The sequence below is a fragment of the Bradyrhizobium sp. genome (assembly GCF_019242285.1).
In the GTDB taxonomy this organism is placed as follows: domain Bacteria; phylum Pseudomonadota; class Alphaproteobacteria; order Rhizobiales; family Xanthobacteraceae; genus Bradyrhizobium.
In genome coordinates this window covers 1-55272 of the sequence record NZ_JAFAVV010000291.1, presented here as the reverse complement: position 1 = coordinate 55272, position 55272 = coordinate 1, and the positions used below count along the sequence as shown (strand labels likewise).

Annotated in this window: 49 protein-coding genes; 40 read left to right on the top strand and 9 right to left on the bottom strand. The window is 65.4% G+C overall.

All coding sequences use genetic code 11. The features are described 5' to 3' along the window. The 22 genes from JOY90_RS11415 to JOY90_RS11310 form a co-directional block, all read left to right on the top strand. Nucleotides 1-841, top strand: an 841-nt coding sequence (locus JOY90_RS11415) for an ABC transporter substrate-binding protein (RefSeq protein WP_291691244.1), incomplete at its 5' end; no start/stop codon positions are given. 78 nt (nucleotides 842-919) lie between these two features. After that, nucleotides 920-2440, top strand: coding sequence for a CYTH and CHAD domain-containing protein (locus JOY90_RS11410; protein ID WP_291691243.1), 1521 nt, complete (start codon nucleotides 920-922; stop codon nucleotides 2438-2440). Between the two features lie 99 nt (nucleotides 2441-2539). Next, nucleotides 2540-2932 carry a rhodanese-like domain-containing protein gene (locus tag JOY90_RS11405; protein ID WP_291691242.1) on the top strand — a complete coding sequence of 131 codons (393 nt, stop codon included), beginning with the start codon at nucleotides 2540-2542 and terminating at the stop codon, nucleotides 2930-2932. A gap of 76 nt (nucleotides 2933-3008) precedes the next feature. Further along, nucleotides 3009-3317 carry a hypothetical protein gene (locus tag JOY90_RS11400; protein ID WP_291691241.1) on the top strand — a complete coding sequence of 103 codons (309 nt, stop codon included), beginning with the start codon at nucleotides 3009-3011 and terminating at the stop codon, nucleotides 3315-3317. A gap of 190 nt (nucleotides 3318-3507) precedes the next feature. After that, nucleotides 3508-4236 (top strand): SDR family oxidoreductase, encoded by a 729-nt coding sequence (locus JOY90_RS11395; RefSeq protein ID WP_291691240.1) that lies wholly within the window; start codon nucleotides 3508-3510, stop codon nucleotides 4234-4236. 1182 nt (nucleotides 4237-5418) lie between these two features. Continuing rightward, on the top strand, nucleotides 5419-6492 hold the full coding sequence (gene chvE / locus JOY90_RS11390; protein ID WP_291691239.1) for a multiple monosaccharide ABC transporter substrate-binding protein: 1074 nt from the start codon (nucleotides 5419-5421) through the stop codon (nucleotides 6490-6492). A gap of 363 nt (nucleotides 6493-6855) precedes the next feature. Beyond that, nucleotides 6856-8436: a multiple monosaccharide ABC transporter ATP-binding protein gene (gene mmsA, locus JOY90_RS11385; protein WP_291691238.1), complete on the top strand. Its 1581-nt coding sequence runs from the start codon at nucleotides 6856-6858 to the stop codon at nucleotides 8434-8436. Then, entirely contained in the window at nucleotides 8433-9623 is a 1191-nt protein-coding gene (gene mmsB, locus JOY90_RS11380) for a multiple monosaccharide ABC transporter permease (protein WP_291691237.1), read from the top strand. The genes mmsA and mmsB overlap by 4 nt, the downstream gene beginning before the upstream one ends. A 366-nt stretch (nucleotides 9624-9989) precedes the next feature. Continuing rightward, the gene (locus tag JOY90_RS11375) at nucleotides 9990-10310 is read left to right on the top strand and encodes a lipid asymmetry maintenance protein MlaB (protein ID WP_291691236.1); all 321 of its coding nucleotides are present in this window, start codon (nucleotides 9990-9992) and stop codon (nucleotides 10308-10310) included. A gap of 2 nt (nucleotides 10311-10312) precedes the next feature. After that, nucleotides 10313-10678 (top strand): response regulator, encoded by a 366-nt coding sequence (locus tag JOY90_RS11370; RefSeq protein WP_291691235.1) that lies wholly within the window; start codon nucleotides 10313-10315, stop codon nucleotides 10676-10678. Beyond that, nucleotides 10669-12753: a chemotaxis protein CheA gene (locus tag JOY90_RS11365; RefSeq protein WP_291691234.1), complete on the top strand. Its 2085-nt coding sequence runs from the start codon at nucleotides 10669-10671 to the stop codon at nucleotides 12751-12753. The genes JOY90_RS11370 and JOY90_RS11365 overlap by 10 nt, the downstream gene beginning before the upstream one ends. Further along, on the top strand, nucleotides 12743-13273 hold the full coding sequence (locus JOY90_RS11360; RefSeq protein WP_291691233.1) for a chemotaxis protein CheW: 531 nt from the start codon (nucleotides 12743-12745) through the stop codon (nucleotides 13271-13273). The genes JOY90_RS11365 and JOY90_RS11360 overlap by 11 nt, the downstream gene beginning before the upstream one ends. 30 nt (nucleotides 13274-13303) lie before the next feature. Continuing rightward, nucleotides 13304-15673 carry a methyl-accepting chemotaxis protein gene (locus JOY90_RS11355; RefSeq protein WP_291691232.1) on the top strand — a complete coding sequence of 790 codons (2370 nt, stop codon included), beginning with the start codon at nucleotides 13304-13306 and terminating at the stop codon, nucleotides 15671-15673. A 64-nt stretch (nucleotides 15674-15737) separates the two neighbouring features. Beyond that, entirely contained in the window at nucleotides 15738-16562 is an 825-nt protein-coding gene (locus tag JOY90_RS11350; protein ID WP_291691231.1) for a protein-glutamate O-methyltransferase CheR, read from the top strand. Then, nucleotides 16559-17209 (top strand): chemoreceptor glutamine deamidase CheD, encoded by a 651-nt coding sequence (gene cheD / locus JOY90_RS11345; RefSeq protein WP_291691230.1) that lies wholly within the window; start codon nucleotides 16559-16561, stop codon nucleotides 17207-17209. The genes JOY90_RS11350 and cheD overlap by 4 nt, the downstream gene beginning before the upstream one ends. 8 nt (nucleotides 17210-17217) lie before the next feature. Beyond that, on the top strand, nucleotides 17218-18279 hold the full coding sequence (locus JOY90_RS11340) for a chemotaxis response regulator protein-glutamate methylesterase (RefSeq protein ID WP_291691229.1): 1062 nt from the start codon (nucleotides 17218-17220) through the stop codon (nucleotides 18277-18279). A gap of 2 nt (nucleotides 18280-18281) precedes the next feature. Further along, on the top strand, nucleotides 18282-19412 hold the full coding sequence (locus tag JOY90_RS11335; protein WP_291691228.1) for a methyl-accepting chemotaxis protein: 1131 nt from the start codon (nucleotides 18282-18284) through the stop codon (nucleotides 19410-19412). Nucleotides 19413-19423: 11 nt separating this feature from the next. Beyond that, a complete protein-coding gene (locus JOY90_RS11330) occupies nucleotides 19424-19723 on the top strand; it encodes an STAS domain-containing protein (RefSeq protein ID WP_291691227.1) in 300 nt (99 codons plus the stop codon). Between the two features lie 6 nt (nucleotides 19724-19729). After that, the gene (locus JOY90_RS11325; protein WP_291691226.1) at nucleotides 19730-20383 is read left to right on the top strand and encodes an ATP-binding protein; all 654 of its coding nucleotides are present in this window, start codon (nucleotides 19730-19732) and stop codon (nucleotides 20381-20383) included. Next, nucleotides 20380-21684: a PP2C family protein-serine/threonine phosphatase gene (locus JOY90_RS11320; protein ID WP_291691225.1), complete on the top strand. Its 1305-nt coding sequence runs from the start codon at nucleotides 20380-20382 to the stop codon at nucleotides 21682-21684. Before JOY90_RS11325 ends, JOY90_RS11320 begins: the two co-directional genes overlap by 4 nt. Nucleotides 21685-21686: 2 nt before the next feature. Further along, a complete protein-coding gene (locus tag JOY90_RS11315) occupies nucleotides 21687-22052 on the top strand; it encodes an Hpt domain-containing protein (RefSeq protein WP_291691224.1) in 366 nt (121 codons plus the stop codon). A 10-nt stretch (nucleotides 22053-22062) separates the two neighbouring features. Beyond that, nucleotides 22063-25137, top strand: coding sequence for an ATP-binding protein (locus tag JOY90_RS11310; RefSeq protein WP_291691223.1), 3075 nt, complete (start codon nucleotides 22063-22065; stop codon nucleotides 25135-25137). A 42-nt stretch (nucleotides 25138-25179) separates the two neighbouring features. On the opposite strand, the gene JOY90_RS11305 is transcribed toward JOY90_RS11310, so the two are convergent. Together JOY90_RS11305 and JOY90_RS11300 are read right to left on the bottom strand one after the other, a co-directional pair. Next, nucleotides 25180-25824, bottom strand: a complete 645-nt coding sequence (locus JOY90_RS11305; RefSeq protein ID WP_291691222.1) for a 2-hydroxychromene-2-carboxylate isomerase — start codon at nucleotides 25822-25824, stop codon at nucleotides 25180-25182. Nucleotides 25825-25885: 61 nt separating this feature from the next. Then, nucleotides 25886-27799: an NAD(P)/FAD-dependent oxidoreductase gene (locus JOY90_RS11300; RefSeq protein ID WP_291691221.1), complete on the bottom strand. Its 1914-nt coding sequence runs from the start codon at nucleotides 27797-27799 to the stop codon at nucleotides 25886-25888. A 254-nt stretch (nucleotides 27800-28053) separates the two neighbouring features. Here JOY90_RS11300 and JOY90_RS11295 point away from each other — a divergent pair, with 254 nt between their 5' ends. From JOY90_RS11295 to JOY90_RS11270, 6 genes are all read left to right on the top strand, one after another. Beyond that, nucleotides 28054-28944, top strand: coding sequence for an N-acyl homoserine lactonase family protein (locus JOY90_RS11295; RefSeq protein WP_291691220.1), 891 nt, complete (start codon nucleotides 28054-28056; stop codon nucleotides 28942-28944). A 106-nt stretch (nucleotides 28945-29050) separates the two neighbouring features. After that, nucleotides 29051-29998 (top strand): ABC transporter ATP-binding protein, encoded by a 948-nt coding sequence (locus JOY90_RS11290; protein WP_291691219.1) that lies wholly within the window; start codon nucleotides 29051-29053, stop codon nucleotides 29996-29998. Further along, nucleotides 29995-30696, top strand: a complete 702-nt coding sequence (locus JOY90_RS11285) for an ABC transporter permease subunit (protein ID WP_291691218.1) — start codon at nucleotides 29995-29997, stop codon at nucleotides 30694-30696. Before JOY90_RS11290 ends, JOY90_RS11285 begins: the two co-directional genes overlap by 4 nt. 9 nt (nucleotides 30697-30705) lie before the next feature. After that, nucleotides 30706-32319, top strand: a complete 1614-nt coding sequence (locus JOY90_RS11280) for a Gldg family protein (protein ID WP_291691217.1) — start codon at nucleotides 30706-30708, stop codon at nucleotides 32317-32319. Then, entirely contained in the window at nucleotides 32316-33374 is a 1059-nt protein-coding gene (locus tag JOY90_RS11275) for a DUF4340 domain-containing protein (RefSeq protein ID WP_291691216.1), read from the top strand. The genes JOY90_RS11280 and JOY90_RS11275 overlap by 4 nt, the downstream gene beginning before the upstream one ends. Continuing rightward, nucleotides 33371-34459 (top strand): HupE/UreJ family protein, encoded by a 1089-nt coding sequence (locus JOY90_RS11270; protein WP_291691215.1) that lies wholly within the window; start codon nucleotides 33371-33373, stop codon nucleotides 34457-34459. The genes JOY90_RS11275 and JOY90_RS11270 overlap by 4 nt, the downstream gene beginning before the upstream one ends. 1 nt (nucleotide 34460) lies before the next feature. Here the strand turns inward: JOY90_RS11270 and leuD are convergent, their stop codons facing one another. The 4 genes from leuD to JOY90_RS11250 are packed head-to-tail and all read right to left on the bottom strand — an operon-like array spanning nucleotide 34461 to nucleotide 39476. Beyond that, nucleotides 34461-35069: a 3-isopropylmalate dehydratase small subunit gene (leuD, locus tag JOY90_RS11265; RefSeq protein ID WP_291691214.1), complete on the bottom strand. Its 609-nt coding sequence runs from the start codon at nucleotides 35067-35069 to the stop codon at nucleotides 34461-34463. Next, on the bottom strand, nucleotides 35066-36478 hold the full coding sequence (gene leuC / locus JOY90_RS11260) for a 3-isopropylmalate dehydratase large subunit (protein ID WP_291691213.1): 1413 nt from the start codon (nucleotides 36476-36478) through the stop codon (nucleotides 35066-35068). Before leuC ends, leuD begins: the two co-directional genes overlap by 4 nt. Further along, on the bottom strand, nucleotides 36475-37494 hold the full coding sequence (locus JOY90_RS11255; RefSeq protein ID WP_291691212.1) for an NAD(P)-dependent oxidoreductase: 1020 nt from the start codon (nucleotides 37492-37494) through the stop codon (nucleotides 36475-36477). The genes leuC and JOY90_RS11255 overlap by 4 nt, the downstream gene beginning before the upstream one ends. Beyond that, the gene (locus tag JOY90_RS11250) at nucleotides 37491-39476 is read right to left on the bottom strand and encodes an FAD-dependent oxidoreductase (protein WP_291691211.1); all 1986 of its coding nucleotides are present in this window, start codon (nucleotides 39474-39476) and stop codon (nucleotides 37491-37493) included. Before JOY90_RS11250 ends, JOY90_RS11255 begins: the two co-directional genes overlap by 4 nt. Before the next feature lie 141 nt (nucleotides 39477-39617). Between JOY90_RS11250 and JOY90_RS11245 the strand changes: the two genes are divergently transcribed. Genes JOY90_RS11245 through JOY90_RS11195 form a run of 11 tightly spaced genes read left to right on the top strand, consistent with a single transcriptional unit; the run spans nucleotide 39618 to nucleotide 51743 of the window. Beyond that, a complete protein-coding gene (locus tag JOY90_RS11245) occupies nucleotides 39618-40445 on the top strand; it encodes a GntR family transcriptional regulator (RefSeq protein WP_291691210.1) in 828 nt (275 codons plus the stop codon). Further along, a complete protein-coding gene (locus JOY90_RS11240; protein ID WP_291691209.1) occupies nucleotides 40442-41680 on the top strand; it encodes an ABC transporter substrate-binding protein in 1239 nt (412 codons plus the stop codon). Before JOY90_RS11245 ends, JOY90_RS11240 begins: the two co-directional genes overlap by 4 nt. 56 nt (nucleotides 41681-41736) lie before the next feature. Continuing rightward, a complete protein-coding gene (locus JOY90_RS11235) occupies nucleotides 41737-42609 on the top strand; it encodes a branched-chain amino acid ABC transporter permease (RefSeq protein WP_291691208.1) in 873 nt (290 codons plus the stop codon). Then, nucleotides 42606-43589 carry a branched-chain amino acid ABC transporter permease gene (locus JOY90_RS11230; protein ID WP_291691207.1) on the top strand — a complete coding sequence of 328 codons (984 nt, stop codon included), beginning with the start codon at nucleotides 42606-42608 and terminating at the stop codon, nucleotides 43587-43589. The genes JOY90_RS11235 and JOY90_RS11230 overlap by 4 nt, the downstream gene beginning before the upstream one ends. A 2-nt stretch (nucleotides 43590-43591) precedes the next feature. After that, nucleotides 43592-44338, top strand: a complete 747-nt coding sequence (locus JOY90_RS11225; RefSeq protein ID WP_291691206.1) for an ABC transporter ATP-binding protein — start codon at nucleotides 43592-43594, stop codon at nucleotides 44336-44338. Continuing rightward, nucleotides 44331-45032, top strand: coding sequence for an ABC transporter ATP-binding protein (locus tag JOY90_RS11220; protein ID WP_291691205.1), 702 nt, complete (start codon nucleotides 44331-44333; stop codon nucleotides 45030-45032). Before JOY90_RS11225 ends, JOY90_RS11220 begins: the two co-directional genes overlap by 8 nt. 46 nt (nucleotides 45033-45078) lie before the next feature. Beyond that, a complete protein-coding gene (locus JOY90_RS11215) occupies nucleotides 45079-45963 on the top strand; it encodes an isocitrate lyase/PEP mutase family protein (RefSeq protein ID WP_291691204.1) in 885 nt (294 codons plus the stop codon). Then, nucleotides 45960-47693 (top strand): hydantoinase B/oxoprolinase family protein, encoded by a 1734-nt coding sequence (locus JOY90_RS11210; protein ID WP_291691203.1) that lies wholly within the window; start codon nucleotides 45960-45962, stop codon nucleotides 47691-47693. Before JOY90_RS11215 ends, JOY90_RS11210 begins: the two co-directional genes overlap by 4 nt. After that, nucleotides 47690-49750 carry a hydantoinase/oxoprolinase family protein gene (locus JOY90_RS11205; RefSeq protein ID WP_291691202.1) on the top strand — a complete coding sequence of 687 codons (2061 nt, stop codon included), beginning with the start codon at nucleotides 47690-47692 and terminating at the stop codon, nucleotides 49748-49750. The genes JOY90_RS11210 and JOY90_RS11205 overlap by 4 nt, the downstream gene beginning before the upstream one ends. After that, a complete protein-coding gene (locus tag JOY90_RS11200; RefSeq protein WP_291691201.1) occupies nucleotides 49747-50361 on the top strand; it encodes a cysteine hydrolase in 615 nt (204 codons plus the stop codon). Before JOY90_RS11205 ends, JOY90_RS11200 begins: the two co-directional genes overlap by 4 nt. Continuing rightward, nucleotides 50358-51743 carry an FAD-dependent oxidoreductase gene (locus tag JOY90_RS11195; protein WP_291691200.1) on the top strand — a complete coding sequence of 462 codons (1386 nt, stop codon included), beginning with the start codon at nucleotides 50358-50360 and terminating at the stop codon, nucleotides 51741-51743. Before JOY90_RS11200 ends, JOY90_RS11195 begins: the two co-directional genes overlap by 4 nt. On the opposite strand, the gene JOY90_RS11190 is transcribed toward JOY90_RS11195, so the two are convergent. From JOY90_RS11190 to JOY90_RS11180, 3 genes are all read right to left on the bottom strand, one after another. Beyond that, the gene (locus JOY90_RS11190) at nucleotides 51736-51915 is read right to left on the bottom strand and encodes a CsbD family protein (protein WP_291691199.1); all 180 of its coding nucleotides are present in this window, start codon (nucleotides 51913-51915) and stop codon (nucleotides 51736-51738) included. The two genes, JOY90_RS11195 and JOY90_RS11190, sit on opposite strands and share 8 nt — an antisense overlap. Before the next feature lie 14 nt (nucleotides 51916-51929). Further along, nucleotides 51930-52157, bottom strand: coding sequence for a DUF3072 domain-containing protein (locus tag JOY90_RS11185; protein ID WP_291691198.1), 228 nt, complete (start codon nucleotides 52155-52157; stop codon nucleotides 51930-51932). Between the two features lie 65 nt (nucleotides 52158-52222). Then, on the bottom strand, nucleotides 52223-53842 hold the full coding sequence (locus JOY90_RS11180) for an alpha-amylase family glycosyl hydrolase (protein WP_291691197.1): 1620 nt from the start codon (nucleotides 53840-53842) through the stop codon (nucleotides 52223-52225). Nucleotides 53843-54318: 476 nt separating this feature from the next. On the opposite strand from JOY90_RS11180, the gene JOY90_RS11175 reads away from it, so the two are divergent. Then, on the top strand, nucleotides 54319-55272 hold a 954-nt coding region (locus tag JOY90_RS11175), incomplete at its 3' end, for a PQQ-binding-like beta-propeller repeat protein (protein WP_291691196.1).

Sequence of the window (55272 nt, the reverse complement as noted above, 5' to 3'; positions counted from 1 at the left end):
CGCTTGGGCGCGCAACGTCCTCGATACGAAGTTCAAGCTCTATGGCACCGGCATTGAATTGTTCAAGGCGATGGCGGCCAATGAGATCGACATGCTGGTGACCGGCGCGGTCTGCTCGAATTTCCCGGCGCGCGGGCAGGGCAAGCTGTTCCTGATCAACTCGATCGAATACGCCACCGCCCAGCTCTGGGTGCGCCCCGACATGGGTGTGAAGGAGGTCGCCGATCTGCGCGGCAAGCGGGTCGCCACCACCGCCGGCACCACGGCGCATGTGTTCCTCGACAACGCGCTGAGGGAGAACAAGATGACGGCCGGCGACATCGATCTGGCCAGCTCGCCGATGCCGGAAGCCGTGAACACCTTCATCAGCGGGTCGGTCCCCGCCATCGCATTGTGGGTGCCCTTCAACATTCCGGTGCGCGAAAAGGTGCCGCAGGCGAAGATGATCCTCGACGCCAGCGCCTTTTATCCCAGTGCGGCGATCGTCGGCGGCTGGGTCGCCTCCAACAGCTATTTCGTCGGCAACCGGCCGGTGCTGACCCGCATCGTGCGGGCCTGGACGGAGGGCAACGACATGCTGCTGGCGCGGGCGAACGAATCGATGGGGGTGCTGCACGAGAACTACTACAAGGAGGTGCCGGAGCGCGACATCAAGGAGCAGTTCGGCGCGATGCGGGTGTTTCCGACCGCGGTGTGGCGCCGGCTCTACGCCAACGGCACCGTCACCGAATGGCTGCAGCAGGTGACCGACTTCTTCGTCCGCTTCGCCAAGATCGAGAACCCCGTGCCGGCGTCGCAATATTTCGATACCAGCGTGTTCCTGTCGGTGGTCAAGGCGTAGTCGCGCCTTGGAGGAACATCGCGCCTGCGCAATCCTTGATATCCCACGCCCTATCGCTCGAGCGCCAGGGAGGGAACCGTGGGAACCGAGATCGAGCTCAAGCTTGTCACGTCGAAAGCCGGCTTGCGGAAGGTGCTCACCCTGCCATGGCTGAAGCGAATGGCAGGCGACGGCATCAGGACGCAGGGTCTCGTCTCGGTCTATTTCGATACCCGCGATCTTGCGCTGCGTGACCACGGCGTCAGCCTTCGCGTGCGCCGCATCGGCGAGCATCGGCTGCAGACCATCAAGGCGCTTTCAACCGTGCCGATGGCGCGAGGGGAATGGGAGGCGCAGATCGAGGGCGACCGGCCCAAGCTCAAGCTCGCGCGCCGCACGGCGCTGGCGCCGATCCTCACCGACGACATCGCGCGAAGGCTGAAGCCGGTGTTCGAGACGCGGGTCGAGCGCACCCTGATGCCGTTGCAGGTCGGCCGCAGCGAGATCGAGCTCGCCGTCGACGAAGGCCGCGTCGCGGCGGCGGATTCCAGCGTCGACATCGCCGAGATCGAGATCGAGCTGAAGCGGGGCGCGCCGGCCGATATCGCCCGGCTGGCGCGAAGGCTGGCACATGAGATCCCTGTCGCCTTGGGTGTTCGCGCCAAGGCCGGTTGGGGAGCCGCCCTTCTCGAAGGGACGGTCGATGCTCCCATGCGCGCCGATGCGATCGTGCTCGCGCCGTCCGCGACGGTGGCCGACGCCTTCGTCGTCATCGGCTTCTCCTGCCTGCGCCAGATCGCCGCCAACGAGCGCGCGGTACGACGGCACGATCCGGAGGGCGTTCACCAGATGCGCGTCGGTCTGCGCCGTCTGCGCGCGGCGCTGTCGCTGTTCAGGGACATGCTGCGGGGCGACGAAACCGATCGCCTGAAGGGCGAGCTGAAATGGCTGACCGGAGAGCTCGGGCCGGCGCGCGACACCGACGTGCTCATCAGCAAGACCGTCGCCCCCTGTCTCGAACGCCAGCCCGAGAGTGGCGAGTTCGAGATGCTTGCGCGCGATCTCGAGGCGGAACGGACCGCCGGCTTCGCAAGGGCGGGAAGGGCGCTCGAAAACGGCCGCTTCGGCCGCCTCGTTCTCGATTGCGCGCTGTGGCTGATCGACGGCGCGTGGCGCAACGATGATGACGATCTCAGGCGCGCGCAGCGCGAGCGGCCGGCTGATTCGTTCGCGCAGGAGGAACTCGCGCGAAGGAGGCGCAAGATCATCAAGCGCGTGCGCAAGGTGGAGCGGCTTGATGCCATGCGCCGCCACAAGCTCAGGATCGCGGTCAAGAAGCTGCGCTACGCGCGCGAGTTCTTCGCCAGCCTCGATCGCGGGCGCCCCGGGCGCAAGCGTCGCCGCAGAGCCGATCGTGCGCTGAAGGGTTTGCAGAGCGCGCTCGGCACCCTCAATGACATGCGGGCGCATCGTTACGTGGCGCGGGATTTTGCCCGCGCCAACGCCGCCTCCCGCAAGGCCTTTGCAATCGGCTATTTGACGGGCCGCGAGGAGGCCCGGGAGGCCGGCCTTCTGGGCGAGGCATGTTCGGCCGGCAAGCTCCTCAAGAAGGCAGCCTGAGCGATCATTCCGGCGGCGCGCGTGGAAAGGGAAACGGCACTGGATTTAAACGCCGTATCCGGATATCGCTTGCCGAAGCCGGCATGACACGGGATCGACATGACGAGCGGCAAGACGTTCCGCGACCGCGTGCATGAAGCCGCCGAGCGCGTGCGGTTTCTGACGGCCGTTGAGGCCCGCGAGATCGTCGATCGGCAGGGCGCGACGATCATCGATGTCGGCGAAGCCTGGCAGCTTGCCGAACGCGGCACGATTCCTGGGGCGAGGAACATCCCGCGCGGCGAACTCGACATTCGCGTCGATACCGAGCTGCGGCGCCGCGATCCGGCGCTTCAGGATCGCACACAGAAGATCATCCTGACATGCGGTGGTGGCGGCAAGGCGACGCTCTGCGCCGAGATTCTCGGCGAGATGGGTTTTCAGGACGTGTGGGTGATCAAGGGTGGGTGCTCCGCATGGTCGGCCGCCGGCTATCCGTTGGTGGTGCCTTAGAATCTTTGCCGGACGGGCGGAGGCAAACTGGTCTCACGCGCGACGTGATCTTGTACCTGACCAACGCGGCCGTGACATGGAAGCACTCATCGACGATTCGACCGCTGATGCGCGAATGTCCGGGCTGGAGCGGTTTCTTCAGCGCCATCTCGGTCCGCGCCAACCGGAATTCGGCGCATCGAAAGACCGCTCCCGCACCTTCCTGGTCGGCTTCGTCCTGCTGTTGTTCGGCTCGGAGCTCCTGGCGGCGGCCGGGGGTGCGCTGAAGAGGTTCGAGATGCGGGGCTGTCGAACCGGTGTGGATCAGGGCGAATATGCCTGGGAGATCGATCGGCCGTCGTATTTTCGGGGTGGCGGACGTTTCCTGGTTCGTCGCGCCGGATGAGGCGATGAAGGCTGGTGTGGCTGCAATGCCGGGGATGGGCACCACGTGCTGAGGTCGTTAGGCTTGCAGGCGCAGAATCCGTGAGTCGGCGACGTGCCGTCGCTCTTGCCAACGATATGCGGGGTGGACCGTCCCGGACGTCGCTTCGCTCGTCCGGGCTACGTGCGTGTGACCAGCAGGGTGGAGTGCCATGGCGAAAGAACTGGAAGGCAAAGTCGCGGCCGTGACCGGGGCGGCGTCGGGCATCGGCTTGGCCAGCACCGTGGCGATGCTGGCGGCAGGCGCCCGCGTCGTGATGGTCGACCGCGACGAGGCCGCGCTCGAGGCGATCTGCGACAGGCTTGGCGACGCCGCCGTCCCGCTGGTCATCGACCTCCTGGATCCGAAGGACTGTGCGACGTTGCTGCCCCGAGTCCTGGAGAAGGCAGGCCAGCTCGACATCCTGCACGCCAATGCGGGGACCTATGTCGGCGGTGACCTGGTCGATGCCGACACTTTGGCCATCGACCGGATGCTGAACCTGAACGTCAACGTGGTGATGAAGAATGTGCACGACGTGCTGCCTCACATGATCGAGCGCCGGACCGGCGACATCGTCGTCACGAGCTCGCTGGCGGCGCATTTTCCGACGCCCTGGGAGCCGGTCTATGCATCGTCCAAATGGGCGATCAACTGCTTCGTCCAGACCGTGCGGCGCCAGGTTTTCAGGCACGGCATCCGCGTCGGCTCGATCTCGCCCGGCCCCGTCGTCACCGCGCTGCTTTCGGACTGGCCGCCCGAGAAGCTGGAGGAAGCGAGGCGGTCGGGAAGCCTGCTGGAAGCGAGCGAAGTGGCTGAGGTGGTCATGTTCATGTTGACGCGCCCGCGCGGCATGACCATCCGCGACGTCGTCATGCTGCCCACGAATTTCGATCTCTAGCGGTCGTGGCGTAGCCCGCATGAGCGACCTGTCCGCCGAAGCTCGAAGAGCGTAGGGGAAGCGACATGCGGGACTGCCATTCCCGGGTATCGCTTCGCTCACCGGGGCTACGGCTGATTCGCCCCGCCGGACCGTGAGTTTGTAGAATTCTCGGCGCTACCCCGCGCACGCAACTCGCCGCACTCGCCGAATCCGCCTGCATCAAAACTGAAAGTTCGGCAGTCGATTCAACGCGATCCGCTTCATCGCCGTCGCTGCCCAAATTTTTATCTTTCTTTTTTTCCGAAGATATGTTTATTATCTCCCATCCCGCCTCCATGCAGAGGGACGTATCGCGATCGTCACGGACGTTGGAGGTGGGATGCGGTGGACGCGATGATGTCGCCAGACGAGCGGCATCTTGCGGACGGTGAAATCGTGTGGTCCTGGCGCCGCGACGCTGGCGTCAAGTTCGCAGGCCGATGATCTTGCGGATGACGGGGACAAGAAAGCCCGCTCCCCGGGGAGATCACGTATAAGCCGTAACCCATCGCGCGGGGAATGCCGGACGATATGGCTGAACCTGTGGTGACTGCCGCCTGCGTTTCTTGTTGCAGGCGGGCCATGGGCGAGGCCAGCGCCCGGCATTCCCTGCGCCCTCTCGACAAGGAGGGTCTCGCTTGGCATAGCTCGGACGCAAGAGGCGCCGCGAGGCCGCGGCCGCACATGCGTACGTGCGCGGCTTGGACCAAAGTCGGTCAGCCCGTGGCCCTAAAATCCTTGATCGGGCCGATCAAAATAGTCAAATAATATGACTAGTCGTGGCGCGGCATCCGTGGAATAACGCATGAAATTCCGCTGCCCATCAGGGGCGGGGCGGTTGGCGCGGTATCCCTGGGCGGGGTGCGTTCGCCGAATAGGTTTGGGGAGAGCGCAGTAGATGATGGCCTACGTCCGTTCCCTGTCCCCGCAGCGCGGTCGATGACACGCCGGTCAGGCGCGCAGGTGTGGGCATGTTTTGCCATCGATCCGAGCGCCGGACGGTTCTTCTGATCACGACGCTGTCACGGACCGTGCGCCAAGCTCGCTGGTCCATCACCCCTATCTTCGCGAAGCCGCCCACGGCGGCGCTGCACCACAATCCAACAAGCCAGCAGTCCAAACAAGAGTCCAATACAAGAGTCCTATAGGAGGGAGAGAAGCATGCTCAAGCTGAAGACCACATTTCTCGCGTTTGCGCTCGTGGGCGCCGCCGCCATGGCGTCCGCCGGCGGCGCGCTCGCGCAGGGCAAGGGAACCATCGGGATCGCGATGCCGACCAAGTCCTCGGCGCGGTGGATCGACGACGGCAACAACATGGTCAAGACGCTCAAGGAGCGCGGCTACGGCACCGACCTGCAATATGCCGAGGACGACATCCCGAACCAGCTCTCGCAGATCGAGAACATGGTGACCAAGGGCGTCAAGGCGCTGGTGATCGCGGCGATCGACGGCACCACGCTGTCGGACGTGCTCAAGCAGGCCAAGGCCAGTGGCATCACCGTGATCGCCTATGACCGCCTGATCCGCGACACGCCGAACGTCGACTATTACGCCACCTTCGACAATTTCCAGGTCGGCGTGCTGCAGGCGCAGTCGATCGAGCAGAAGCTCGGATTGAAGGAGGGCAAGGGCCCGTTCAACATCGAATTGTTCGGCGGCTCGCCCGACGACAACAACGCCTACTTCTTCTACAACGGCTCGATGTCGGTCTTGCAGCCCTACATCGACAGCAAGAAGCTCGTGGTGGTCAGCGGGCAGACGGGCATGGACAAGGTCGCGACCCTGCGCTGGGACGGCGCCACCGCCCAGGCCCGCATGGACAACCTGCTCAGCGCCTTCTATGGCAAGAAGCGGGTCGACGCCGTGCTCTCGCCTTATGACGGGCTGTCGATCGGCATCATCTCCTCGCTGAAGGGCGTGGGCTATGGCAGCGCCGACCAGCCGATGCCGGTCATCAGCGGGCAGGATGCGGAAGTGCCCTCGATGAAGGCGATCTTGCGCGGCGACCAGTACTCGACCATCTTCAAGGATACCCGCGACCTCGCCAAGGTCGCCGCCGACATGGTCGACGCCGCGCTGGCCGGCAAGCAGGTCACGGTCAACGACACCAAGACCTACAACAACGGCGTCAAGGTGGTGCCGTCCTATCTCCTGAAGCCGGTGGTGGTCGACAAGAGCAACTGGGAGAAGGTCCTGATCGATTCCGGCTACTACAAGAAGTCGCAGGTGGAGTAGGGACCTCGTAGCGAGTCAAGATGTGATGAGAGTGGACCTGCGGCGACGGGCGCGGTGAGCTCTCCTCCCCCTTGCGGGGGAGGGCTGGGGAGGGGGGTAACCCCACGGGAAATGTGCCGTGGGCCTCCCTTTCCCAATCCCCCGCAGGGGGGAGGGGAGCGCACCGGCGCTGTTGCCCCAGAGCAGCTCAACTCATCGCGTGTTAGTTTTCGTAGCCCGCATGAGCGCAGCGATATGCGGGTCCAGCGTTCCCGGATGTCGCTTCGCTCATCCGGGCTACCTGGTGCGTGATCGACTTCTCCCCGCGCGCGGGAAGAGGTGTAGGCAACTATCTTGCGGGGCGATGCGCTAGGACATGATGCGATGACGGCACTGCTGGAGATGCGCGGGGTCAGCAAGAGCTTCTCGGGCGTGCAGGCGCTGCGCGACGTCAGCCTCGCCGTGGAAGCCGGCCAGATCCATGCCCTGGTCGGCGAGAACGGCGCCGGCAAGTCGACGCTGATGAAGGTGCTGAGCGGCGTCTATCCCTACGGCAGTTTCGACGGCAGCATCGTCTTCGACGGCGAGGAGCGGCGCTTCCGCGACATCAACGATTCCGAGGCGCTCGGCATCATCATCATCCACCAGGAGCTGGCGCTGATCCCGCTGTTGTCGATCGCCGACAACATCTTCCTGTCGCATCCGCCGTCGAAATTCGGCGTCATCGACCGCGACACGGTCTATCGCCGCACCCAGGAGCTTCTGGCCCAGGTGGGCTTGCGCGAATCGCCGGACGCGCTGATCACCGATCTCGGCGTCGGCAAGCAGCAACTGGTCGAGATCGCCAAGGCGCTGTCCAAGCGGGTCCGCCTGCTGATCCTGGATGAGCCGACGGCGAGCCTGAACGAGACCGACAGCGCGGCCTTGCTCGACCGACTGGTGACGTTCCGCGAGCAGGGCATCGCCTCGATCCTGATCTCGCACAAATTGAACGAGGTCGCCCGCGTCGCCGACCGCATCACGGTGCTGCGCGACGGCCGCACCGTCGACAGCATCGACTGCCGCACCGAGAAGGTCGAGGAGGACCGCATCATCCGCAGCATGGTCGACCGCGACCTCGCGCACCGCTTCCCGGAGCGGCACGCCGCCATCGGCGAGCCGGTGCTCGCGGTGGAGGACTGGTCGGTGCACCATCCGCTGCACCCCGAGCGGCAGGTGATCAAGCATGTCGATTTCCAGGTGCGGCGCGGCGAGGTCGTGGGTATTGCCGGCCTGATGGGCGCCGGCCGGACCGAGTTCGCCATGAGCCTGTTCGGCAAGGCCTGGGGCCACGGCATCAGCGGACGGGTGCAGCTCGACGGGCGCCAGATCAGCCTCTCCTCGGTTCCGGCGGCGATCGATGCCGGGCTCGCCTATGTGACCGAGGACCGCAAGCAGCTCGGCCTGATCCTGGCCGATGACGTCCGCAAGAACATCACGCTGGCCAGCCTCGAGAAGGTGGCGCCGCATTGGGCGATCGACGACATCGCCGAATTGAAGGCCGCGACCGACTACCGCAGCCGGATGCGGATCCGCTGCTCCGACGTCTACCAGGAGACCGCAACGCTGTCCGGCGGCAACCAGCAGAAGGTGGTGCTGTCGAAATGGCTGATGACCGCGCCCAAGGTGCTGTTCCTGGACGAGCCGACCCGCGGCATCGACGTTGGCGCCAAATACGAGATTTATTGTATCATCAACGAGCTGGCCGAAGCCGGCAAGGGCGTGGTGGTGATTTCCTCGGAGATGCCGGAGCTGCTCGGCATCTGCGACCGGATCTACGTGATGAACGAGGGCGCCTTCGTCGGAGAGTTTTCCGGCGCGGAGGCGACCCAGGAAAAGATCATGCGGGCGATCATGCGCAACAGCAGCCTGTCCGGCAACGGCGTGCATGGGAACGAGGCGCGCGCGGGAGGAATGGTGTCATGACCGACAAGACGGTTTCGCTTCCCGAGGAGCGCCGGCACGCCGGTTTCATCAAGAACAATTTGCGCACCTACGGCATGCTGCTGTCGCTTGGCGTGATCATGTTGTTCTTCCAGGTCATGACCGACGGCACGCTGCTGCAGCCGCTCAATCTCACCAACCTCGTGCTGCAGAACAGCTACATCGTCATCATGGCGTTCGGCATGCTGCTCGTGATCGTCACCGGCCATATCGACCTCTCGGTCGGCTCCGTGGCGGGCTTCGTCGGCGCGGTCGCCGCCGTGCTGATGGTCCATCTGCACCTGCATCCGGCGATCGCCTTCCTCGCCTGCCTGATGGTGGGGGCGGCGATCGGCGCCGCGCAGGGCTACTGGGTCGCCTATTTCGGCATTCCCTCCTTCATCGTCACGCTCGCGGGCATGCTGGTGTTCAAGGGATTGGCGCTTGCCGTGCTGCAGGGCCAGTCGGTCGGGCCGTTCCCGCCGACCTTCCAGAAACTGTCCTCCGGCTTCATCCCGGAAATCGTCGAAGGACCTGGCACGCTGCATCCGACCTCGCTGTTGATCGGCGCAGTGCTCGCGCTCGCGCTGGTCTATGCCAGCGTCAAGGGCCGCGCGCGCGAGCAGTCGCATGGCATCGAGGTCGAGCCTTTCGCCTTCTTCGCCGGCAAGAATGTCGTGCTCGCCGGCGTCGTGCTCTATTTCACCTACCTGATCGCCTCCTATCGCGGCCTGCCGAACGTGCTGATCATCATGACGGTGCTGATCATGCTGTATGGTTTTGTCACCCGGCGCACCGTGGTCGGCCGCCACATCTATGCGGTCGGCGGCAACGCCAAGGCGGCGAAGCTGTCGGGCGTCAAGACCGAACGGTTGACGTTCCTCACCTTCGTCAACATGGGCGTGCTCGCGGCCTTGGCCGGCCTGGTGTTCGCCGCGCGGCTCAACACTGCGACGCCGAAGGCCGGCACCGGCTTCGAGCTCGACGTGATCGCCGCCTGCTTCATCGGCGGTGCCTCGGCCTATGGCGGCGTCGGGCGGGTCGGCGGCGCGGTGGTCGGCGCCATGATCATGGGCGTCATGAACAACGGCATGTCGATCCTCGGCATCGGCATCGACTATCAGCAGGTGATCAAGGGGCTGGTGCTGCTCGGCGCCGTCTGCATCGACGTCTACAATCAGCGCCGGTGACGGCGCTGCGGGCCGTCGAATGCTTTGATGAAATCCGTACTTGTACGGACGAGATGTCTCGCATTTGAAGCGCCTCTTCCCTTCCGCCTCACTATTGCATCCGACGTCGCGCCGCGCGCGACGCGATGAGCTGCGGCCCCCGAGCCGCCGTTGACGCGGGATAGTCACCGCACGCAGAGGTAGCAACCGTAATTATACGGCTGCGGGATTTAACAGTCCGACAATGGCTTGCAGGGCAGTTTGGAAACTGCCGGCGAAGCGTGGTTCGGCTCGAATCGTCACGAGAGAACCGCGCCAGTTCGCCGTCGCGAGATGGGGCCCACCTGACACAGTCCGTACCGCAGCGTCCTTCGGAAACGATCAGCAATGACTTCGACCACGCCTCCTGAGACTGCCGCCGATGACGCCGCCGCCGGCCAGGTGCATGCATTGCCGGAAATGCTCGATCTGGCGCAGGCGGAGAGCCTGCGCAAGGGCATGCTCAACCTGTTGCAGCGGCGTGACATCCTGCTCGATGCGAGTGCGGTCCAGCGCATGTCGACGCCATGCGTTCAGATACTGCTCGCCGCGGGACGGTCCGCACAGGCCGTTCAGAAGCCGTACAAGATCACAAACGCCTCCGACGTGTTCCGAGCGGCGATCGCCGATCTCGGGCTGCAGTCCGAATTCAGCAATTGGATGAATTGAAAATGGGCAAGCGTATTCTGGCGGTCGACGACTCCAAGACCATGCGGGACATGGTGTCGTTCACCCTGAAGAAGGCGGGTTTCGACGTGGCCGAGGCCGAGGACGGCAGGGCCGCGCTGAACGTGCTGACCGGCGGGAAGTTCGACCTGATCATCACCGACCTCAACATGCCGAACATGGACGGCATCACGCTGATCAAGAACGTCCGCTCGGGCTCGCAGCACCGCGCGGTGCCGATCCTGATCCTGACCACGGAAAGCGACGGCACCAAGAAGGCCGACGGCAAGGCCGCCGGCGCCACGGGCTGGTTGGTCAAGCCCTTCAATCCCGAGCAGCTGATCGCGACGGTCAACCGCGTATGTCCGTGAGCTCCGAAACCGAAGGCTATCCACTCGCGCAATTTCGAAAGACCTATTTTGAGGAATGTGCCGAGCTGATGGACGCCCTGCAGTCCAACCTCGAGCTGCTGTCCAGCGGCAACGAGGAGGACGAGGTCCTTCACGCCGTCTTCCGCTCGGTCCACTCGATCAAGGGCGGAGCAGGCGCGTTCGGCTGCGACGATCTGGTCGCGTTCTCGCATACGTTCGAGAGCCTGCTCGATGCGCTGCGCGAGCACAAGGTTCCCGCGACGCCGGACCTGAAACAGCTTCTCCTGCGTGCGAGCGACGCGCTCGCCGACATCGTCAACGCCGCGCGTCTGGAACGGCAACTGCCCGACGACTTCGCCGCCGATATCCGCGGCGCGATGCAGGACGTCCTGGACCGGTCGGCCGACGCCGTCGCGGCGGAGGTCACGCCGGTTGCCGAGTCGCTGGCGCCGGCGGTTTCGTCCGAGGAGCGCAGATACCGCATCACGTTCCGGCCGCACACGGAGATGTTGAAGAAGGCCAACGAGCCGCTCCTTCTCATCCGACAGCTGCGGAAGCTCGGTGCGCTCGCCACCGATGTCGACAGCTTGCGCGTGCCCGAGCTGGAAAGCATCGAGGCCGAGGTCGCCTATCTGGGCTGGACCTTCACACTTGAAACCAGCGTGTCGCCGCAGGTGGTCCGCGATGTATTCGAGTTCGTGGAGGACGATTGCGATCTCTCGATCGAGCCGGCCGACTTGCAGGCCGCCGGTCAATATCCGGCGCCGCCCGCCGAGACGGGGCCTGCCGAGAATGTGGGTGCGATCGCTCAGGTCGCTGCGCCCGCACCGGTGAGTTCCCAATCCATTCGGGTCGACGTCGACAAGGTCGATCGTCTCGTGAACCTGGTGGGTGAACTCGTCATCAGCCAGGCGATGCTGACGGAGCAGGGCCTGTCGCTGCCGGCCGACAGATATCCGGCCCTGATCCAGGGCATCGAGGCGCTGGCGCAGAGTGCACGTGAGCTGCAGGAAAGCGTGATGGCGATCCGCGCCCAGCCGGTGAAGTCGGTGTTCGCACGCATGCCCCGCGTGGTCCGCGATCTCGCGGCGACGCTCGGCAAGGAAGTGCGCATCGTCACCTCCGGCGAGATGACGGAAATCGACAAGACCGTCATCGAGCAATTGAACGATCCGCTCACGCACATGATCCGCAACGCGCTGGATCATGGCATCGAGGCGCCACGCGAACGCGTCGCCGCGGGCAAGCCGAAGCAGGGAACGATTCAGCTCTCCGCGGCCCAGCGCAGCGGCCGCATCGTCATCGAGGTCTCCGACGACGGCCGTGGCATCAACCGCGAGAAGGTACTGGCGAAGGCGCAGGATCGCGGTCTGGTGCCGCGCGGGGCCAACCCGAGCGACGACGAGATCGACAATCTGATCTTCCTGCCGGCGTTCTCGACGGCAGACGTCATTTCGAACATCTCCGGCCGCGGCGTCGGCATGGACGTGGTGAAACGGAACGTCCAGGCGCTCGGAGGCCGCATCTCCGTACAGTCGAGCTTCGGCCACGGCTCGACCTTCACGCTGTCCCTGCCGCTGACCCTTGCGGTAGTGGACGGCATGGTCGTGTCGGTCGGCAAGGAGACCTTCATCATTCCGCTGACCGCGATCGTCGAGAACCTCCGGCCGCAGGCCGCCGACATTCATCCCGTCGTCGGGCGCGGCGACGTGCTGGCCTTGCGCGGCGAATACCTGCCCCTGGTCTACCTCGATCGCTGCTTCTCGATCGACGGCGCAATCGGCGATCCCTGCCGCGGCATCGTCATCATCGTGCAGAGCGAGGGCGCGAGCCGGGTCGGCGTCGTCGTCGACGAGTTGCTCGGACAACAACAGGTCGTCGTGAAGAGCCTCGAGGCGAATTACGAGCCGGTCGAGGGCATCAGCGGCGCGACGATCCTCGGCAACGGGAGGGTGGCGCTGATCCTGGACGTGGCGCGGTTGCAGGCCATCGATGGCCGCGGCAGCGGCGGACGCCGCGAGCCGACCACCATCGCAAGTATCGAAACCTCAGGGGACATCACCAATGCAGCCTGACAACAAGACGGCCGTCAATCGCGGCCTCGAAGCCGCCGTCGGCGAGAACGTCCAGCAGTTCATCACCTTCACGCTCGGCGAGGCGGAATACGGCATCGACATCATGGTGGTCCGGGAGATCAAGGGCTGGACCGAGACCACGATGATCCCGAATGCTCCGCCTCACGTGCGCGGCGTGATCAATCTGCGCGGCATCATCGTTCCGATCTTCGACCTGCGCACCCGGTTCGGCATCGGAGTGACCGTGCCGACCGGCATGCATGTGGTCATCATCGTCGCCGCGGGGACGCGCACGGTCGGACTCCTGGTGGATACCGTCTCCGACATCATCTCGGTCGACCCCAAGGAAATTCGCGACGTGCCGGAGATGGGCATGCCGAACGAGGATCAGTTCCTGGAGGGGCTGGTTGCCATCGAGAACCGCATGGTGACGCTCGTATCTCTGGCCGGACTGTTCGGGATGTCCCCCGATTCGACGAAGCGCTCGGCGACGGAATCGGCCGGGTTAGTTGCCGCGTAAACGCTTACCGCGAAGTTTCGAGAAGCTTTCATGAACGACAATTCCCAGGAGACCACGATGATGCATGAATTCAACGAGGACGGTACGCCGCATGACGAGGACAGCCCGGTGCCGGCGAAGTCCAAGTCGCGACCGCGGCCTCAAAAACCGAAAGCCAAGACGCAGGCAGCCCGACCGGCTTCGCAGCTCGACCACAACCTGGTCAGCGCCATCGGCAAGGTTACCGGTGCGCTGATGCTGGTCGATCCTGATCTGAAGATCACCTATCTGAACGAAGCCTCGAAGAACCTGTTCAACCAGAACCTGAACGAGTTCCGCAAGATCTGGCCGACCTTCGATCCGAGCAGCCTGATCGGCGCTTGCATCGACATCTTTCACAAGAATCCGGCGCATCAGCGCGCATTGCTGGCCAACCCGGCCAACCTGCCGTTCAAGACCGACATCCCTGTCGGTCCGCTGAAGATCTCGCTGCACGTGAACGCGTTGCGCAACGCGCAGGGCGGCTCCGCCGGCTTCATGCTGGAATGGGCCGACGTCACCGAGATGCGGGCCCAGGTCTCCCAGCTCGCGGCGATCGACCGCTCGCAGGCGATGATCGTGTTCGGGCTCGATGGCGTGATTCAGCACGCCAACGAGAACTTCCTGAAGACGGTCGGCTATCGGCTCGACGAAATCAAGGGCCAGCACCATTCCATGTTCGTGGACCCGGCCTACCGCCAGAGCCCTGAATACCGCGCGTTCTGGGAAAAGCTCGGGCGTGGTGAATATGACGCCGGGCAATACAAGCGCATCGGCAAGAGTGGCAAGGAGGTCTGGATCCAGGCGAGCTACAATCCGATCCTGGATCAGTCCGGCAAGGCATTCCGGGTGGTGAAATACGCCACCGACATCACCGAGCAGGTGCTGCAGAACGCAGATTTCAGCGGCCAGATCGCCGCGATCAGGAAGGCCCAGGCCGTCATCGAATTCACCCTCGACGGCAAGATCATCGACGCCAACGACAACTTCCTCAACACGCTCGGCTACTCGCTGAACGAGATCAAGGGTCAGCATCACTCGATGTTCGTCGATGTCGCCTATCGGCAGTCGACCGAGTACCGCATGTTCTGGGACAAGCTGGGCCGCGGCGAGTACGACTCCGGCCAGTACAAGCGGATCGGCAAGGGCGGCAAGGAAATCTGGATCCAGGCGAGCTACAACTCCATCATGGGGCCCGACGGCAAGCCGTTCAAGGTGGTCAAATATGCCACCGACATCACCGAGCAGATCAAGGCTTCGGCGATCCTCCAGGCCGCGGTCCAGCAGACCCAGGAGGTCGTCACGGCGGCGAAGGACAACGACCTTCGCCAGCGCGTGCCGCTGGAAGGCAAGACCGGTGACATCCGGCAGCTCTGCGAAGGCGTGAACGGCCTGCTCGATACCATGTCCTCGATCATCGGAGATGTGGCGGAGAGCGCTCACACGTTGAGCACGGCGGCGCGCGAGATCGCCACCGGCAACACCGACCTGTCGCAGCGCACCGAGGAGCAGGCGGCGAGCCTGGAAGAGACGGCGGCCAGCATGGAAGAGCTGACCTCCACCGTGCGGCAGAACGCGGAAAATGCGCAGCAGGCCAATAAGCTCGCTTCCTCCGCGTCGGATGTGGCGGTCCGCGGCGGCTCGGTCGTGGCCGAGGTGGTGACGACCATGGACGGTATCACCCAGGCCAGCCGCAAGATCGCCGACATCATCGGCGTCATCGACGAGATCGCGTTCCAGACCAACATCCTGGCGCTGAACGCGGCGGTCGAAGCTGCCCGTGCCGGTGATCAGGGACGGGGCTTTGCCGTCGTCGCTGCTGAGGTGCGCAACCTCGCCCAGCGCAGCGCCAATGCCGCCAAGGAGATCAAGGGTCTGATCTCGGATTCGGTGGCCAAGGTGGAATCGGGCTCGCGGCTGGTCGATACCGCCGGCAAGACCATGGAAGAGATCGTCCAGTCGGTGAAACGCGTCACCGACATCATGGCCGAGATCTCGGCTGCGTCGCAGGAGCAGCGCGCCGGGATCGAGCAGGTCAACAACGCCGTCACCCAGATGGACAAGGTCACCCAGCAGAACGCGGCTTTGGTCGAAGAGGCTGCGGCGGCCGCCAAGTCCATGGAGGACCAGACTTCGGCGATGGCCGACATGGTCGGCCAGTTCAACGTGCTGCCAGAGTTCGATCGCGGCAAACCGCAGGGCGGCAAGGCAAAGCTGACCGGCAATCCCGTCGTCGATCGTTCCTTGAGCTCGGGCAGGGAGCCCCTGCGTGCCAAGGCGCCGACGGCGCCGAGGGCGGCGCCAGCGACCAAGGCGGTCGACCACGAACCGGCGCGTCGGCGCGCGGCCGGTGCGGGCGACGCGGACTGGAAGGAATTCTAGTGGCTGTCAGCGGGCGTCATCCGGCAGCGCCGGTTGACGCCCGATCGGAAACGGGGAGTGGGTCGTGCAAGAAGAATTCGCGCTCGAGGACGGGGACTTCAGGAAGATCTCGAAGCTCGTGCTGGACACGGCCGGGATCGTGCTGAGCGACAAGAAGCGCGCATTCATCCATGGTCGGCTCGGCCGGCGCCTGCGTGCGCTCGGCCTGTCCGATTTCGGCGAATATTGCAATCTGTTGGAGACGAATGCGGGCGAGGACGAGCGTCTGAACCTGATCAATGCCATCACGACGAACCACACGAGCTTCTTTCGCGAGTCGCACCATTTCGACTATCTGAACAAGGTCATCCTGCCGAAACTGGTTCAATCCAACGCCGATCCCAGGCGGATCCGGATATGGTCAGCCGGCTGCTCGACCGGCGAGGAGCCATACACCATCGCCATGATCGTGCGCGGCTGCCTGCTGCCGCTGCACGGGTGGGACATCAAGATTCTCGCGACCGACCTCGACACCAATGTGGTCTCGCGTGCGGTGGCCGGCGTCTATGACGCCGAGCGGATCGAGAGCATCCCCGACACCTATCGCAAGCGCTATATGACGGTTGGCAGCGACGGCTGCGCCGTGATGAAGGACGAGCTGTGCGAGCTCATCACCTTCGCCAACCTCAATCTCCTGGGCGGATGGCCGATGTCGGGGCCGTTCGACGTGATCTTCTGCAGGAACGTGGTGATCTATTTCGACAAGGACACGCAGCGCCGCCTGTTCGACCGCTACGCCGAGATATTGAGACCCGACGGATGGCTGTTCATCGGCCACTCGGAAAGTCTGCTCAACGTCACCGACCGCTTCGATCTGGTGGGGCGCACGATTTATCGCAGGATCAAATGACAGGCCGCCGAACCAGAACCGCAGCCGCACGAACCTCCGACACCTCGCCCGAGCCGACGGGCGGGACGCGGCGCTATCGTGATCCCATGTTCGAGGAGAGCGCGATCAAGGTTTTCCCTGGCGAGCACTACGTTACCGGGCAGCCCGACGAGATGCTGGTCACGATTCTCGGTTCGTGCGTCGCGGCCTGCATCCGCGATCCCCTTGCCGGTGTCGGCGGCATGAATCATTTCATGTTGCCCGAGGCAAGCGGCGCGAGCTCCGGCTGGGACACCGCGTCGGCCAGCATGCGCTACGGCAACGTCGCCATGGAGCGACTGATCAACGACATCCTTGCGCGCGGCGGCCTGCGCCAGCGGCTCGAGGTCAAGGTGTTCGGCGGCGGCAACGTGTTGACCGGTTCCGCCAATATCGGACACCGCAACGCCGATTTCGTCGAGGACTATCTCGCCACGGAGAACCTGCCGATCGCCGCCCGCCATCTGCGCGGCACGCTGCCACGCCGAGTGCACTATTTTCCCGCAACCGGCAAAGTGCTGCTGCTCGAGCTGCAACGTACCGATCGTGACGCCTTGGTCCGCAGCGAAAGCTCCTACAAATCCAAAATCGAGGTCGAGCCGGTCGGCGGCTCGGTCGAACTGTTTTGAGGCTTGCCATGGGTGCCATCCGCGTTCTGGTCGTCGACGACTCCGCCTTCGTCCGCCAGATGCTCACCGAGCTCCTCTCTTCCGACGCGGCGATCACGGTCGTCGGCGCAGCGCCGAACCCGATCGTCGCGCGCGACATGATCAAGTCGCTCAATCCCGACGTCCTGACGCTCGATATCGAGATGCCGCAGATGGACGGCCTGGTCTTCCTGGAAAAGATCATGGCGCTGCGGCCGATGCCCGTGGTGATGATCTCGTCGCTGACCCAGAAGGGCGCAGAGACAGCCGTGCGGGCGCTGGAGATAGGTGCGGTCGATTTCGTCGCCAAGCCGACGGTCGGGCTCGTCGCGGGACTGCCGGCGCTGCGCGAGGAGATCATCGACAAGGTCAAGGCGGCGGCGAAAGCCAGGATACGGACGTCGTCGGGCGCGAGGCCGAGGCCCGTCGCACTGGCCAACGGCACGTCCTTCCTGTCGTCGGAAAAGATCATTGCCGTGGGCGCCTCTACCGGCGGCGTCGAGGCATTGCAGGAATTGCTATCGACTTTTCCGGCCGACTCGCCCGCGATCGTCGTGACGCAGCACATGCCGGCGTTGTTCACGGCATCGTTTGCCCATCGGCTGAATGACCATTGCGCGGTCTCTGTCAGCCAAGCCAAGAACGGCGAGCGCATCTTGCCGGGCCACGTCTACATCGCGCCGGGAGGATATCATCTCGAGCTTGCGCGCAACGGGGCGAACTATGTTTGTCGCGTCCACGACGAACCGGCGGTGTCCGGCCATCGTCCGTCCGTCGACGTGCTGTTCCGTTCGGTGGCGCATGCGGCTGGCTCCAACGCGGTCGGCATCATCCTGACCGGGATGGGCCGCGACGGTGCCATGGGGCTCTTGGAAATGCGCTCGGCGGGGGCGTCGACCGTGGGCCAGGACGAAGCGACCTGCGTCGTCTACGGCATGCCCAGGGCGGCGCACGACTGCGGCGCGACCGAGGTCGAGCTGCCGCTCGCCAAGATAGCCGCCCACGTTCTCGAGCAGTGCCAGGCGCTCGCGGGACGGGGAGTCAGGGTGTAGTCATGTTGCCCTGGAAACGCCGGCGCGTCGCGCCGCCGATAGCGCACGATCCGGAGGCGCCGCAGCCGCTGCAGCCCGATCGCTCGCTTGACGTCGAGCTGCTGCAGAAGTGGATGTCGCTCGCGCGCATGCAGCAGCGCGTCATCAGGACGCTGGTATCTGAGATCCAGCAGACTTCCGCCGTCGTGGAGACGGAAGCGGAGGCGCTCAGCGGCCGCTTCCAGCGGCTGGCCGTCTGCGCCGAGCAGCAGACCGCACGCGTCGAAAGTCTCAGCAAGCTCGCCATCGGCATTCAGATCGACGAAGAGGTGGTTCCGATCGACAGGATCGCCGGGCTCCTGGAGGATACTCTCAGCGACGTCGTCGAGAAGATCCTGCACTTGTCCAAGGATTCGATGTCGATGGTCTACGCGCTGAACGAGCTGAATGCCAATGTCGGGCGCGTCCACAACTGTATGGCGGAGCTGAACGGCATCAACCGCACCACGAACATGCTCGCGCTCAATGCCCGTATCGAGGCGGAGCGGTCCGGTACGGCTGGAGCGGCGTTTCGCGTCGTGGCGAACGAGGTGCGCGACCTGTCGCGCGCCACGCACGACCTGTCGATCTCGATGAATGGCGAACTGAAGGCGGTCACCGAGGGGATCGCCAGCGGGCACACGACGCTGCAGCGTGTCGCCACGATCGACATGTCGCAGAATCTCATGGCGAAGGACCGCCTCGAGGTCCTGATGTCCGCCCTGATCCGCAGAACCGAAATGCTGACGAGCGTGGTTGCGGACGCGGTCAAGGAAGCCGAGGTGATTGCGGCCGACGTCGAGGGCATGGTCACCGGCATTCAATTTCAGGACCGCGCCCGGCAGCGGCTCGAGCATGTCGTCGACACCCTGCACGTGGTCGACCAGGCGCTCGACGAGCTGAAGAGCGCGACCGAGGGGCGGCTGCCGGAAGCGTCCGGCGAGTCGTCGTTCGACGTCGAATGGGTGACGAGGCTGCTCGACCGCTTCACGCTGGGCGAGCTGCGCTCGCGATTCGTGGCGCAGATCCTCGAAGGAAAGCAGGCGGCCGATCTCGATGACGAGGCGGCTATCCGCGTTGAACCATCGGCAAGCGGGTCGGTGGAGTTGTTCTAGGAGGGATGACGATGCAGATAACAGTCGATCGTGACGCGGGGCGTATTGCGGTGGCCGGTGAGTTCACCTTCAACGATCACAGTCAGTTCAAGCAGATGATCATCGAGCTCTTCGAGGCGAAGGGGTCGACGATCACCATCGACCTGTCGAAGCTCGAATTCATCGATTCGGCCGGCCTCGGCATGCTGCTGCTGGCCAGGGACGAAGCCAGGAAGAACGACCGGCAGTTGATCCTGAAGCGACCGGGCGGCCAGGTGAAGCGCATGTTCTGCGTCACCAAGTTCAATACGCTGTTCACCGTCGAGGAGTGACGGCAGATGCAAGTCGACCAGGCGCGGCGGGTCAAGCCACCGCCCGGCCTCAGTTGCTGGGATGGCCAGTCGGTAGAGACGCTGAAGGAGGCGTTGTCGCCGCCTGCCACGACCTGTGTCGAAGCCGATCTGATCGAGGAGTGCGATTGCGGTGACGTGATCATCGAGCAGCGCGCGCCGGGCCAGCTCACGCTGATCGTGACCACGCGCTCGGCCTATCGGCACTCGATCGTCAAGGCGTTCATTGCCGCGATAGAGAGACGGACGGCGTTCTCCGAAGATCTGCGGGACCGGATCTACAGCTCGGCGCAGGAAGCGTTGATGAATGCCGTTTTCCACGGCAATCTCAGAATCGATCCCAACCTGCGGGACAGTCTCGAAGGGCTGCTCGCGGCACAGGAGGCGATCGAAGCCAAATTGACCTCGCCCGAGGTCGCACGTGCAAAGATTCGGGTCGTCGCGATCTGGAATGCGACGACCCTCAACGTCGTGGTCCAGGACTCCGGAAAGGGCTATGACGCGGCGGTACCGTCGAATCGGAAATCCCGTCAGCCGGGCGACCATGCCAGCGGAAGAGGGCTCGATATCCTTGAGGCGTTCTCCGACAAGGTGACGGTGTCGAACGGGGGGACCACGGTCAGCCTGGAGTTTCGACGATGACAGCCGTAGCCGCGAGCAACGAGCCCAGGGAAGCCGTGGTCGGGAAGCCGCGTCACGACTCGATCGAGAACGCCAGGATCCTGATCGCAGACGATGATCCGCTCAGCCGGCGCCTGCTTGCAGGAATTCTGCGTGCAGAGAATTTCAGGAACCTGCGGCTTGCCGAGGGCGGTGTATCGGCGATGGAGCAGCTCAAGGAATTTCGTCCCGATCTCCTGCTCCTCGACATGCAGATGCCCGACATGAGCGGGCTGGAAGTCTGCCGGAAGGTTCGTGCGGATTCCGAGCTGGCCGATATGCCCATCCTGATGCAGACCGCGACCGTCGATCGCAAGAAGATGGGCGAGCTGTTCTCGGGCGGCGCCTCTGATTTCCTCTCCAAGCCGATCAACCCGTCGGAGTTGATCGCGCGCGTCGTCATCCACCTCGAGCGATGGAATTCGCTGCGGGAGTTGCGCGCCTATCGGGAACGGATATCCCGCGAGCTCGAAGCGGCAAGGCGCATGCAATTCGAATTGTTGCCGCCGCCCGGCGCGCTGCAGCTGTTTGCCGAGAGCGCGGGACTGCGGATCGCGTCCTACAATCGATCGTCATCGGAGCTCGGTGGCGACCTCTGGGGGATGCTGCCGATCGACGCCGGATCGCTCGGCATCTTCCTGGCCGACTTCGCCGGTCATGGCGTGAATGCGGCACTCAATACCTTCAGGCTCCATGCGCTGATTCACGAATATCGGTCGCTGCACGACGATCCCGCCGAATTGACCTCGGTACTCAACGAGCGTCTGGTACGACTGCTGCCCCCCGGTCAATTTGCGACTTTCATGTACGTCGTCATCGATCATGCGGACGGCGAGCTTCGCTTTGCATCGGCCGGCGCGCCGCCCTTCCTTCTGGTTCCGGGTAGTGGCGGGCGTGCGCTGCTCTGTGAGGCGAGCGGGGTTCCGCTCGGGATTGAGCGGGGTTCGCGCTACTACCTGCAGCAGCATGCGTTTCCGAAGGATTCGCTGCTGTTCTTGTACAGCGATGGCTTGTCCGAATTCGTCGACGATTCCGGCAATCGCATCGGCGATTCCGGTCTGGCCAAGGCCTTGAGCAGCTGCAATCTCGGGCTTGATCCGCATGTGGTGATCGACTGCCTCTGCGCCGAAGCTGGCATCACCGAGAACGTGGCCTTGCAGGACGACACCACTGTCATCTGCATCGACCGCCGAGTCCTCACGAGAGCGGAGTCGTATCAGGACCGTTCGCCGGGGCAGCCTCCGGCCAGGTCGTCGATGGTTGGCGCCGATCAAGAGTGTTGAACATGCTGGAAACCGTTGAAACCGAACCCCTGTTTGCGAGCGATCAGCTCGACCTGTTGCGCGACGCGCTCGGCGAGGAAGGACTGTCGGTGATGCTGCTCGAACTCCCCGAGGCCGCCGGCCGGTCGCTCGGCGCGATCCAGGCGGCGCTCGATGCCGGGAATCTCGACGAGACGCGCAAGGCCGCGCACGTCCTGAAGGGGTTTTCCAGCAGCCTCGGAGCGGCCCGGCTCGCCTCGATGGCGCGCTCGATCGAGCTCGATCTCGATTCGGTCGCGGCGATCGCGGCGCGCATGCCGGCATTGGCGGCGACGGTCGAGGCGACGATCGCCGAGCTCGCCCGCCGCGCGCCAGGCGCCCAGGGCTGAGCACAGAGCCATGCCTCATCGACTCCAGGAGGTTCTCAACGAGGCGGAGGGGCGGCCCGTGCGGGCGTCGCGCGAGAGCGGTCTTCCCCTTGTCGCCATGCAGGCCGCAGCGATATTGACGCTGATGCTGGTGGTCGCCGCCGGTCTGTCGATTGTCAATCTTCACGAGCGCGTCGAGAAGGGCGCAAAGGCCAATCTGGCACAGTTGTCGATGGTGCTGGCCGAGGAGACGTCCCGCTCTTTCCAGGCGATCGACCTGGTGCTCAGGAACGCAATCGATCACCTCGCGGGCGAACGATTGGAGCGCGCGTCGGCGGAGGCGATGATCGCAAGCCGTCCGATGCACGAATATCTGAGGGAGAAGATGGCGATTCTTCCCCAGGTGGGCAACATCATCTTCATCGACGCGGAGGGGAAGCTCGCCAACCAGGCAAACTCCTGGCCGCCTCCGGCTACGTCGTTGGCCCATCGCGAGCAGTTCCGTTACCATCGTGACAACGACACGGCCACGCTGTTCGTCAGCGAGCCCGTCCGTAACACGGCCGATGGGGCCTGGACGATCTACCTGGCGCGCCGCGTGAACGATTCCCGCGGCAAATTCCTCGGCGTCATCCAGGCTGCGGTTCGGCTGGCCTATTTCGAGAGTTTCTATCGCTCGGTCGCGCTTCCCGAGGGCGGTTCGATTGCCCTGATGCGCGAGGAAGGAATGGTGCTCGCGCGCTATCCGCACGCAGAGAGCATGATCGGGCGTGTGCTCGGCGCGAGGCGAGGCGGCTCCGGCGAGGCGTTCGTCGAGGGCCCCGATGGCGTCACCAGATACGTCTCGTTTCATGCCGTCCCGGGCTTCCCTTTGCGGGTTTCGATCGCGATGACGCGGGAAGCCGTGCTGGGAACGTGGCGACGCGATGCCATCGTCCTGGCGTTGGGCGCAGCGCTGGCGGTCGCGACCATCATGGCCCTGCTGGCGCTCCTGTTGCGGCAGATCCGCAATATCAAGGGGTCGCAGATCCTGCTCTCGCGACAGAACGAGCAATTGGCACGCAGCAGGAAACTCCTGCTCGAAGCGCAGCGGATCGGCAAGGTCGGACACTGGATGAGCAATGCAGCCGGTGACACCGCGGTGTGGTCGCCGCAATTGTTCGAGATGGTGGGCATCCCGCCACAACCGAACGTGCCTTTCTCGACCTATATCAACCTCGTCCATCCCGACGATGTCGATAACTGTCTCGCGGAGCGCCGACGCGCCAGCGACGAGGGGACCGCTCTGGCGGTCGAACATCGTCTGATTCGTCCCGACGGATCCGTCGTATGGGTGAGAATGGAGGCTGCTCCGCAGTGGGATGCCGAGGGTCGCTTCGCCGGCCGGTTCGGCATCGTTCAGGACATCAGCGAACGCAAGGCGGCCGAGCAGGAGATCGAAAGATCGAGGCTCCGCCTCATGGATGCGATCGAATCCCTGGCAGAGGGCTTCGTCCTCTACGACAGAGAAGACCGCTTCGTCATGGCCAATACGCATTACAGGGAAATGTTCCCGGGCCTTGCGCGGGTGATGAAGCCCGGCATGAGCTATGAGCAGATCCACCGGATCGCCAATGATCAGGGCATATTGAATCTGAAGGGTATGGACTTCGAGGATTGGCTGAAGGAAAGAATGGCTTGGCACTATGCCGGCAGCAAGCCGCTTGAAATCCCGCAGCTCGACGGACGATGGATACAGATCATCGACCATCGCACGTCCGACGGCGGAACGGTCGGGCTGCGCACCGACATCACCGCCTTCAAGCGGATCCAGGCCGAGCTCGAGCAGAAGCTGGCCGACGTGCAGGCGATCCGCAATGATCTCGAGCTGCAGACGCAGGAGCTCGTGGCGACGTCCGCCGATCTGCGCAGCGCGCGCGATGCCGCCGAGGCCGCCAATCGCGCCAAGTCCGACTTCCTCGCCATCATGAGCCACGAGATCCGCACACCGCTCGGTGGCATGGTGGGAATGGTGGACCTCCTGCGTGGCACGCCGCTCAGCGACGAGCAGCAGCGCTACACGACCTTGGCCAAGGAATCCGCCGACCTCCTGCTCGGCGTCATCAACGACATCCTCGACTTCTCGAAGCTCGAGGCCGGCCGCCTGACGCCCGAAGCGATCGACTTCGACCTCAGGCATCTCATCGAAGGCCTGGCAACGGTCATGACTGCCAAGGCGAGCGAGCGGAAACTGGAATTGCGCACGGCGTTGGCGCCGGATCTCCGACAATATCTCAAGGGCGATCCCACCAGGATCCGCCAGATCCTCCTCAACCTCGTGAACAATGCGATCAAGTTCACCGAGCGGGGATCGATCGAGATCGGCGCCTCACAGCGCCTATTGCCCGATGGTTCGATCGAGCTTTCGATCGGCGTGAGGGATACGGGCATCGGCATGTCGCCCGAAGTTCAGAAGAACGTGTTCGACCCCTTCGTCCAGGCCGATACGTCGATCTCGCGGAAATACGGCGGCAGCGGACTTGGGCTTGCGATCTGCAAGCAGCTCTGCACCATGATGGGCGGACGTATCGGCGTCGACAGCACGCCGGGCGAGGGCTCGACGTTCTGGTTCACGGTCAAATGCGGCCAGGGCCGGCAGCCGGTCGCCGCGGCGCCTCAGCAGGTGGCGGTCGTCGACCGGCCGCTCGAGATATTGGTGGCCGAGGACAGCCCCATCATCGCAACCCTGATCTCCAGCCTGCTGCGCAAGCAGGGGCACCGGCCGACGATGGTCGTCAACGGCGCGGAAGCGGTCGCGGCCGCCTCGAAGGCGCTCTACGACGTCGTGCTGATGGATGTGCAGATGCCCGAGATGGACGGCATCTCCGCCACCAAGGCGATCCGGAATCTTCCTGGCGTCGCGCGCGACGTGCCGATCGTCGCCTTGACCGCGAACGCGCTGGTTGGCCAGCGCGAAACCTATCTTGCTGCCGGGATGAACGACTACGTCACCAAGCCGATCCAGCCGCCGCTCCTGTTCGCTGCGATCAATCGCTGGGCGCTCCGCGGCGCGGATGCGCCCGGCATCGCGGGCGTGGCGGAGACCGAGGAGGTCGCGTCGGTCTGACGTTTGGCCGCGGTCTTTCGGCGCGCCTGCCGTGGGGCGCGCCTACGATGCCGCGGCGTCCTTTCGGTAGCGGCTGCCGAGCGCGGCCACGATGCCTTCGGGATGCCGGATGCGCTCGGCCAGCATGTCGATGCGGTCGCCGCCCCAGAACAGCTCGCCGTTGAACACCATGGTGGGCACGCCGAACACGCCGAGCGCTTCCGCCTCGTCGATGATGCGGTCGTGCTCCGCCCGCGCCGGCCCGCGCGCATAGGCCTCGAATTCGGCGGCCGAGCCGCCGAGCGAGGCGATCAGATCGGAGATCGCCGGCAGGTCGTCGACTTCGATGTCGTGACTCCAGAACCGCCGAAACACCGCCTCGTGATAGGGGCGGAAGAAGCCATGGCGCTGCGCGAACAGCATGCCGGCGCTGGCAAGGAACGCGTCGTAGACGCGCCGCGTTCCCTTGAGGGTCAGGCCCTGCGCGTTCGCAAACCGTCGCGCATCCATGTAGAGGTAGCGGACCTTGCGCCAGAAATGCGGGGTACGCTCCTCCACGGTTCCCATGAATTCCGGGATGCGCAGCGTGTAGGGAAGCCATTCCAGCTCGACGCCATACTTCTCCTGGAGATCGAACAGCCGTTGGTTGGCGACGAAGGCATAGGGGCTCTTGTAGTCGGTATAGATACGGACGCGCGGCTTATCCATCGCTTATCCCCTCACGGATGTGGCGCCGAGCAGGCAGTCGCGGCTCTGATACGGCCCCGTATCAATGGGTCGCGGTCAGGCGGTACTGGTTCAAATCCGGATCATGGGTCATGCGCCAGTAGTCCACGAACCGCCACGGCATCGCGGAGAACACCCGGCCGCTCTTGTTGCGATAATAGGTGGTCATGCCGGGGTGGGTCCAGATCATCGCCTCGTGCTCGGTATCGACCCTGCGGACATAGTCGTCGAGCACGTCCTGGCGGACGTCGATCGCGCCGAGGCCGCGTTCGATCATCTCGACCAGGCAGGCCGAGATGTAGCGGCTCTGGCATTCCGACTGGAAGATCACGCTGCCGCCATGCGCGGGGCCGGCATTGGGGCCGAGCATGCAGAAGAAGTTGGGAAATTCGGGCACGGTGAGGCCGAGATAGGCGGTCGGGTTGTCGTTGGCCCACTTGTCGCGCAGGTTGACGTCGCCGCGGCCGGTGATCTCGAGGCGCGCCGCCATCTCGGTGACCCTGAAGCCGGTCGCGACCACGATGACGTCGAAGGGCCGTTCCCTGCCGTCGGCGGTGACGATTCCATCGCCGCTGAAATGATCGATGTCGTCGGTGACCAGTTCGACATTCGGCCGCCTCAGCGTCCTGAACCAGTTGTTGTCGAGCAGGATGCGCTTGCCATAGGGCGGATAGGTCGGCACGCATTTCGCGATCAGGTCGGGCCGCTCGTTCAGCTCCGACAGGATGAAATCGGTCAGTTCCTGCCGGTGGCGGTCATTGCCCTTGTTGACGGCGCGGTCGGGGTAGGGCCAGGCCGGGTCCTTGCGCAGGAACGGCAACAGGCCGTCGCCGTAGCGCCAGAACATGTTGAAGCGATACCACTGCACATAGAACGGCAGATGAGCCAGCAGCCACCTCGCGCGCTCGCTGATCGGATCGGAATAGCCCTTCACGGGCCGTGCCCATTGTGCGGTGCGCTGAAAGACCGAGACGGAAGCAACGCGGTCCGCGATTGCGGGCACGAGCTGCATTGCGGTCGCACCGGTGCCGATCACGGCGACCCGCTTGCCGTCGAGCGCGATGTCCTCGGACCACAGCGCGGGATGCACGATCAGGCCGCCGAACTCCTCGTCGCCCTTGAAGCGGACGCGCGAGGGGTCGTTGAGCTGGCCGATGGCGCTGACCAGCGCGGTGGATTCGAAGGTCTCCTCGCCGTCCTTCGTCCTCAGAGTTGAAACCCAGCGTTGCCGGCCTTCGTCCCAACGCGACGAGGTCAGCTCGGTGCTCAGTCGCAAGTGCTCCCGGATGCCGTACTCGGCAGCCACCTTCCTCAGGTAGTCGAGCAGTTCCTCGCGCTGGCAGAAGAAGCGGGTCCACGGATTCCGCGATCCGAACGAATAGGAATAGGAATGGTTCGGCGTGTCGACGCCGCAGCCGGGATAGCGGTTGACGTACCAGGTGCCGCCGAGCTCGGCGTTCTTCTCGACGATGGTGTAGGGAATGCCGAGATGACTCAGTGTGACGGCGAGCGCGATGGCGCAGACCCCGGCACCGACGATGAGGACATGCTGCCTCGCCAGCGTCGCGTCGGACGGGCGCCGGCTCCAGCGCGCCTCGCGCGCGACAAATCCCATCTCCTCGCGCATCAGCGGCGCATATTCCGGCGCGACATTCTCGCCGAGGCAGGTTCGCATCATCTTCAGCAGCAATTCCTCGCCGGGATCGGCAATGACCGGCTTCGGATTGCCGCGCGCGAACAGCTTCAATATGGCCTGACGGATTTCATCCTGAATGTCCGGCGGCACGCCCGCATCCGGATCGGGGATCAGGCGGACGTCGCGCTTCGGCCGGTAGGGCGGCTCCAGCCAGCGCTCGTCGCCGCTCATGTGTACCAGCACCATCAGCAGGCAGCGGATGTCGCCTTCGGCGATGGCCGAGCACAGGGCAAGCTCCTGGCGCGGCACGTCGATGTTCATGATGCTCGTCCTGGTGTCGTGCCATCGGAGCGAACGATCGCGCCCGGCGGTGCTATGTTGCGCTGGGGCGGTCCGCCATTTCCGCGGGCCGGAATGCTTGCGGTGCAGCAAGCAGCGACAGCTCGCCTATTGCGATAGGCATTATTGTGATTGATCGGGACGCGAGGTCTGCACAATGGCCATAATCCATAGTAAGTTCTTATCGTCATTATAACAATTCATCGCGAACAAAACATCAAGAGCGGGAGGGCGACATGCGGGTGAAGTGCGCGAAAGTCCTGAGCGCGTTGGCGGCAGGATTATTTTTTACGTCTGCCGGCGCGTTGGCGGCCGAGCCGCCGAAGGAGATGAAGATGTACGTCTTCACGTCCGGCGCGCTCAATCTCGACAAGTCGCTGATCCAGAACGGCGCCAGCGGCAAGGTGCAGATTCCGGTCGGCTTCTTCCTGATCCGCCACCCCAAGGGCGACGTGCTGTTCGATTGCGGCAACAACGACAAGATCATCACCAATTCGGACTATTGGGGGCCGTTCATTGCCGCGCTTGATCCGGGCCGCACGCCGGACATCGCCATCGATGCCCAGCTCTCCAAGATCAACGTCAAGCCGTCCGACATCAAATATCTCGTGCTCGGGCATTTCCATGTCGACCACGCCGGCAACATCGGCAAGTTCCTCGATTCCACCATCGTGTACCAGCGGGACGAGATCAAGAACGCGTTCTGGCCTGCGCCGGGCTACGCGACGTTCTTCATCACCGACGATTTCGCCATGCTGAGGAATGGCGTCGGTGGCGGCATGCCGAGCAAGTACAAGACCATCGAGCTCGACGGCGATCTCGATCTGTTCGGCGACGGCAGCATCTACATCCATCGCTCCGTGTCGCACACGCCGGGGAGCCAGATCATGGTGGTGCGCCTGCCGAAGACCGGTACGGTGGTGTTGACCAGCGACGCCGTCTATCTGCAGGAGAATCTCGACAAGAACATCCTGCCGAGCGTCGGCAGCGTCTATGATCCGGTCGGTATGCTCGACGCCTATGCGTGGGTGCGGCGGGTCCGCGACACCGAGAAGGCCGACATCATCTACGCGCACGACCCCGACGTGTTCAAGGCGCACAAGCACTCGCCCGAATTCTACGAGTGAGCGTGCGCGCATCATCGCCGGCGTGATGGAGGCACGACCTGGACATCGGGGTCGTGCCTTGTCGCCGTTTGCGACGGCTTCAGGCGTTTCGGATGTGTGAGCAGCCATGTCCCCGGTTGTGCTGGCCGAGCATGTGACGAAGTGGTACGGGCCGCGCCGGGCGGTCGTCGACGTCTCCTTCGTCATCGAGCCCGGTGAAATCGTTGGACTGCTCGGGCCGAATGGGTCGGGCAAGAGCACCCTGTTTCGCATGCTCACCGGCTATCTGGTACCAACATCCGGACGCATCGAGGTCGCGGGCCATGACGTCGTTGCCGACTCGCTCGCCGTTCGCCGGACGATCAGCTATGTGCCGGAGGATGCTCCGCTCTACGATCACATGCGCGTCGGCGAGTTCCTGCACTTCATGGCGAGCCTGAAGGGCCTGCGCAGGTCGGGCGTGAAGGCCGCGGTGGAGGCCGCGGCCGAACGGCTCGATCTGACGCGGGTGATGACGCTCCCGACGGGCAAGCTGTCGCGCGGCTTCCGCCAGCGCGTCTCGATCGCGCAGGCGCTGCTGGGCGACCCGAAGGTCCTGGTGCTGGACGAGCCGACCAGCGGGCTCGACCCGCATCAGGTGATCGCCGTTCGAGACCTGATCCGGTCGCTCGCGGACAGCCGCACCGTTCTGCTTGCTTCGCACATTCTGCCCGAGATCGAGAAGATCGCTTCGCGGGTGATGATCCTGCTCGACGGCCGCTTGTTGACCACGGACGCGCTCAACGGGGCCGGAGCTGGTGTGACGTTGCAGCTTGCAGCCGCCGCATCCGAAGATGCCGTCCGCGCCGCGACGGCAGGCATCGCCGGCGTGCGCGACATTGCGGTCGATCCCGAATCCGGCGGCGGACGGCCGCGTTATCTCATTCGGGCGGAGCCGCGTTCGTCGTTGGCGTCGGAGATCGTGGCCGTGCTGGTGGCGGCCGGCATCGCCGTGTCCGAGGTGACGGAACGGCGGGTGGACCTCGAACGCATTTTCCTGGAGCTGACCCGGCAGCCGGCGAGGGTGGCGGCATGAGGAATTTTGCGACGCTGCTGCGCAAGGAGGAGACGGCGCTGTTCTCCTCGCCGATCGCCTATGTGGTGATGACGGTCTTCCTGCTGATCATGGGTTACAGCTTCACGCTGACCTTGTTCCTCAGCCACCAGCCGAGCATGGTGCACATCTTCTTCCAGATGTTCGTGCTGTTCATGCTGACCGCGCCACTGATCACGATGCGGCTGCTGGCGGAGGAGCGGAAGCTGCGGACGCTCGAGGTTCTGCTCACCGCGCCGGTCTCCGAGGTCGCGATCGTGCTCGCGAAATTTGTCGCCAGCATGAGCCTGATCGCGGTGATGCTGGTGCTGTCCGGCGCCTATGCCGCGGCGCTGGCGTGGTTCGGCGATCCGGACTTCGGCCCGATCTACAGCGGCTACCTCGGACTGGTGCTCTTTGCCTCCGCGCTGGTCGGCACCGGACTGTTGGCCTCGGCGCTGACCGCAAACCAGGTGATTGCGGCGCTGGTCTCGCTCAGCGTGTTCCTGATGCTCTGGATCATCGATAATTTCGGCTGGCTGCTGCCGAGCCCGGCCGACACGCTGGTGGTCAACCTGTCGCTGTCGGTGCATTTCCGCCCGTTCGCGGTGGGCTCGATCTATCTCTCCGATGTCGGCTTCTTCCTCAGCGTCACGCTCTTGACGCTGCTGTTGACCGTGCGGGCGCTGGCGCGGCGTTGAGGGGTGATGATGTTCCGCTCGGCCAGATCCGATGTCACCTTGGTCGTGCTCGTCATTGCCGCAATCGTATTCGGTGGATCAGGCTTTGGCGGATTTGGCGAGAAAGCGTCGAGCAGTCTGCTGTTCGTCGGCTGGTCGCTGACGCTGCTCGTGCTGTTCATGCTCGCCGTTCGCCTGCCGCTGCGCGGCGGCGGTTCGCGCTGGACCGCGTGGCTGATCAATGCGCTGATCGCGACGGCTGCGACCGCTGTCGTGATCGCCGCCAATGTCGCGCTCTACCGCCATGATGCCCAGTTCGACGTCTCTCGCGAGGGCCGCAACACGCCGCCGCGGCAGCTCACCGACGTCATCGATCACCTGACGGCGCCGCTGGCGCTGACCTATTTCTACAACGCCGGCGATCCGAATGCGCTGGCGACCCGCGATCTGCTCGAGACCTCGGCGCGGAACCATCCGCTGCTGACGTTCCGCGCCATCGACCTCGACAAGGAGCCGGGGCTGGCGCGCGACATCGGCGTGCATGCCTACAACACCGCGGTGCTGCAGACCGGCGGCCGCAAGGTGCAGGTCGAGAATACCACCGATGCCACGCGGCTCGGCTATGCGGCGTTGCGCGCGCTCCGCGCACAGCCGCAGACCGTCTGCTTCGTCACCGGACATGGCGAGACGTTTCGCCCGACGCCGTCGCATTATCATTTCAGCCACGTCGAGACGCTGCAGGGGGAGGAAAGGCCAGGCGCGGGCGACGTGCTGGTGGCGGAGCCGGAGCAGCTCGATCGCTTCCAGCTCGGGCTCGGCGAGATCGGTTTTGACAGCCACGGCATCGTCACGGCGACGGCGGACGCAATCCCGTCGGATTGCACCGTCGTGGCCGAGATCGGCCCGCGCACGGCGTTGGCGCCCGGCGAGGCGGATCGCGTGGCCGACTATCTGAAGCGCGGCGGCCGGCTTCTGCTGTTGCTCGATCCGGTGTCGCCGGTCGATGCCGACTTTGCGAGCCGCATGCTGGAGCCGGTCGGGCTCTCGACGCAGGCGGCGATCGTCATCGATCCGCTGAATCATTTCCGCACCGATCCGGACAAGGTTGCCGTTCCCTACTATCCGCCGCACCCGATCACGCAGCGGCTGGCGCTCACCGTGTTTCCGCAAGTGCGGCCGCTGCGCGTGAGCCAGCCGCCCAAGGGCGTGATCTCGACGGTGCTGGCCGCGAGCAGCCAGGACGGCTTTCTGCGACCGCCCGCGGCCGCCGGCGGCCTGACAATTGGCGCCGAGGGCGAGGCGACCGCCAACGCCGACCGTGGCGCGCGGCCGCTGCTGGTCGCGCTGGAAGGGACTTGGCCGGGCGCGACGCCGGACCGGCGCTTCCGCCTGGTCGTCGCCGGCACCAGCAAGATCACGACCAACGAATATTTCCCGTACGTCTCCGATGGCGCTTTGTCGGTCGCGATGGTGCGCTGGCTGGCCGATGACGAGACCGTGCCAAATCTGACCCCACAGACCTTCAGCCAGCCGGAGATCGTGCTCACCAGCCGACAGATGCGTGACACCTTCATCGTGCTCGAGGTGCTGCTTCCGCTCAGCACGATCCTTGCCGGCGTGGTGGTGTGGTGGAGGCGGCGGTGACGGTCTCCGCTCGTCGAGGTGTGGCGCGCTGGACCGTCCCGGTTGCGGCAGCCATTGCCGTCGCGCTGCTCCTGGCGTTTGACGTCTCCGGTCACTGGCCCGAGATGCGCAGCAAGGTTTCCTTCGCGGCCGAGGGTCTGCTGACGGCGGCGCCCTCAGACATCGATCGCATCGAGCTGCGCGAAGGCTCGGATCGCGTCGCGCTGCATCGCGCCGCGGGCGGGTGGTCGATCGATGGCGGGTCGGACACGGTGCCAGCCGAGCTCGCCGCCCATCTCGAGACCGCGCTCCGGCTGTTGCATGTCAGCAAGCCCTCGCGCGAGATCGAGGCAGGCGAGCTCACCGCGGCGAGCTTTGCGGCGTTCGGGCTCGATCCGCCGGTGGACGTCGCCGTGCTGGAAACCCGCGCCCGGCCGGCGGCGACGGTGAACTTCGGCAGCCTCAATCCGGCCGGCACGTCGCACTATGTCAGGCTGTCAGGCGCGCCGACGGTCTATCTGATGGGGCGCCATGTCCGTGAGGAATGGCGGGTCGTCCTCGACATGGCGCGTCGGCTGCGGGAGCGCACTGAAACGGCGGTCGCCTCCCGCGGCGCCGGCCTGCTGTTGCCGGTGTCGATGGCGCAAGTCTGGGCGCTCGAGATCGTGTTTGCGGGCAAGCTCACGCGATTCGAGCGCGACGGCGCCGGCAACTGGTTCAGGCATCTCGGTCAGCATAGCCATGCTGCGGGGAGTGTCGCGCATGTCGCCGATCCCGCGCAGGCGCGCCTGATCGACGCCGCCTTGGGCCCGCTCGACGCCGCTGCGGTGGAGACGCGCATTGGCGCCGCCGACGCGGCGCGGTTGGCGCGCGACGGCCTCGCGCTGCCGGCGCTGATCGTGCTGTTCTATGCCCGCGATTCCTCGGCACCGCTCGCGCGGCTCGAATTCGGTGCGGCCGCAGACAGCCTTGATCGTTACGCCCGGCTCGCGCCGGATGGCACGGTGGTGACCGTTGCGGAGTTCGAGGTTCGGCGGCTGACCGAGCTGCTCAAAGCCGTGGGAGAGGGCTCGTGAGCGGGGTACGCCTGCTCCTGCTTGGGATCGTGCTCGCCTTCGGCACGGCGCAGGCGCACCAGGTCAATCTGTCGACCGCACGTGTTACCCTTGGGGCGGACCGCGCGGTTACAGTCGAGGTCGCGTTGAAGGGCAGCGACGCCGATCGGCTGGCCGGCACGGCGATTTTCGACGCGGCGCGCGACGCGGTCGATCCGGCGCAAGTCGTCGGTTCGGCGGCAGCGATCACTGCTTATATAAGGTCTCATATCGCCGTGACCGGCGCCGACGGAGCGCCGCCGTGCGAGCAAGGCACGCCCGCGCTGGTGCCGGACGGGGACGGTGTCATCTATCGCGCCAGCTATTCCTGCCGCAACGTCTCCGGCGACATCGTCTATCGTTCCACGGTCCTGACCGAGACCGACCCCAGTGCGCGGCAGGTCGTGCTGATCGGTGACGGCCCGGACGCGCCGCAAGCGCTGCTCGACGCCAGCAACACCAGCGTGATGCTGTCCGCGCCGGCGCCCTCATTGCTCTCGACGATGCAGCGCTACCTCGTCACGGGCATCGAGCACATCTTCCTGGGCTATGACCACATCGCCTTCCTGGTCGCCGTGGTGCTGTGGGCGCGGCGGCTCTTGCCGGTCATCAAGATCGTCACCGCCTTCACCGTCGCGCATTCGATCACGCTGTCACTCGCCGCGTTGAACCTCGTCATCATCCCGAGCATCGTGGTCGAGCCCGCGATCGCCGCCTCGATCGTGTTCGTTGCGCTGGAGAATTTCTTCTCGCGCGACATCGACCGCCGCTGGCGCATCACCTTTCTGTTCGGGTTGATTCACGGCTTCGGCTTTGCCGGGGCGCTGCGGGAGGTCGGACTGCCGCCGAACGCCGTCGCGGTGGCGCTGGCCGCCTTCAATGTCGGCGTCGAGATCGGACAGGTGGCGATCGTGTCGCTGGTGATCCCCGCACTGATGGTTCTCGACGCATTGCTGGCGGCCGACCGTGCCAAGCCGGCCCGCGCCGCGCCGTTGGTCTATGCCCTATCCGCGCTGATCAGCCTGCTCGGCGGCTACTGGTTCCTGACGCGCATCATCGAGGCGTGACTCAGCCGAGCGTGAGCCAGGGCCGCGCCGTCGCATCCTCCGTCTCGAACTCTGTCACCTCGTGCGTCAGCGACGTCGTCAGGTCGAGATCGTCCCAGCCGTTCAGCAATTTGGTGCGCCAGATCGGATCGATGGTGAAGGCAAAGCTGCGGTTGCCGATCCGGATCAGGCCATCCTTCAGATCGACTGTCGCACTCGGGTGGCCGCTTTCGAGCAGCGCCAGCATCTCTTCCGCATCGCTTTCGCTCACCTTGGCCGGCAACAGGCCATTGTTGACCGAGTTGGCGGCGAAGATGTCGCCGAAGCTCGGCGCGATCACGCAGCGGAATCCGGAATCCATCAGCGCATAGACCGCGGCCTCGCGCGAGGAGCCGGCGCCGAAATTGCGCCGCGCCACCAGGATCTCGGCGCCCTGCGCCTCAGGCCGGTTGAGCGGAAAGTCCGGCCGCTTCTCACCGTTCTCGTCGAGACGCATGTCGTGGAACAGGCATGGGCCGTAGCCTTCGGCCCGCGAGCGCTTCAGGAAGCGTGCAGGGATGATGCGGTCGGTGTCGACACTGGCGAGCGGCAGGGCGCACGCGGTGGCGTGCAGGATGTCGAACGGCTTCATCTTGCCTGCTCCCGCAACAGCTCGCGCATGTCGGTGATCCGCCCGGTGACCGCGGCGGCGGCGGCCATGGCCGGCGACATCAGGTGCGTGCGGGCGCCCGGTCCCTGCCGGCCCTTGAAATTCCGGTTGGTGGTGGAGGCGCAGCGCTGGCCGGGGCTCGCGATATCGCCGTTCATGCCGACGCACATCGAGCAGCCGGAATCGACCCATTCGAGCCCGGCGGCGAGGAAGATCCTGTCAAGACCTTCCTGCTCGGCCTGCTGCTTGACGAGGTGCGAGCCGGGCGACACCAGTCCCGGAATCTTCGCTTGTCGCCCGGCGAGAATGCCGGCGGCGGAGCGCAGATCCTCGATCCGGCTGTTGGTGCAGGAGCCGATGAAGACGCGGTCGATCGCGATGGTCTCGATCGGCTGGCCGGGGTCAAGGCCCATATAGGCGAGCGCCTCGCGGATGTGGCTGGCGCGCGAGGGATCGGCGACGGCATTGGGATCGGGCACAGACGCATTCACTGGCAGCGCATCTTCGGGGCTGATGCCCCAAGTGACGGTCGGTGCGATCTCGGCGCCGCGCAGGGTGATCTCGCGATCGAAGGCGGCGTCGGCATCGCTCGTGAGCTGTCGCCAGTGGGCGAGGGCCTGCTCCAGCAGGCCGTCCTTCGGCGCAAACGGACGGCCTTCGACATAGGCGAAGGTGGTCTCGTCGGGCGCGACCATGCCGCAGCGCGCGCCGCTCTCGATCGAGAGGTTGCACAGCGTCAATCGGCCTTCCATCGACAAGGCGCGGACCGCCGAACCCGCATATTCGATGGCGTGACCTTGGGCGCCGTCGGCGCCGATCCTGGCGATCATCGACAGCGCGATGTCCTTGGCGCTGGTGCCCGGCGGCAGCGCACCGTCGACGGTGACGCGCATCTTCTTGGGCTTCTTCTGCCACAGGCATTGCGTCAGCAGCACATGGGCGACCTCGGAGGCACCGATGCCGAAGGCCAGCGTGCCGAACGCGCCATGGGTCGAGGTATGGCTGTCGCCGCAGACGAGTGTGAGACCCGGCAGCGTCAGGCCTTGCTCCGGGCCGATCACATGGACGATGCCCTGGCGCGGGTCCGTGAGGCCGAACAGACGGATGCCGTTGCTGCGGCAATTCTCGTCGAGCTGTCGGATCATCCGGGCGAGCTCGGGGGCGATGGCGTTGGAGTCGCGGTTGCGCGTCGGCACGTAGTGGTCGGCGACACCCACTGTGAGGTCAGGCCGCCGCACCTTGGCGCGCTTCTCCTTCAATTTGTCGAAGGCGAGGAACGAGCCTTCATGCACCAGATGACGGTCGATGAACAACAGCTCGCTGCCATCCTCCCGTCTCGTGACGACATGGGCGTCCCAGATCTTGTCGAACAGCGTCCTTGGTTCCGTCACCCTTCGTTTCCTTCTTTTTCTTGGAGATCGAAGAAGCGATGGCCGCGCTGCCCGATCCAGTCCGCATAATAGGCCACGGCTTCGACGGGAGTCATGAAGCGAAAATCGAAATCCTGCCTGAACCGATCTGCATGCATCGGCCGACGGGAGCGGCTGAGGTCGTCGTGATAGGCGATCGCGCCATCGCCTTGGGGGACCGGCATCGTCGCGATCTGCACGCCGGGAAACCGCGGCGCCAGCGCCTCTGCAAGCAGTCGCGCGTTCCAGGTCTCGCCAAGGCTCAGATTGTAGAGATCATGCGGCAGCCGATCCGCGGTGAGCAGCAGCGCCAGGGCCCTCGCGACATCAGCGCTCAAGGTCCAGTCGCGCTCGCCTTTCTCCGCGAGGACGAGGTTCCTGCCGCTCGCCATTGCGGCTGCGATCTGGAACGGCGGGCTCAACGTCTCGCGCAGGCCGGTGTCATGCTCCCAGGGGCCGAACACGGCCGTGATCCGCGCGGTCGCGGTCGAGAGGCCGAAAGCGCGCGCGGCTTCGGCGACGAGGCGCTCGCTGGCGAGCTTGGTGAAGCCATAGAGCGTGGCCGGGGCAGGAGAGAGCCGTTCGGTGATCGGCTCCGGATCGAAGGCGGCATTGCCATAGACGGAGCCCGAGCTTGGATAGACGAAGCGCTCGATGCCGGCACGGCGGGCTTCCTCCAGCAGCACGGCGGTCGAGACCGTGTTGACGTCGAGCGCGTCCGTGGCGGTGGCGATGGTGCTGTTCGGAGCGAGCGTGATGGCGGCGGCATGCAGGATGCGGCGGACGCGATGGCGCGCGATGGCCTCGGCCAACAGGCGGCGATCGCGGACGTCGCCTGTGACCACGGACAGGCGGCCGGGATGCCTCGCAAGCGCTACATCGACAGTGGCAGCCAACGGTTGCTTGTTGAGCGCCACGACGTCGTGGCCCTGCGCCAGCAGGGTTTCCAGCACGTTGATGCCGACAAATCCGCCGGAGCCGGTGACGAGAAGGCTCATGCGTTGGTCTCGAAGGGGGCGCGCGCCGCCATGTGGGCCTGGTAGGTCGCCTCCATCGCTGTGCGCGGCGCGTTGTTGTCGCCGACCTGGACCACGGGAAGACCGGCCTCGCGCAGCGCCCGGTAGAGCGCGTGGTCGCTGCGATTGTGGTCGACGGCAACCAGCGAGGAGAACCCGGCGAGACGCTCGGACGCGCCGGTCGAGAGGTCCTCGACCTCGAGCGCATCACCACTGAAGGCGCGCACCGCGCGCAGCGTAGCGATCCGCACCTTGCGCTCGCGCAGCCGCCGGCTGTTGGCGAGCGTGGAATAGATCGTGGCCCGCCAGGCGTAGCTGGCCGCCGGCACGAACAGGGTCACGGCCTTGCCGATGTCGGCGAAGAATTCGACCGCCGACAGCGCGCCCCATTCGCCGGTGCGGTCATAGACCGCGACCGATGCGCCGAGCTTCTGCGGCGCCTGCACGGCTTCGGGCAAGGTGAAGACCCTGCCATTGCCGGAAATCGCGACCGGCATCGTATGGGAGCCGGTGGCAAGAATGACGCGGTCGGCACCGAAGGCCGCAACCGCGTCGGCCGTGGCCGTGCGGTTACGCTCGATCTTGACCCCGAGACGGCGGATCGCCTCGACCTGGAAGCAGACGAAGTCCTTGAAGTTGGAGCGCTTCGGCATCAGCCAGGCGGTGCGGAGCTGGCCGCCCAGCGCATTGCTGCGCTCCCACAACGTGACGTCATGGCCGAGGGCTGCGGCCACTCGCGCTGCTTCGAGCCCGGCCGGGCCTGCGCCGATCACGAGAAACCTTCGGCGTGCCGCGTCGTTGATCATCTCCGGCTCGGCATATTGCCCCTCCAGCCCGGCGACCGGACTGATCAGGCAGCGGATCGGCAGATTGCGCTCCAGCATGCCGGCGCAGCCCTGGTTGCAGCCGATGCACTGGCGGATCTCGTCGAGACGGCCCTCGATCGATTTGCGGACGAGGGCCGGCTCGGCGAGATGCGCGCGCGCCATGCCGACGGCATCGGCACCGCCGGCGGCAAGGAGCGCTTCCGCCTGCTCGAGCTTTGTGAAACGGCAGACGGCAAACACCGGCATGTCGAAACCCGCCGCGCGCAGGCCCGTGCGGATGCGGGCCGGCAGGCTGCGAAACGGCGCGGGATCGAACGCCATGTCCGCCATCTGCGTCGCCAGCGAATAGGAGGCCTGATAGGCCGAGTGCGAGACGTTGACGAAGTCGATCCTGGCCTCAGTCGCCAGCATCGGCACCATGCGCGCGACCTCGTCGATGCCAAGGCCGCCCTCGCTATATTCGTCGCCGCTGATGCGGATGCCGAGGCAGAAATCCCGTCCCAGCTCGCTGCGCAGCGCGGCCAGCACCCTGGCCGGAAAGCGCAGCCGGTTCTCGATCGATCCGCCATATTGGTCGTCGCGCTGGTTCGACAGCGGCGACAGGAATTGCTGCAACAGATGGCCATGGGCCATCTGCAGTTCGATGCCGTCGAAGCCGGCCGCGACCAGGTTGCGCGCGGTGGTGAGGTGGGCGTCGATCACCTCTTCCATGTCGTATTCGTCCATCGGCCGCGGTGGCAGTGCCGAGATCGACCAGGGAATCGGCGAGGCGCCCCAGGACACCGTTCGCTCGAAATCGCCTTCGACCTGGCGGCCGAGATGGATGACCTGGCCGAGAATGTGGGCACCTTCGTTCCTCACCGCGTCGGTGATGCGGCGAAACGGATCGATGCAGGCCGGGTCGAAGCCGGAGACCGCCTGCGGCCGGCCGAGCGAATTGGCATGCACGCGGATGGATTCGAAGATGATGGCGCCGACGCCGCCCTTCGCGCGGGCCGTGTGATAGTCCAGATGCCGCTGGCTCGGCAGATGGTCGACGCCGAAATTCGTCGTATGCGCGGGGACGAAGATGCGGTTGCGAAAGCCCAGGTTTCCGACCTGGAGCCGGCTGAGGGCCCTTTCGAACGGCTGAGGCATGGTGCCAAACTCTCTTACGCCACGGTCTCTAGCTACCGCCTGGCTCGATCCCTGCGCGGCAGCGTGCAGCGGATTGACCGAACCTGTCACGTTTTTTATACAGAAGCTGTATTGGAAACAAGATAGCTTGAGGGACTGGCGTTGCGCGCCGCTTCAGAGCCGCTGAAGGCGCGGCGGGTCTACCTGCTGCTGAAGGACAAGATCGCCTCGGGCGAGCTTGCCGCGGGCGATCGGCTGCCGGGCGAGTTCGCGCTGGCGCAGGCGCACAACGTCTCCCGCGTCACCATCCGCCAGGCGCTGGATCTGTTGGCCAGCGAGGATCTGGTGCAGAAGCGGAGCGGTTCGGGCACCTATGTGCGGCGTCCGTCGCAGAAGGTCCGCACCGTGCTGGCTGATGTCGCCAATGTCTTCGCCCATCTGATCGAGATGGGGCGCACCACCGACGTCAGGCTGCTCTCGTTCGACTACGTCAATCCGCCCGAGCAGGTCCGGGAGGCGCTGGAGCTCGCGCCCGACGAACGGTCGCAGCGCTCGGTGCGCGTCCGCCTGGTCGACGGCGTCCCGTTCTCCCATCTGGTCGCGCATGTGCCGGAGAGGATCGGTCGCAATTTTTCGCGCGACGACCTCGCCAAGGCGCCGCTGCTGGAATTGATCGAACGGGCCGGGCACAAGGGCGCTTCCGCCAGGCAGGAGATCAGCGCGGTGCTGTCGAGCCCCGAGGTCGCCGAGGCGCTCGACATCGGCGTCGGATTGCCGCTCGTGGCGCTGCGCCGCGTCGTCTATGATCAGGCAGGGCGCCCGATGGAGCATTTGCAGGCGCTGTACCGGCCCGACCGCTACACCTTGCAGATGAATCTGGCCCGCACGGGGGACGAAGGACACCGGCACTGGAGTCCGACAGCCGAGGTTTACCGGAGAGAGCGCCTTCGCCGGAGGCAGCCAGTCAGGAAGAAGGTGAAATTGAAATGAGGCGTTCCTCGAAGCCCATGTCCCGGAAGCCCATATCCCGCCGTGCCGTCCTCAAGGCCGGCGCCGCGCTGACGACGCTGGTCGCGGCCCCCGGCGTCCTTCGCGCCGAGCCTGCGCCCGTCAAGGTCGGCCTGCTGCAGCCGATCAGCGGCGCGTTCGCGCTCGACGGCGATCTCGCCAAGACTGGTGCCGAATATGCGGTGAAGGAGATCAACGACGCCGGCGGCATCAAGACGCTCGGCGGTGCCAGGCTCGAGCTCGTGATCGGCGACAGCCGCTCCAATGCCGAGGCCGGCGCGCAGGCGACGGAGGATCTGCAAGGCGCGGGCGTCTCCGCCGTGCTCGGCGGCTTCGCCTCCGGTATCGCATTGACGGCGACCCAGGCGGCCGCGCGCTATGGCCTGCCGTTCATCGTCGACTGCGCCGTGGCCGACACCATCACCGAGCGCGGCCTCAAGAACACCTTCCGCTTCAACCCGAACTTCTCGATGGCGACGGAGCTCGCGCTGAAGAACCTGGTGAAGCTGAACGATGACGCCGGCAAGCCGGCGAAGACGGTCGCGATCGTGCACGAGGACGGCCTGTTCGGCTCCGGGCTCGCGAAGCTGATGCAGGAGAAGCTGCCGCCGCTCGGCTTCGAGGTGCTCGAAAGCATCGCCCATCCGACGCCGGCGCGGGACATGTCGAACGTCGTGCTGCGCATCCGCTCGCTCAACCCCGATCTGATCGTGCCCTCGCATTATTTCAACGAGTTCGTGCTGTTTGCGCGCACTTTGCAGCAGCAGCGAGTGCGGCCGAAGGGCATCTATGCGGTGTTCGGCGGCGCCGCCTCGAGCTATCGCTTCGTCAACGAATTTCCGGAAGCCGCCCAGGGTGTCATGGACTGCAACCATTGGGGCGATCCGAAGAACCCGATCACCACCAAGCTGCGCGAGACCGTCACGGCGGCCGGCAAGTTCTACGCCTACAACACGCCGATCAACTACTCGCTGGTCCACGTCTTCGCGCAGGCCGTGGAGAAGGCCGGCAGCGCCGACCGCGAGAAGATCATCGCCTCGCTTGCGACGAACGAGTTCGACAGCGGCCTCATGCCCTACGGCAAGACCAAATTTAACGACAAGGGACAGAACACCAGCGCGCTGCCGCTCAACACCCAGGTCCAGGGCAAGGACATCAAGGTGATCTATCCGGCGAACTATGCCGAAGCCAAGCCGGTATTCCCCATCAACAGTTGATCGATGAAGGGCGAGGTGGCGGCGCGCCGCCACCTCGCATCTCGCGGAAGGACAGGATGTACTCGCCCGAAATCGTCATCGAGGCGCTGCTGAATGGGCTCATGCTCGGCGCGATCTATGCCCTGATCGCGCTCGGGCTGACGCTGATCTACGGCGTGCTGCATATCGTCAACTTTGCGCATGGCGCGCTGTTGACGGTGGCGATGTTCGCGGTCTGGGTTTTGTCCGCACGGTTCGGCATGGATCCCTATCTGTCCATCGCGATCGTCGCGCCGCTGATGTTCGCGTTTGGCTATGTCTTGCAGCGCTTCATCATCGGCCCGGCGAGCCATGGCAAGGACAACAGCATCCTGCTGGTGACGCTCGGGCTTTCCATCATCATCGAGAACGCGCTGCTGGCCGGCTTCCAGTCGGACACGCGGACCATCAACACCGACTATTCGTTCCGGGTCGTCGAGATCGGGCCGTTGCTATTGTCGTTCCCGCGCGTGGTCGGGCTCGGCGTTACCGTGCTGACGACGCTGTTGCTGTGGCTGGTGCTGAACCGGACCGACACCGGCAAGGCGATTCGCGCGGTTGCGAAGGAGAAGCTCGGCGCGAGCCTGGTCGGCATCAGCGTGCCCCATGTCTATGCCATGACGTTTGCGATCGGCTGCGCCTGTCTCGCGGTCGCGGCGGGCCTGTTGATGCCGTCCTTTTATGTGAGCCCGAAGACCGGCGCCGCCTTCGTGCTGGTGGCCTTCACCATCGTCGTGTTGGGTGGCATGGGATCGGTGCCGGGCGCGCTGATCGGCGGGCTCCTGATCGGGCTGGTGGAGGCGGCCTCCGGCCTGTTCTTCGGCGACAGCCTCGGCCAGATCGGCATCTTCCTGATCTTCATCGTGGTTCTTTTGTTCAAGCCGACGGGCCTGTTCGGGGTGCAGCAGTGACCGGACGAGGCCTGCTGCCGGTCGCGGCCGCCGTCGCCGTGCTGGCCGTCATCCCCTTTCTGGGGATTTCGGGAAGCCTGCTGAACCTGATGATCTTCATGATGATCATCGCGCTCGCAGCCCAGGGCTGGAACGTGCTCGGCGGCTATGGCGGCCTGTCGTCGTTCGGGCATGCGGCCTTCTTCGGCGTCGGCGCTTATGCGATGGCGATCCTGCAGGCCCGTTACGGGCTCAACGCCTGGCTCGCGCTCGTGATCGGGATTGCGCTCGGCGCGCTGTTCGGCGCCTTCATCGGTTTCCTGAGCTTCCGCTCCGGCCTGAAAGGCTCCTATTTCGCGCTGGTGACTTTGGCTTTCGCCGAGGTCGCTCGCATTCTCGCCAACAGCGCCAATTTCACCGGTGGTGCTGCCGGCACCATCCTGAACTTGCAGAGCGGCGTTGCCTTCCTGCAATTCGCCGACCGTCGCGTCTTCCTGCTGGTGGTGCTGGCCTTCGTCGCCATCGGCCTGCTCGCGACCTGGTGGCTCGAGCACTCCCGCTTCGGCGCCTATCTGGTCGCGCTGCGCGAGAACGACCAGGCGGCGCAAGCGCTGGGCGTCGACGTCTTCACCGTCAAGCTGAAGGCGATCGCGCTGTCGGCGGCGCTGACGGCCGCATCCGGCTGCCTCTATGCGCAGGACTATCTCTTCGTCGACGCCAATATCGCTTTCGGCTCCTGGATCTCGATCGAGGCGCTGTTCGCCGCGATCGTCGGCGGCGCCGGAACGGTGCTCGGTCCATTGATCGGCGCGATCGTGCTGCTCGGCCTCGGCGAACTGACCAAGGGGCTGTCGGGCGGCATCCCTGGCCTCGATCTTCTGGTGTTCGGCGTCATCCTGGTGCTCTGCGTGGCCTTCTCGCCCAACGGCCTCGTCACGCTGTTGCGTAGGCTCGGCATCGAGCGACGCGGCTTTCCCGCCAAGACGGCGAAGGAGGCCTGACGATGCTGCGGGTCGAGAAACTGACAAAACGCTTCAGCGGATTGCTGGCCGTCGATGCCGCGTCCTTGTCGGTCGAGCAGGGTTCGATCACCGGCCTGATCGGGCCGAACGGTGCCGGCAAGACCACGCTGTTCGCGATGATCGCGGGTTTTCTCGCCTCCGACGGCGGTGCCGTGATCTACGAAGACAAGGACATCACCGGCCTCAAGCCGCATGTCCGCGCACGCGATGGCATCGCGCGGACCTTCCAGATCGTGCAGCCCTTCGAAGGGCTCGACGTGCAGCAGAACATCGCGGTCGGCGCCTACATGCACACGGCGAGCCAGGCCGAGGCGATGCGGCAGGCCGCCGAGATTGCCCAGCGCGTCGGGCTCGGCGGCGAGCTGGCGAAGGCGTCATCCGGGTTGACGGTCGCGGGGCGCAAGCGGCTCGAGCTCGCCCGCGCGCTCGCGACCCGGCCGCGACTGCTGCTGCTCGACGAGGTGCTGGCCGGGCTCAACCCGTCGGAAATCCGCGACGTGATCCCGATGATCCGCGCCATTCGCGACCAGGGCATCACCATCCTGATGATCGAGCACATCATGCAGGCGGTGATGAACCTGTGCGATCGCGTCTTCGTGCTGTCGCAGGGCAAGATGATCGCCGAGGGCGAGCCGGCCGCGGTCTGCGCCGATCCGAACGTGATCGAGGCCTATCTCGGCCATGGCGCGGCCGCGCGATTGAAGCTCGAGAGCGCCGCCGATGCTTGAGGTCCGCGAGTTGCGCGCCGGTTATGGCGAAACCGAGGTGCTGCGCGGCGTCAGCCTCGACGTCGGGGAGGGCGAGGTGGTGGCCGTGCTCGGCTCCAACGGTGTCGGCAAGACCACGCTGAACAAGGTGCTGTCCGGCGTTTTGCCCTCGACCGGCGGCACTGTCCGTTTCAATGGCTGTGAGCTGCAGCGCGCGAACTCGGCCGCGATCGTGTCCGCCGGCCTGATTCATGTCCCCGAAGGCCGCAGGATATTTCCCAACCTCACGATCCGTGAAAACCTCGAGCTTGGCGGCTACCGGCGGCCGAGGCGTGCGCGCGGGGCCAACATCGAGCGGGTCTACGCCACGTTTCCGCGGCTGAAGGAGCGCGCCAGACAATATGCCGGCACGCTCTCCGGCGGCGAGCAGCAGATGCTGGCGATCGGCCGCGGACTGATGGGCGAGCCGAAACTGCTGATCCTCGACGAGCCGTCGCTCGGCCTCTCGCCGCTGATGGTAGAGGAGATGTTCGCGCTGATCGCGCGGCTCGCGGCCGGCGGGCTTGCCATCATGCTGGTCGAGCAGAACGTCGTGCAATCCTTCGAGCTCGCGCGCCGCGCCTACATCATGGAGAACGGCCTCATCACGCTGTCGGGCGCGGCGGCCGAGCTCAAGTCCAACCCCGAATTGAAGCGCGCCTATCTCGGGCTGTGAGGCCCGCAACCGGCGCCAGACGACGAAGAGGAACGAGGATGCCAGCATGAGCCTCAGAGCGACCCTTGCGGCGGAGCCGACCACCATCGCGCCGGGCGTCTGCGACGCGCTGACTGCCAGCATTGCCGCAGGCGCCGGCTTCAAGGCGTTGTATCTCACCGGCGCCGGTATCGCCTATACGCGGCTCGGCCGCCCCGATATCGGCCTGGTGTCGATGAACGAGGTCGCCGAGATCATCGCCATGGTGACCGACCGCGTCGACACGCCGCTGCTCGTCGATGCCGATACCGGCTATGGCAATGCGCTGAACGTGCAGCGGACCGTGCGACTGTTCGAGCGCGCCGGTGCGGCCGCGATCCAGATCGAGGACCAGACCTCGCCGAAGCGCTGCGGCCATCTCACCGACAAGTCGGTCGTCTCCGCTGGCGAGATGGTCGGCAAGATCAAGGCCGCGCTCGACGCGCGCCGTTCTTCCGAGACACTGATCATCGCGCGGACCGATGCGCTCGCCATCGAGGGCGCGGAGGCCGCGATCGAGCGCGCCGAGCGCTTTGCCGAGGCGGGCGCCGATATCCTCTTCATCGAGGCGCCCAGGAGCAGCGAGCAGCTCTCGGCCATTGCCGGCCGATTGGCAAGCCTGCGGCCGCTGGTCGCCAACATGGTGGAGGGCGGCTCGACGCCGATCCACAGCGCCGCCGAGCTCGGCGCGCTCGGCTTCCGGCTCGTGATCTTTCCCGGCGGCGTCGTCCGCGCGCTGGCCCACACGGCAAGCCAATACTATCGCTCGCTGGCGGAGGCCGGCTCCAACCGGCCGTTCGTCGACCGCATGCTCGATTTCGACGGCCTCAATGCGCTGCTCGGCACGCCGGAGATGCTGGCGCTCGGCGCGCGCTACGAGGCGGACGGCGGCGCGGCGGAGCAGCTCGCATGAGCGCGCTCGATCCCATCACGCTCGCGGTGTTGAAGGGCCGGCTCGAGCAGGTCGTCGACGAGATGGATGCGACGCTCTACCGCTCGGCTTTCAACCCCACGATCGCGGAAGCGCGTGACGCCTGCCACGGCATCTACCATGCGAAGACGGGCGATACGCTGGTGCAGGGCCAGGGCGGCCTGCCGATCTTCGTCGGCGCCATGGCGTTCGCGGTGCGCGCCGTCATCGCCAAGGTCGAGAGGGAGGGCGGCCTCGCAGACGGCGATACCTTCATCTTCAACGATCCCTACGACGCCGGCACGCATCTCAACGATTTCCGCCTGGTGCGGCCGGTGTTCCGTGATGGCGAGGTGTTCTGCTGGATCGCCTCGGTCGGTCATTGGCTCGACATCGGCGGCAATGTCGCCGGCGGCTACAATCCGAAGGCGACCGAAAGCTTTCAGGAAGGCATCCGCATTCCGCCGGTGAAACTGTTCTCGGCCGGCAAGGTCAACCCGGACATCCTCGGCATCATCGAGGCCAATTCGCGGGTGCCGATGTCGAACTGGGGGGATCTCAACGGCCAGCTCAACGCGCTCGATCTCGGCGAGCGGCGGCTGCGTGCGCTGCTCGACGAATATGGTGATGCGACCGTCGCCGATGCCTTCGAGGCGTACTCCGACCGCGCCGAGGCGCTGATGCGTGTGGCGATCGCCTCGCTGCCGGACGGCGTCTATTCCTTCGAGGACGTGCTCGACAATGACGGCATCGTCGATGTGCCGCTGACGGTGGCGCTCGACATCCGCGTCACCGGCGACACGATGGAGCTCGACTTCTCGCGCTCGGCCGCAGGCGCGCAGGGACCGATCAACATCTCGCGCTCGACCACGATCGCGGCCTGCTATGTGGCGCTCAAGCATGTCTTCACCGACGTGCCGGCCAATGCCGGCTGTCTCAGGCCGATCCGCTTCACCATCACCGAAGGTTCGCTGCTGGCCGCCGCGCCCCCGAAACCGGTCGCGGGCTATACCGAGACCATCCTGCGGCTGATCGGCGTCGTGCTCGGCGCGCTGGCGAAGGCCGACCCGGCGCGCGCCACCGCCGCGCCGTTCGGCACCATCAATGCGCTGTCGATCGCCGGCCATCGCCATGACGGCAGCCGCTTCGTGATGTTCTCCTTCTTCGGCGGCGGGCTCGGCGGCAATCCCATGTCGGACGGCCTCAACCACGCCAACAACCCGATCTCGACCGCGACGATTCCGCCGGTCGAAATTCTGGAAGCCGCCTACCCCGTGATGTTCACGCAATGGGCGCTGCGGCCGGATTCCGCCGGCGCCGGCACCCATCGCGGCGGGTTGGGGGCGATCTACGAGATCGAGCTTCTGGTCGATGCCCATGTCGCGCTGCTCGGCGAGCGCGGCAAGGCGGCGCCGTTCGGCGTGGCCGGCGGCACCGAGGCTGGGCTCAACCGATTCATCTGGCAGACCGGCGAAGGGGAGGCGAGCCCGCCGATGGTGTCGAAGATCACCGACCTGCATCTTCCGGCCGGCCGCCGTGTCCGGCTGGAGACGCCGGGCGGCGGCGGCTGGGGCAGCGCGGCGGAGCGTCCTGTCGAGGCGGTCGCGCATGACGTCGCGCTCGGCTTCGTAGGCCGGCAGCAGGCGAACGACATCTACAAGGTCGCGATCAGGACCGACGGCGAACTCGATCGTGCGAGGACCGAAGCGTTGCGTCACGGGAGCGCCGCATGAGCCAGTTGGGCACGATCGTCGGCGTCGATGTCGGCGGCACCTTCACCGACCTGTTCTATTTCGACGAGGTGAGGGGCGTCTTCCGCACCGGCAAGGTGCCGTCGAACCGCGGCGACGAGGCGACCGGATTCCTGGAAGGGCTCCAGGGTTTCGGCGCGCTGGCCGACCTGACCTCGATCGTGCATGGCACCACGGTCGGCACCAACGCGCTGCTGGAGCGCAAGGGCGCCCGCATCGGCCTGATCACAACGAAGGGTTTTCGCGACGTGCTGGAGATGCGCCGCCGCGATCGGCGCCGCACCTGGGGCCTATGGGGCGACTTCATCCCGATCGTCGAGCGCGACATGCGCCGCGAGGTCGACGAGCGGGTGCTGTCGGACGGCTCGATCCGGGTGCCGGTCGATATCGACCAGGTCGTCACGCATGCGCGCGAGTTGCTCGCCCGTGGCGCGCAGGCGCTCGCCATCGTCTTCATCAACGCCTTCGCCAATCCGGAGAACGAGCGCAAGGCGATGGCCGCGCTCGGCGACATCTGGCCCAATGACAACATCGCCTGCTCCAGCCAGATCCTCCCCGAAATCCGCGAGTTCGAGCGCACCTCGACCACCGCGCTCAACGCCTATCTTCAGCCGGTGGTCGGCTCCTATCTCGGCAAGCTGGAACGCGCGCTCGACAGCGAGCGCTTCGGCGGCCGTTTCCACATCGTGCAATCCAATGGCGGGGTGATGTCGACGGCAGGCGCGCGGCGCTTCCCGATCCGCACCGCGCTGTCGGGGCCCGCAGCCGGGGTGATCGCGGCGGCGGAAATTGCCAAGGCCGCAGGCTTTCCGAACGTCATCACCGGCGATCTCGGCGGCACCTCGTTTGACGTCTCGCTGGTCGTCGACGGCGCCACGTCGCTCGCGGCGCAGACCACGGTCGATTTCGGCCTGGTGATCCGTAACCCCATGATCGAGATCACGACCATCGGCGCCGGCGGCGGCTCGATCGCCCATGTCGATGTCGGCGGCCTGTTGCAGGTCGGGCCGGAGAGCGCAGGCTCGCGGCCCGGCCCGGTCTGCTACGGCGGCGGCAACGAGCGCCCGACTTTGACCGATGCCAATCTCGTGCTCGGCCGCATCAATGCCGATCGCCCGATCGGCGGCAAGCTCGCCTCGCTCGATGTCGAGGCGGCGAAGCGGGCGATCGCGAGCCACGTCGGCAAGCCGCTCGGGCTCGGCGTGATGGAGGCGGCCGAGGCGATCGTGCGGATCGCCGACAGCAAGATGGCAGGCGCCATCCGGCTGATGTCGATCGAGCGCGGGCGCGATCCGGCGCGCTTCGCGGCGGTGCCGTTCGGCGGCGGCGGGGCGCTGCACGTCTCCGCCCTGATCAAGGACGTCGGGCTGAAGGCTGCGCTGGTGCCGCGCTATCCCGGCGTGACCTCGGCGCTCGGCTGCGTGATGGCCGACATCCGCCACGACCGGGTGCAGACCTTGAACATGTTCCTCGACCGCATCGACATCGCAGCTCTCAGGAGCTGGATGCTGTGGGAAGCCGAGCATGCGCGCGAGGTGGTGATGGATGCGAAGCTCGCGATGGAGCGCGTGGAGATCGCCTTCGAGCTCGACATGCACTATGTCGGCCAGACCCACACCATCCGCGCGCCTGTTCCGGTCGAGATCAGGGACGGCACCATCGCGCTGACCGAGGCCATCCTGCGCACGGCGTTCGAGCAGGCCTATCAGAAGAGCTTCAGCCGCCTCTTGCCCGGCGTGCCCGTCAAGATCGTCAACCTCAGGACGAGCGCCATCGGCGTTCGCCCGAGTTTCGATCTGAAAGCGCTCGCGCCCGGCGCCGATGCCGATCTCGACAAGGCGCGGCTCGGCCAACGGCCGGTCTGGTTCGACGGCAAATGGTGGCCGACCGCGATCCATGCACGGCTCGACCTGCCGGTCGGCGCCGAGATCGAAGGTCCTGCGATCCTGGAGCAGCCGGATGCGACCACCGTGATTGCGCCGGATTTCGTGGCGCGGGTGGATCAGTTCGGCAACATCATCGTGGAGCGACGCCCGTGAGTGCGGTGAGAATCCCCCACGAGCGGACCGGCTTGCTGATCGTCGACCTGCAGAACGATTTTCTCGACCCCAAGGGCGCCTATGGCCGTGCCAATCAGGGTTCGCCGGATATCGCAGCGCTGCCCGCAAGACTGAAGCCGCTCGCCGATCTCCTGCGCGCCAAGGGCGGCTGGGTCATCTCCACCCAGTTCACGCTGGTGCCGGGGAAGGGCGGCGAGCCCCTGATCTCGCCGCACCTGAAACAGCTTCGGCCGTTCCTGGCCAAGGACGATTTCCTGCCGGGCGCCTGGGGGCATCAGCTCGTGGACACCCTGCAGCCGGCCGATCTCGTCGTGGAGAAGATCGCCTATTCGGCGTTCTACATGACGCGGATGGAATGGGTCCTGCGCAAATGCAACATCGAGAAGCTCATGATCGCCGGCATCGTCACCAATGGCGGCGTGGCGACCACGGTGCGCGATGCGCATATCCGCGACTTCGAGACCATCGTGCTGGAAGACGGCTGCGCGGCGTTCAACGTCGAGACGCATGACATCGCGATCGCCGCGCTGAAGCCGGTCTGCCGCGTCGCCACGATCGCCGAGATGATGCGGGAGATCGAGGCGCCATGAGCGGCATCGAGACGATCGATCATGATTTCGACGTCTCGGTCGATTGCCTCGTCATCGGCGCTGGCGCCGCCGGCATGGTCGCCGCGCTTTCCGCGATCGAGAAAAGCGAGTCGGTGCTCGTCCTTGAGCGGGACAGCGTGCCGCGCGGCTCGACCGCGCTGTCGGCCGGGCTGATCCCGGCGGCCGGAACGCGATGGCAGCAGGCACTCGGCATCGCCGACAGCCCCACGCTGTTTGCGTCCGACATCCTGCGCAAGGCGCACGACGAGCCCGAGCCGGCGCTGGTTGGGCTCGTGACGCGAGCCATCGGCCCGACGCTGGAATGGCTGGCCGATCGGCACGGATTGCCGTTCTCGCTGGTCGACAATTTCAACTATCCCGGCCATTCGGCCCTCCGGATGCATGGCCTGCCGAGCCGGGCGGGCAGGGAACTGATCGACCGATTGCGCGCCGCCGCCGAGACCGCCGGTGTCGATATCATCTGCGACGCGCATGTGACCACGCTGCTGGTCGATCAGGCGACAAAGGTGCGCGGCGTGCGCTTCACGCGGCCGGACGGCAGCACGGACGAGGTCGGCTGCGCGCGGCTGATCCTCGCCTGCAGCGGCTATGGCGGCAATCCTGCGCTGGTCGAAAGGTACATTCCGCAAATGTCCGGAGCGGAATATTTCGGCCATGTCGGCAACCAGGGTGATGCGCTGTCCTGGGGCGAAGCGCTCGGCGCGGCGAGCCGCGATCTCGGCGGTCATCAGGGCCATGGCTCGGTGGCGATGCCTGCGGGAATCCTGATCAGCTGGGCGACGATGACCGAGGGCGGCTTCCAGGTGAATGCGCAAGGGCGGCGCTTCTCCGACGAGGCTTCCGGCTACTCCGAGCAGGCCGCTTTCGTGCTGGCGCAGCCGGGCGGCCTTGCCTGGAGCATCTTCGATGCCCGCATCGCGGACATCGCGGCGCAGTTCGAGGATTTCAGGAATGCGGTGGTGCACGGCGCAGTGCTGGAAGCGTCCGACCTCGCGGCGCTTGCCTCGGCCATTCGCGTGCCTGAGGCGGCCCTCGCCGAGACCTTCCGCGCGGTCAACGCGGCGCGAGAGGGCGCGCGTACCGATGCGTTCGGCCGCGACTTTGTGGGCACGCCGGCGCTCGCGCCGCCCTATCGCGCGGTGAAGGTGACGGGCGCGCTGTTTCACACCCAGGGCGGCCTCGTGGTCGATGCGCAGGCGAGGGTGCTCAGGATCGATGGCACACCGTTCGAAAACCTGTTTGCCGCCGGAGGCGCCGCCTGCGGCGTATCCGGCGCGGGCGCCGGAGGTTATCTTTCCGGCAACGGCCTGCTGACGGCGGTCGCGCTCGGCCGCATTGCCGGCAACTCTCTGATCAGGTGAGCCGATCGAGATTGCCGAGCAGGCGGTGCTCACCGGATTGCTCGCTCTGTGCGCGGCGTTCTTGTTCCTGCTTCGCGCCTTCGTCCTGCAGGCGCTGGTCGCCGAACACCTCGACGACGACCTGCTTGGCCTTTCCGGCAAGCTTCTTCGTGATCCCCTTCGCTGCGTTCATTGGCGATGCTCACCTCAATCCCGATCGCTCGCGCCGTCCTCCAGGCCGGCCTTGATGCGGAGCCGGTCGATCAGCTTGGAAGCCTCGGCCTTGGTGAGGTCGGCGCGAAAGTCGAACGGCTCGTGCACCTGCTCGGCCAGGGTCTTCAGATAGGACGCCTGGGCACCGGTCATGGGCTCGTCGCCGGAGACCCAATCGTCCGGGTTCTTCCTGGTGTTCGAAAAATCGCTGTTGTCCTTCATGCCTGCACTCCTGCCCTTTCAACGGGGCCTGCACGCATTTGTTCCTGTTTCGTTTGCGCGGGCGATCAGCCCGCAGCAACGGCGCTGGTGATAACGCCTTCATTCCCGCGCAGGTCCAGTGTTCCCGAGATCGGCTCTGCCACGCGATCCATGAAGGTGGAAAGCAGGATTTCGCCCGACAGCGGGATGGCGTCCGACGAAAGCGAGACTGGATCGGCGCCGAGATTCAGGGCCACGACAACGGATGACGATCCGCTGCGGCGCCGGTAGATCAAAAGGTCCCCCTGGGCGGCGATCGGCTCATAGCCGCCGGTCACGAGGGCCGGGCACCGCTTGCGCAACGCAATCAGCGCCTTGGTGAGGTTGAGCAGCGAGGCCGGGTCGGCCTCGAGATTGAGCACGTTCTCGCGGACAAAATCGTCCGGCAGCGGCAGCCACGGTTGTGCCGTGGAGAAGCCGGCATTCGCCGCAGAACTCCATTGCATCGGGGTCCGGCAGCCGTCGCGGCCGACGCCCAATCCGGGCACGTTCTTCTCGAAGGGATCGCGGACCTGCTCGGGCGCGATCGCGACCTGGTGCATGCCGATCTCGTCGCCATAATAGAGCGTCGGCGTGCCGCGCAGCGTCAACAGCAGCATGGCGGCGACGCGCGCCTGCTCAGCTCCGACGCGACTCGCCACGCGCGGGCGATCGTGATTGCCGAGCACCCAGTTCGGCCAGGCGCCTGGCGGCAGCGCGTGCTCGTATTCGGCGATGATGGCCTCGATGCGCCGCGCGTTCCAGGGCGCCGACAGCAGCGCGAAATTGAACGGTAGATGCGCGCCGAGCAGGTCCTTGCCGTAATAGGCGACCAGCCGCGCGATGGGCAGATAGATTTCGCCGATCAGCACCCGCTCCCGAAACGCGTCCAGCACGGACCGCATCTCGGCGACGACGTGCTGAACTTCGGGCTGGTCGGTCGTGTAGGCCGGCAACAGGGCCTGATGCGGCGGCTGGCCCTCGCGAAAATTCGGGTTCGGAGGGTTGTCGCGAAAGCCCTCGTCCTTGATCAGATGCCAGATCACGTCGACCCGGAAACCATCCACGCCCTTGCCGAGCCAGAACCGCATCACATCGTAGATCGCCTGGCGCACGGCGGGATTGCGCCAGTTCAGGTCGGGCTGCTGTGCGAGGAAGGCGTGATAATAATACTGCCCGCTCGCGGCATCGTATTGCCACGCGCTGCCGCCGAACTCGGAGAGCCAGTTGTTCGGCGGACCACCACCCGGCGCCGGATCGCGCCAGATGTACCAGTCACGTTTGGTGCTGTCGCGTGAGCGGCGGCTCTCGATGAACCAGGGGTGCTGGTCGGAGGTGTGGTTGGGCACCAGATCGAGGATCAATTTGAGCCCGCTTGCATGCGCTTGCGCAACCAGCCTGTCGAAATCGGCCATGGTGCCGAACACCGGATCGATCGCCGTGTAGTCGGAGATGTCGTAGCCGAAATCGGCCATCGGCGAGGGGAAGATCGGGGACAGCCAGAGGGCGTCGACGCCGAGGTCTTTCAGGTATCGCAGTCGCCCGATGATCCCGGGCAGGTCACCGATGCCATTCGCATCGGAGTCCTGAAAGGAGCGGGGATAGATCTGGTAGAAGATGCCCCGCCGCCACCACACCGGCTCGTTCACCGCCTGCAACACGTCCATCGATCGAGTCCTCAACGGTGTGGAAAGCCGGCTCGGCGATAGAACATCCGGCCCGGATAAAAGTTGCCCGCCATGCGCGGGAAGGATGAGCGGTTCCCGCATGACGCTTTGCGGCCGAGCGCTGGATCGTTACGGCCGTTGCCAAGTGCTGCGCGTCATGAAACTCGGCCTCGTGTCGCCACATTCCCTCATGATGATGAGAAAATTCCCGGGCTGAGATGGGATAGTCCCCCTGACGGTACGGGATAATGGGAGGCTCTCCGCAAGAGAGCCCTGTGGGGAGGCGACCTCATGCCAGCGAATGCTTTTCATTCGCGAAAGAAGCCGGCAGGTTGTGCCGTGCATCACCGGCATCGGCGCGTTGGCGGCCGGCTCAACTCCTTGAAAACGAACTCGAAATTGTAGGCGTGGCTGGCGCGAGATCGTCGCGTGATCCCGTGCGGCTGCGTCGAAGAAAATCAACCGGAGGAATGCCCATGAAGAAACAGCCGAGATTGCTTGCTTTACCTTTGGTCGTTGCCGCTGCCGCGACACTTTCAGCGCCGTCAGCCTCGGCCCAGGCGGTGGACACCGCACGGATCGATGCGGCCGGTCAGAATGATTGGCTGACCTATCACGGTTCCTACAAGTCCTATCACTACAGCCCGCTCGCCCAGATCAACACCAGCAACGTCAACAACCTCGGCGTCGCCTGGATTCACATTCCGGGGCGATCGACCCGCGGCCTGCAGTCCATGCCCCTGGTCGCCGACGGCGTGCTCTATTACACGGGCTCCTACAGCCGCACCTTCGCGCTCAACGGCGCGACCGGCGAGGTGATCTGGTCCTATTTCCCGGAGCTCGACGAGGCGCTGATCGCCCGCCAGACCCACTCGCCCTATAACCGCGGCGTCGCGATCGGTGACGGCAAGGTCTATGTCGGAACCATGGACGGCCGGCTCATCGCGCTCGACATGAAGACCGGCAAGGTGATGTGGGACACCAAGCTGGTGGATTCCCAGAAGCTGACGGTCGGTTTCACCGGGGCGCCGCTCTATGCCAAGGGCACGGTGGTGATCGGCTCGCAAGGCGGCGAATGGCCCGGCCGCGGTCCGATCTTCGGCGTCGATGCCGCGACCGGCAAGAAGAAATGGGAATTCGAGACCGTTGCCGGCACCGACGACGCGATGAAGAGCTGGGGCAATGATTCCTGGCGCACCGGCGGCGGCGGCGGCTGGATGCCGGGCACCTACGATTCCGAGACCAACACCGTCATGTGGGGCACCGCCAACCCGGCGCCACTTTATGACTGGTCGGGCAGCGACTACAAGACGCAAGGCGCCCGTCCCGGCGACAACCTCTACACCACCTCGGTGATCGGCCTCGACGTCGATACCGGCAAGCTGAAGTTCTATCATCAGGAGCTGCCGCACGACGCCTGGGACTTCGAC

Excerpts from the sequence above, each read along its gene's own strand:
- JOY90_RS11290 (WP_291691219.1), top strand. The coding sequence starts at position 29,051 with ATGTCCCCGGTTGTGCTGGCCGAGCATGTGACGAAGTGGTACGGGCCG.
- JOY90_RS11335 (WP_291691228.1), top strand. The coding sequence starts at position 18,282 with ATGTTGCCCTGGAAACGCCGGCGCGTCGCGCCGCCGATAGCGCACGAT.
- mmsA (WP_291691238.1), top strand. The coding sequence starts at position 6,856 with ATGACGGCACTGCTGGAGATGCGCGGGGTCAGCAAGAGCTTCTCGGGC.
- JOY90_RS11255 (WP_291691212.1), bottom strand. The coding sequence starts at position 37,494 with ATGAGCCTTCTCGTCACCGGCTCCGGCGGATTTGTCGGCATCAACGTG.
- JOY90_RS11250 (WP_291691211.1), bottom strand. The coding sequence starts at position 39,476 with ATGCCTCAGCCGTTCGAAAGGGCCCTCAGCCGGCTCCAGGTCGGAAAC.
- JOY90_RS11215 (WP_291691204.1), top strand. The coding sequence starts at position 45,079 with ATGAGCCTCAGAGCGACCCTTGCGGCGGAGCCGACCACCATCGCGCCG.
- leuD (WP_291691214.1), bottom strand. The coding sequence starts at position 35,069 with ATGAAGCCGTTCGACATCCTGCACGCCACCGCGTGCGCCCTGCCGCTC.
- chvE (WP_291691239.1), top strand. The coding sequence starts at position 5,419 with ATGCTCAAGCTGAAGACCACATTTCTCGCGTTTGCGCTCGTGGGCGCC.
- JOY90_RS11375 (WP_291691236.1), top strand. The coding sequence starts at position 9,990 with ATGACTTCGACCACGCCTCCTGAGACTGCCGCCGATGACGCCGCCGCC.
- JOY90_RS11205 (WP_291691202.1), top strand. The coding sequence starts at position 47,690 with ATGAGCCAGTTGGGCACGATCGTCGGCGTCGATGTCGGCGGCACCTTC.
- JOY90_RS11225 (WP_291691206.1), top strand. The coding sequence starts at position 43,592 with ATGCTGCGGGTCGAGAAACTGACAAAACGCTTCAGCGGATTGCTGGCC.
- JOY90_RS11305 (WP_291691222.1), bottom strand. The coding sequence starts at position 25,824 with ATGGATAAGCCGCGCGTCCGTATCTATACCGACTACAAGAGCCCCTAT.
- JOY90_RS11365 (WP_291691234.1), top strand. The coding sequence starts at position 10,669 with ATGTCCGTGAGCTCCGAAACCGAAGGCTATCCACTCGCGCAATTTCGA.
- JOY90_RS11190 (WP_291691199.1), bottom strand. The coding sequence starts at position 51,915 with ATGAACGCAGCGAAGGGGATCACGAAGAAGCTTGCCGGAAAGGCCAAG.
- JOY90_RS11355 (WP_291691232.1), top strand. The coding sequence starts at position 13,304 with ATGAACGACAATTCCCAGGAGACCACGATGATGCATGAATTCAACGAG.
- JOY90_RS11180 (WP_291691197.1), bottom strand. The coding sequence starts at position 53,842 with ATGGACGTGTTGCAGGCGGTGAACGAGCCGGTGTGGTGGCGGCGGGGC.
- cheD (WP_291691230.1), top strand. The coding sequence starts at position 16,559 with ATGACAGGCCGCCGAACCAGAACCGCAGCCGCACGAACCTCCGACACC.
- JOY90_RS11195 (WP_291691200.1), top strand. The coding sequence starts at position 50,358 with ATGAGCGGCATCGAGACGATCGATCATGATTTCGACGTCTCGGTCGAT.
- JOY90_RS11360 (WP_291691233.1), top strand. The coding sequence starts at position 12,743 with ATGCAGCCTGACAACAAGACGGCCGTCAATCGCGGCCTCGAAGCCGCC.
- mmsB (WP_291691237.1), top strand. The coding sequence starts at position 8,433 with ATGACCGACAAGACGGTTTCGCTTCCCGAGGAGCGCCGGCACGCCGGT.
- JOY90_RS11370 (WP_291691235.1), top strand. The coding sequence starts at position 10,313 with ATGGGCAAGCGTATTCTGGCGGTCGACGACTCCAAGACCATGCGGGAC.
- JOY90_RS11280 (WP_291691217.1), top strand. The coding sequence starts at position 30,706 with ATGTTCCGCTCGGCCAGATCCGATGTCACCTTGGTCGTGCTCGTCATT.
- JOY90_RS11285 (WP_291691218.1), top strand. The coding sequence starts at position 29,995 with ATGAGGAATTTTGCGACGCTGCTGCGCAAGGAGGAGACGGCGCTGTTC.
- JOY90_RS11210 (WP_291691203.1), top strand. The coding sequence starts at position 45,960 with ATGAGCGCGCTCGATCCCATCACGCTCGCGGTGTTGAAGGGCCGGCTC.
- JOY90_RS11310 (WP_291691223.1), top strand. The coding sequence starts at position 22,063 with ATGCCTCATCGACTCCAGGAGGTTCTCAACGAGGCGGAGGGGCGGCCC.
- JOY90_RS11220 (WP_291691205.1), top strand. The coding sequence starts at position 44,331 with ATGCTTGAGGTCCGCGAGTTGCGCGCCGGTTATGGCGAAACCGAGGTG.
- JOY90_RS11300 (WP_291691221.1), bottom strand. The coding sequence starts at position 27,799 with ATGAACATCGACGTGCCGCGCCAGGAGCTTGCCCTGTGCTCGGCCATC.
- JOY90_RS11235 (WP_291691208.1), top strand. The coding sequence starts at position 41,737 with ATGTACTCGCCCGAAATCGTCATCGAGGCGCTGCTGAATGGGCTCATG.
- JOY90_RS11330 (WP_291691227.1), top strand. The coding sequence starts at position 19,424 with ATGCAGATAACAGTCGATCGTGACGCGGGGCGTATTGCGGTGGCCGGT.
- JOY90_RS11320 (WP_291691225.1), top strand. The coding sequence starts at position 20,380 with ATGACAGCCGTAGCCGCGAGCAACGAGCCCAGGGAAGCCGTGGTCGGG.
- JOY90_RS11325 (WP_291691226.1), top strand. The coding sequence starts at position 19,730 with ATGCAAGTCGACCAGGCGCGGCGGGTCAAGCCACCGCCCGGCCTCAGT.
- JOY90_RS11395 (WP_291691240.1), top strand. The coding sequence starts at position 3,508 with ATGGCGAAAGAACTGGAAGGCAAAGTCGCGGCCGTGACCGGGGCGGCG.
- JOY90_RS11240 (WP_291691209.1), top strand. The coding sequence starts at position 40,442 with ATGAGGCGTTCCTCGAAGCCCATGTCCCGGAAGCCCATATCCCGCCGT.
- JOY90_RS11185 (WP_291691198.1), bottom strand. The coding sequence starts at position 52,157 with ATGAAGGACAACAGCGATTTTTCGAACACCAGGAAGAACCCGGACGAT.
- JOY90_RS11400 (WP_291691241.1), top strand. The coding sequence starts at position 3,009 with ATGGAAGCACTCATCGACGATTCGACCGCTGATGCGCGAATGTCCGGG.
- JOY90_RS11405 (WP_291691242.1), top strand. The coding sequence starts at position 2,540 with ATGACGAGCGGCAAGACGTTCCGCGACCGCGTGCATGAAGCCGCCGAG.
- JOY90_RS11315 (WP_291691224.1), top strand. The coding sequence starts at position 21,687 with ATGCTGGAAACCGTTGAAACCGAACCCCTGTTTGCGAGCGATCAGCTC.
- JOY90_RS11340 (WP_291691229.1), top strand. The coding sequence starts at position 17,218 with ATGGGTGCCATCCGCGTTCTGGTCGTCGACGACTCCGCCTTCGTCCGC.
- JOY90_RS11295 (WP_291691220.1), top strand. The coding sequence starts at position 28,054 with ATGCGGGTGAAGTGCGCGAAAGTCCTGAGCGCGTTGGCGGCAGGATTA.